The following is a 55,218-nucleotide window of genomic DNA, read 5'->3' as shown; positions in this document are numbered from 1 at the left end:
CTTTTTTAGCGTGGATCCGCACCGCACTGGGCTTTCTGGCCGCAGGTGTCGGCCTTGACCAGCTCGCCCCCGATTTTGCCACGCCGCTGATTCGTGAAGTGCTGGCGCTGCTGCTGTGCCTGTTCGCGGGCGTGCTGGCGATTTACGGCTACCTGCGATGGCTGCGCAATGAGAAGGCGATGCGCCTGAAGCAGGATCTGCCCTATACGCGCGGGTTACTCATCATCAGCGTAATTCTGCTGGCGGTGGCGGGCGTGGTGATGGGGCTGGTGTTCTATGGCGGATAGTCGCAAAGCGCGACGCGAAGCGGACCCTGGCCTGCAGCCGGAGCGGACGTCGTTGGCCTGGCTGCGCACGCTGCTGGGGTATGGCGCGCTGATTGCCCTGGCGATTAAGCACAACTGGCACCGAACCGGGGTGCCATTCTGGATCTCTATTATTGTGCTGGCGCTGGTGGCCATTATTTTATGGCGCTATACCCGCAGCCGTAACCTGATGGACGTGGCGCAGAACGATTTTGTACAGCCGAAAGCGGTGCGGGATAAATTCCTGATTGCGCTGGCTGTTCTCTCGCTATCGCTGCTGTTTGCGGTGACCCATATTCAGCAAATTTTGAGCCTGTAAACCGAGTGGCGGCTTAATTACTTCCCTTTAGCCAGATACTTGGCCATCTCGTCTTCCGGCACCATGCCGCCGCCGGTTGCCCACACCAGGTGGGTAACGCTGGCGTCTGAAGGCACGCGCACCGGCCCGGCCATCCCCGCCAGCGCTGAAGGCTCAAGGCGGATCCCTTCCTCCTGCGCCAGCCAGCTGAGCATGTCGTACATGCTCCGATCGGAAAGCGTATAGAACCCGTCGAGCAGGCGCTCCATCGCGCGGCCCACAAAGCCGGACGCGCGCCCAACCGCCAGACCGTCCGCCGCCGTCACGTTATCAATGCCCAGATCCTGCACTGCAATCGCATCATGCAGGCCGGTGTAAACGCCCAGCAGCATGCACGGCGAGTGCGTTGGCTCCGCGAAGAAGCAGTGCACGTTATCACCAAAGGCCAGCTTCAGGCCAAACGCCACGCCGCCAGGCCCGCCGCCTACGCCGCACGGCAGATAGACGTACAGGGGATGATCCGCATCCACCACGCGGCCCTGAGCGGCAAACTGTGCCTTCAGGCGCTCGCCCGCCACCGCATATCCCAGGAACAGGGTGCGGGAATTCTCATCGTCAATGAAGAAGCAGTTCGGATCGCTTTCCGCCGCTTTGCGTCCCTGCTCCACCGCCACGCCGTAATCCTGCTCATATTCCACGACGATGACGCCGTGGCTGCGCAGTTTGGCTTTCTTCCACTCGCGGGCGTCGGCGGACATATGGACCGTCACCTTAAAGCCGATGCGGGCGCTCATTATGCCAATGGATAACCCCAGGTTGCCGGTGGAGCCCACGGCAATGCTGTACTGGCTGAAGAAGGCCTTAAAGCGCGGCTCCAGCAGAATGCTGTAGTCGTCTTCAACGCTCAGCAACCCGGCGTCCAGCGCCAGTTTTTCCGCGTGGGTCAGCACTTCATAGATGCCGCCGCGCGCTTTAATCGAGCCGGAAATCGGCAGGTGGCTGTCTTTTTTCAGCAGCAGCGTGCCGGGAATGGATTTGCCAGATTCTCTCTCCAGCCGCGCCTGCATTGCCGGAATGGCGACCAGTTCAGATTCAATAATCCCACCCGTTGCCGCCGTCTCCGGGAAGGCTTTCGCCAGATACGGCGCGAAGCGGTTGAGGCGCGCATGGGCATCGTCCACGTCGGCTTTGGTCAGCCCGACATAGGGCAGCCCTTCTTCAAGCGTGGTGGTGTTCGGGTTAAGCCAGGTGGTTTCTTTCAGGGCAATCAGATCCTCAACCAGAGGAAACTGTGCGGTTAAAGTGGTGATAGTTGCGTTTTCCATAATATGTCTCTTCGCGCTCAGATAATGAAAGAAAGCAGGAATGTGCCGCCAAGTGCAAGCACCGAGGCGATAAACGTCGCCGTCGTATAGTATTTGAAGGTCTCATTCAGGGTCGCGCCGCAGTATTGCTTCACCAGCCAGAAGAGAGAATCGGTCACGATCGTGCAGCCAATGGCGCCGGAACCGATGGCAATGGTGATGATCTCCGGGCTGACGTTCGGGTAGAGCGGCAGCATCGGCGCGACGATGGCCGTGGCGCCCATCATCGCGACCGTGGCGGAGCCTACGGCGGCATGCAGCACCAGCGCCACCAGCCAGGCGAGCAGGATAGGGTGCATGTGCAGGTTCGAGAGAATTTGCGCCAGCGAGTCCGCCAGTCCGCTGGTTTTCAGGATGGCGTTGAACGCGCCGCCCGCGCCGATAATCAGCAAAATGTTGGCGATAGAGCCAAAGCCGTGCTCGGTGTGCGTCAGCATCGCGCCCATGCCCATGTGCTGGCGGATGCCCAGCAGGTAGTAGGCGACAAACACGGCGATAAACATGGCGGTGATCGGGTTGCCGATAAACTCCAGCAGCGTATACAGCGTGCCGTCTTTTGCCATATTCAGTTCAGCGATGGTCTTCACCAGCATCAGGGCAATCGGCAGCAGCACCGTAAACAGCGTGGCGCCCAGCGACGGCAGGGTATGCTCCTCCCGCACCTTCAGGTCTGAAAATTCCGCCGGAACCGGTTTAAACGGCAGACGATTGCCGAGCAGCTTCAGGAACAGCGGGCCGCCGACCAGAGAGGCCATCAGGCCGACCATCAAACCGTAGACAATGACCGTTCCAACGTCCGCCCCTAATTTATTGGTCACAAACAGCGCGGCCGGATGCGGCGGCACCACGCAGTGCACCGCTATCAGCGCGGTACAGAGCGGAATGGCCAGCTTGAGCAGCGACGTGTGGGTCTTTTTGGCGATGGAAAACGCCAGCGGTATCAGCAGGACCACGCCCACTTCCACGAACAGCGTAATGCCGCAGATCAGGCCCACCAGCACCATAATCACGTCTGCTGACAGCCAGCGGCAGCGCTGCAACGTAATCCCGATGCGCTCTGCCGCGCCGGAAATCTCCATCATCTTGCCGAGAATGGTCCCAAGACCAATCACGGCCGCCAGGAAGCCCAGCGTGCCGCCAATCCCACTCTCAATGGCGTTTACCATATCCAGCGGGCTCATTCCCATCATTGCGCCGACGAAAAAGCTCGCCAGCAGCAGCGCGAGGAACGGGTGAAACTTTAGCTTAACGATGGTTAAAACAATCAACACAATGCTGACCAGCAGCGTTGCCACAACCCAGACCTGAGATCCCATATCTCACCTCACCCTTATGTCATCTGGGGGTATTGGACGAAAAAGCGGCGTGGGCTGACAAACGATATAAATTGGCGTTCAGGTGAGCCAGATTGAATCAACTGAGTGACTGCGCTCTAAAAAACGCACTTAAACCGCATTAGGTTCACATATATTCACCCTTAAACAGTATGCTGAGCGCAGAAACCACGCGTGAGAATTGTGATGACCGATGCAAATGAAGCCAGAAACCGGCTGCTCAACGGCTGGCAGCTGTCGAAAATGTACACCTTTGAAGTGGCGGCTCGACATGAATCCTTCGCGCTGGCGGCGGAGGAGCTGTCGCTCAGCCCCAGCGCGGTGAGCCACCGCATCAACCTGCTCGAAGAAGAGCTCGGTATTCAGCTGTTTGTCCGTTCGCACCGTAAAGTCGAGCTGACGCAGGAGGGAAAGCGCGTTTACTGGACGCTAAAATCGTCCCTCGACACCCTGAATCAGGAGATCCTGGACATCAAAAACCAGGCGCTGTCCGGCACGCTGACGGTCTACTCCCGGCCGTCGATCGCTCAGTGCTGGCTGGTACCCATGCTGGGCGACTTTACCCGCCGCTATCCGTCGATTTCGCTCACCGTCCTGACCGGCAATGATTACATCAATATGCAGCGAACGGGGGTCGATCTGGCGCTCTATTTCGACGATACGCCGCCAAACCATCTGTCTCATCACTTCCTGATGGACGAAGAGATTTTGCCCGTCTGCTCGCCGCAGTATGCCCGCGAGCATGAGCTGTTGAAAAACCCCGATAACCTTAGCCACTGCACGCTGCTGCACGACCGTCAGGCCTGGAGCAATGATTCCGGTACGGATGAGTGGCTGAGCTGGGCGCAGCACTTTGCGGTGAATATGCCGCCATCGTCGGGTATTGGTTTCGATCGTTCCGACTTAGCGATTATTGCGGCCATCAACCACGTCGGCGTCGCGATGGGGAGAAAGCGGCTGGTGCAAAAACGGCTTGAACGGGGCGAACTGATCGCCCCGTTTGGTGACAAGACCCTGAAATGCCATCAGCACTACTATGTTTCGACGCTTTCGGGCCGACAGTGGCCGAAAATAGACGCCTTTATCGGCTGGCTGAGAGAACTGGCAGGTTGAAGAATTATTACGCTTTCGCGCTACACCAAATGTGAAAAAGCATGCTAAATACAGGTAATGCTTTCGATTTATCCAGGGTAAACCGTGTTAAAGCCTCTTATAGCGACCGCGTTACTGATCTCTTCCGGCTGGGTCATTGCCGCTGAGCCGCCGCTGACGGCTGCCCGTTATGCGCAGCAGCTTGGCGTCGGGATGGATGTGGACTGGGCGCGCACCGAGCGCGGCATACGCGAATTCGACCCGCTGGTGGTCCGCGATTTTCGGGCTAAAGGCATTACTCACGTGCGCATCCGCGTGGCCGACGAGCCGACGGAAGCGCGGCTGATCCACCTGCGCAAGCTGGTGGAAGCCTGCGAGCAGTATGGCGTGATCCCGATTATCGCGTATCAGGCGGATGAATATAAAAACGACCCGAAAGCCGACAACGAGAAAGAGACGGTCAACTGGTGGATTGCCGTGGCGCACTATTTCGGCCAGAGCTATCCGCTGCTGGGTTTTGATCTCATTTATGAGCCAGCCGACAAGCTTAACCACAACCTCGCGTCGTTAAACCGCGTGTATGAAAAAACCATTAAAGCGATCCACGACATCGACCCGCAGCGCATGATCTTCATTGCGCCACGCCTGCGTGCCGCGCCGGAGGAGTTATCCAGCCTGAAGCTGCCCGCGCACAGCCAAACCTATCTGCTGGCGGAGTGGCATATTTTCCCGTGGGGGCCGCTGAAGAATGGTGGCAAATACCCGTGGACGTCCGGCACGGCGGCGGAGAAGGCGGCTATCCGTAACCGCATCAGCACCGCGCTGCGCTGGCAGCAAAAAACCGGGCACGTCAGCTGGGTTGGGGGCTGGGGCGTGGGGGAGTCAAACCACCTCACGCCAACCGCCTCGCAAATGGCCTTTGCCACCTATATGGCCTGCGAGCTGCAAAAGGCGAAAATTCCGTATGCGCTTAACGCGGACTTCCAGTTTTACGACGGGGAAGAGGGGGCCTGGCGGCCAGCGCCAGAGCCGTTACTGCAGGCGATGATTGCGCCCGTCTGTGAAAAGCCCGGCGAGAAGCCGGGCCATCATGCGGTTAAACCGGCTGCTCGTGATGCGGAACGCGCGACGCCAGCGGCAGCCAGCACAGTAAAATCAGCAGCCCCATCAGCGTCATCAGCAGGCCCAGACTAGCCTGCCCGGTCTGCGGCATCATCGCTGAAAGCCAGGCCAGCGCGCCGGAACCGATGTTCTGCAAACCGCCCACCAGCGCGCCCGCCGTACCTGCAAGGAACGGGAACGGCTCCATCGCGCCGCTGGTGGCGAGCGGGAACAGCATTCCCGCGCCGAAGAAGAACAGCGCCGCCGGAATCAGCAGCGTCCAGACGGTCATCACGCCAAACAGCCCCGGGATCCACATCATCAGACCCGCCAGCAGGCAGCTGATCACGGCCTGCCACATCAGGGTTGAAAAGCGCTTGTTCTGACGCCCGGCAAACCAGGCGCCAAAGAACGCCGCCGGGATCGGCAGAATAAACAGAATGCTCACCACCATGCTGCTCAGGCCAAGGCCCGCGCCCAGCAGCACGCCGGAGCAGGCTTCGAACACTGCAATACCCGCCAGGCCGCCGATCAGCATCAGCAGGTAGCAGGTAAACGCGCCGTTGCCGAACAGCGTCTTATAGCTTGTGAGAAGCTTCGTGCGCGGCGCGTCTTTTGGGCGGGTTTCCGGCATCCAGCGCGCCATGCTGAAGGTGACAATGATGCAGAGCACCAGCAGGAAGGCGTAGCAGGCGCGCCAGGACCACATTGTGTCCAGCAGGCCGCCAATCAGCGGAGCGAGAAGCGGGCTGACCAGAATGCCCATATTTAACAGGCTGTTGGCGTGGCGGAGCTGGGTGCCCTGATACATATCGCGCGGTAAAGTTCGCGCCATCACCCCGCCGACACCCGTCCCAACGCCCTGCAGGGCGCTGGCGGCAATCAGTACGGTTAGGCTGTGGGTGGTAATGGCAATCACCGTCGCTACCATGAAAATGCTCATGCCCACCAGGATCACCGGGCGACGCCCGACGCGGTCGGAGAGCGGGCCGTAGAAGAGCTGTGAAACGCCATAGGTCAGCAGGTAGGCTGCCATCACGCTCTGCACCGCGCCTTCGCGGACGTTCAGTTCCTTTGCCATGTCGGCAATCGCCGGAATGTAGATGGTTTGCGCCATCTGACCGACGGCCACCAGTAACACCAGCATCAACAATAAGTTAACGTTCCTTTGCTTTTTCATGTCGCTGAATACTTTTGCCAAAAGAGAGAAATGAAGAATAAGTGACTACGCATTCCCATAAATGCGCGAGGAATCTACCACAGACAGATGACAATTTAAGCATTGTTGCGGTGAATGAAAAAACCGGGAAAGGCAGGATTTGTAAACAAGAACGGCAACTAATGTTGCCAGCGATTTACGCCAGACGCAGCAGAATAGCGCCGACAGCAATACCCAGCGCTGCCGCGATGCGCAGGCCCGCAACCTTCTCTTTTAAAAGGACAAAGGCGATCAGCGCCCCGAAAAGAATCGAGGTTTCACGCAGCGCGGCGACCACCGCCAGCGGCGCCTGCGTCATCGCCCAGAGGGCCAGACCGTAAGAGCCCATGGTTCCCACGCCGCCGAGCAGCCCTTTTTTCCAGTGCAGGCGCAGGTAGCTGGACGCCTCGCGCCGACGCGCCACCATCGCCCAGCCCAGCAGGCAGAAGCCGTTCATAAAGAAGGTCCAGAGCGTGTAGCCCAGCGCGGTGTCCGACAGCCGCACGCCGGTGCCGTCCACCAGCGTATACCCGGCGATAAAACAGGCATTCAGCAGCGCCAGCCAGATCCCCCTGCGTGACTGCATGCGGCCATTCATCGCCATCGCCAGAATCGACAGGCAAATGACTCCGATACCGGACCAGGCGAGCCAGGAGAGATGGTCGCCGAGCGCCAGCACGCTGATCAGCGCCACCAGCAGCGGGGCGGTGCCGCGCATCAGCGGATAGGTCTGGCTCATGTCCGAGACCTGATAGGTTTTCGCCACCAGCACGGTGTAGACCACCTGTAAGGCGCAGGAGACGATCAAAAACGGCCAGCTTGCCGCAGAAGGCTGTGGTGAGAAGGGCAGTAAAATCAGGGCAATAATCGCGGCTGAGCCGCTAACGCCGATCGCAGAGTAGAGTTTATCCGTTCCGGCTTTAACGATAGCGTTCCAGCTGGCATGCAGCAGTGCGGCGAAAAGCAAAATGCAGAAAACGGTGATGGTCATGGCGTATTGGGTGATGAATTGTCACTCAACTGTAACATTCACATCCTGTTGCCGCCAGCCGGTTACACCGCACAAAAAAGGCGGTGCGTCACCCGCGGTTCGTCTGAGACCAGCGTAAAACCGGCTCGATTGTAAAATCCGTACGCGCTGTCTGGCGCGTGAGTATTCAGAAAATCAAACCAGATGCTGGCATCCGCCATCACTACGGTTAAAAGCTGTTTTCCAATGCCCAGCCCGCGGCACTTCTCGCTGACGTAGAGATGGCGAATGCGTCCGGCACGCGGCTGCTGGCTGAACGGATCGCGGTTGAGGCCACACACGCCCACCAGCTTGCCGTTAAGAAACGCACCCAGCAGCTTTTCACCCGGCGCGTTAAAGCGGTTCTCACCCCGCAGCCAGTTCTCTTCCAGCCTGTGCAGCATGTTGAAATTCAGCGCGATACTTTCCGCCTTCAGGGCGATATACCCCGGCTCATCCGGTGTGACAGGCTCAATTAACAGACGCGACATAGCATTCCCTCGTTATTAAAGAGGGGCGGTTGCCCGCCCCTCTCAGGTGCGACTTGAACCTGAATTACCGAACGAATTTCAGGACAGCATCAAGCAGTTGCAGTACTGCAACAATGAGTTTGAGGATAAGTATCACCATATCCACTACGCTCATACGCGTCTCCTTTTGGTTAAAAGGAGCACGATGCTGGCGTACCTTTCCGCCGCCTGTTGCCAGCACCTGGATTGACGTAACACAGTGTGCTCACTTCAGGGGTTAAGGCACTGACGGCACCACCCGTTTCAGCCAGGACTTCGTTGCGCCGGTAGAACTGCGGCCCCCTCGCTCACTGCGAACACCCTCAGTATAGATAAATACTGTATGCATGAACAGTATTTTTTGGACAAAATTTGGATGGTGATCCATACTCAAAAACGTCAAAGTCCGTGCCGGAATTGCGCGTTCGAGTTCGATCGCGTATACTTTTTCCGTTGACGTAACACAGTGTGTTCTGCGGCGACCAACCGCAAAACCCTGATAAAAACCTCGCTCCGGCGGGGTTTTTTGTTTTCTGGTCTGCCCACAAAAAAATACCGGGATAAGCGGTGGCCCGGTCAGGCTTCTTATGAAATCAATTTTATGCAGGGGAACCAGGATAGTTTTACGAGATGCAGCACCAAATAAGTCATTTATTATAAAAAAACAGACTCTCCAGGATATTAAAACCGCATCGTATATAGCCGTAAAAAATAATAGTTAATCAAATTATTTTTCTCGTGAATGTATTTTTGAGGCAATTTCACCGGTTTGAAATACACTGCTTTTCAATGTATATTCTTATAACCATAGGCATGATATGGATATGTTATGCAAGCATCGGATTATTTGAAGATGAAGTTCCAGAGCGACAGGCAGTTGGCTATTTATGGACAGCAAGGCGTTGCCGGGACATGGAAAGCATTAAAGGGAATCGGCTCTGATATCTATTCAGGAATGGAGCGTGTAAGCTGGTACTCATCATGCTTAATCCCCAGCTATCACGATGTATGTGATGAGCTTCTCTCAGAAGAAAAGAGAATGTACCTCTCCGTTGTGTCTCTTTACCGTTATCGCGATGTAATAGCACAGATGCTCTATCTTTATTTTAAAAGTGTTCTAAATGACTCTGAAAATGGAAATGAACAAAATCGCGCCCGCAAGATGGGTTCACAAATAACCGGATTTGTTAAAAATATCCCGACAAGCAAAGCAGCGCGTTTAGCAATAGCATGGGGGTTGGCAATATATCTTTCCAAATCTGGCCTGCTCTCAGAAATCGTCGTCGAACGGCTTGCACGTCGCGTACCAAACGTTGTTATGGCATTTCAATTGATTGGCACGGACCAGAAGTGCGCGCTTGCTGCTCGTCGCCTGAAAACGTTGGACCCAAAGTATTACGCCACCCTCTATGCCGCACAACTGGAGATGCTCTATTACTTTATTGAACCATTCCTGTCTGAATTGATTAAGAAGGTTCAAATGGGATTCTACAGGGATTTTGAAGCGATTTATGACGACTTAAGGGACAAGTAGCGTGTTTAAGAGTCTGTTATCAATTCTCTTTACGGATATTTTATTTCCCGTTTATGTTTTTGTATGCGCCTCTTTTTTTCTATGGTTGGTACCTGACCACTGGGTATTACTCACATTTATTGCTATCGGTGTATTTATCCTTGTTCATCCAATAATTTTTGGTCGTTTTGATAAGTACAATTGATTTTTTAAAAAAAAGTATTCTTTATGTCAAATCCGGCTTATTTATTTCTTTCAGATGAAAATGGTTCCCCCATGGTTGGCCCCTGCCTTGTGACAGGGCGTGAAGGTGCAATTGAACTCAAATCATTCACTCATAATGTCAACATTCCAGTCGACGGGAATACCGGGAAATTGACGGGCACGCGCATACACATGCCCATCATGTTCCAGAAAGAATTTGATCGTGTAACCCCGCTTCTCTTTCGCGCGCTGAGTACGGGAAGAACACTTCAGTCAGCCACCATTAAGATGTATCAGATTAATGAGGCGGGTTTAGAACAGGAATATTTTAATATCCTCCTGGAGAATGTGAAAATAACCTCAATCACACCTGACCTGTATCCCGGCGCAAACACGGGAACACACCTTGAAACGGTTCTCATACGCTATGAGAAAATCACCTGGAAGCATTGCGACGGCAATGTCATCTTTAGTGACTCCTGGAATGAGCGAGCAACGTACTGAAACGTGATCCCTGACGCATTTTTGCGCAGATGAAAATATTTCCATTGTCACGCCCGAAAACCTGTGTTTGTATAAATTCAATCAATGATTCCAAACACAGGTCCCCAATGACTTCATCCATCTTCACTTCGACCCTACTAAAAACTGCGCAACCAGCCGCAGTGGTCGTCGTGCGTGTGGTGGTGGTCGTCGGCAATGCGCCGTAGGGACTGGATCAACACACGAATCCAAAACCCCGCCGGCGCAAACCGGGCGGGGTTTTTCGTTTAGGACCCTCCCCGGAAAGTCGGCCCAGAAGAAAAGGACTGGAGCATGGCAAGTTCGGGCACAACATCCACAAAGACGCGTTTTACAGGCGCGCAGCTGATTGTTCATTTACTGGAACGACAGGGCATCACCACGGTTGCGGGTATCCCGGGTGGAACCGTGCTGCCGCTGTACGATGCGTTGAGCCAAAGCACGCAGATCCGCCACGTGCTGGCGCGTCACGAGCAGGGGGCAGGCTTTATCGCTCAGGGCATGGCGCGTACGCAGGGCAAACCGGCGGTCTGTATGGCCTGCAGCGGCCCCGGCGCAACCAACCTGGTGACCGCCATCGCCGACGCGCGCCTCGACTCCATTCCGCTGATCTGCATTACCGGCCAGGTGCCGTCCTCGATGATCGGCACCGACGCGTTCCAGGAAGTGGACACCTACGGCATCTCTATCCCCATCACCAAACATAACTATTTAGTTCGCGATATCAGCGAGCTGCCTCAGGTTATCAGCGATGCGTTCCGCATTGCGCAGTCTGGCCGCCCGGGCCCGGTGTGGATAGACATTCCTAAGGATGTCCAGACCGCAGAGATCGAGATCGACGTGTTGCCGGAGCCGGGCGAGCGCGCCCCCGCGCCGGAATTCAGCGCTGAAAGCGTGCGCGACGCCGCCGCCATGATTAACGCCGCCAAACGCCCGGTGCTCTATCTGGGCGGCGGGGCGATTAACGCTGCGGATGAAATCCGCCAGTTTGCTGAAATGGCCAACCTGCCGACCACCATGACCCTGATGGCGCTGGGTATGCTGCCTAAAGCGCATCCGTTGTCATTAGGTATGCTGGGCATGCACGGTGCGCGCAGCACCAACTACATCCTGCAAGAGGCGGATTTGCTGATTGTTATGGGGGCGCGTTTTGATGACCGGGCGATTGGCAAAACCGAGGAGTTCTGCCCGAACGCCAAAATCATTCATGTGGATATCGACCGCGCCGAGCTGGGTAAAATCAAACAGCCGCACGTGGCGATTCAGGGCGACGTGGCCGAAGTGCTGGCGCAGCTGATCCCGCAGACAGACGCAACTGACCGGGCCGACTGGCGTCAGCTGGTGGCGGATCTGCAACGCGAGTTCCCGGGCGCCATTCCAGCTGAGGGCGACCCGCTGAGCCACTACGGGCTGATCAACGCCGTGGCCGCCTGCGTGGACGACAGCGCGATTATTACCACCGACGTGGGCCAGCACCAGATGTGGACCGCGCAGGCGTATCCGCTGAACCGTCCGCGCCAGTGGCTGACCTCCGGCGGTCTCGGCACCATGGGCTTTGGCCTGCCCGCAGCTGTGGGCGCGGCGCTGGCGAATCCGGACCGCAAGGTCATCTGCTTCTCCGGCGACGGCAGCCTGATGATGAACATTCAGGAGATGGCCACCGCAGCCGAAAACCAGTTAGACGTGAAAATCATCCTGATGAACAATGAGGCGCTGGGCCTGGTACACCAGCAGCAGAGCCTGTTCTACAAGCAGGGCGTGTTTGCGGCGACCTATCCGGGGATGATTAACTTTATGCAGATTGCCGCCGGCTTTGGCCTGCACACCTGCGATCTGAACGCGGAAGAAGACGCCCACGCGGCGCTGCAGGCGGCGATCTCGCGTCCTGGCCCGGCGCTGATCCACGTGCGTATCGACCCTGAACAAAAAGTGTATCCGATGGTGCCGCCGGGTGCGGCAAATACTGAGATGGTGGGGGAATAAACCATGCAGAAACAACATGATAACGTCATTCTGGAACTCACCGTCCGCAACCACCCTGGCGTTATGACCCACGTCTGCGGGCTGTTTGCCCGCCGGGCGTTTAACGTGGAAGGCATTCTCTGCCTGCCGATTCAGGGCAGCGAGCACAGCCGCATCTGGCTACTGGTCAACGACGATCAGCGTCTGGAGCAGATGATGGCGCAGATCGACAAGCTGGAAGACGTCACCAAAGTGGCGCGCAACCAGTCCGATCCCACCATGTTTAACAAAATTGCGGTGTTTTTCGAGTAAATCGCTTAAGGTAAGCGTCTTTCGCTCTTGTAGGCCGGATAAGCGCAGCGTCATCCGGCTTTTTCAGATCGCAGGAACACACATGACCACCATCGCTCTCATCGACGACCACCTTATCGTCCGCTCCGGCTTTGCCCAGCTTCTTAACCTCGAACCGGATTTCCAGGTCGTGGCCGAGTTTGGCTCCGGTCGCGAGGCGCTGGCGGGCCTTCCGGGGCGCGGGGTGCAGGTCTGCATCTGCGACATCTCGATGCCGGATCTCTCCGGGCTGGAGCTGTTGAGCCAGCTGCCGAAAGGGATGGCGACGATCATGCTCTCGGTTCACGACAGCCCGGCGCTGGTCGAGCAGGCGCTCAACGCGGGCGCACGCGGCTTCCTCTCCAAACGCTGTAGCCCGGACGAGCTGATCGCCGCGGTGCGCACCGTCTCCACCGGCGGCTGCTACCTGACGCCGGATATCGCCATCAAGCTGGCGGCCGGACGTCAGGATCCGCTCACCAGACGCGAGCGCCAGGTGGCGGAGAAGCTTGCCCAAGGCATGTCGGTGAAAGAGATTGCCGCCGAGCTGGATCTGTCGCCGAAAACCGTGCATGTCCACCGCGCCAACCTGATGGAAAAACTCAACGTCAGTAACGACGTTGAGCTGGCGCGTCGCATGTTCGACAGCTGGCAATGAGTTCCGCTTTTTCACGGCTGATCGCCGTCGTCGCCAGTTTTTTTATCTTCTCCGCCGCGTGGTTTTGCCTGTGGAGCATCAGCCTGCACCTGGTGGAGCGCCCGGAGCTGGCCGTGCTGCTGTTTCCCTTCGGCCTGCGTCTGGGGCTAATGCTCCAGTGCCCGCGCGGCTACTGGCCCGTTTTGCTCGGCGCGGAGTGGCTGATGCTGGTCTGGCTGGCGCAGGAGGTGGCCCTCGCGCATCTTCCCTTATTGATGACCGGAAGCCTGCTTACGCTTCTCCCCGTTGCCCTGATTTCCCGCTACCGCTACCAGCGCGACTGGCGCACGCTGCTGCGTCAGGGGGCGGCGCTGATTGCCGCCGCGCTGTTACAATCCCTGCCGTGGATCGGCGAGAAGGAGATGCTTAACGCCCTGCTTCTGACCCTGACCGGTGGTCTGACCCTCGCGCCGACCTGTCTGGTTTTCTGGCACTACCTCACAAGCACCGTCTGGCAGCCGCTCGGCCCCGCGCTGGTCTCCCAACCGGTGAACTGGCGCGCCCGACACCTCATCTGGTATTTGCTGCTGTTTATGGTGAGCCTGTGGCTGCAGCTTGGTCTGCCCGCCGAGCTTTCGCGCTTCACGCCGTTTTGCCTGGCGCTGCCGATCATCGCTCTGGCCTGGCACTACGGCTGGCAGGGGGCGCTGATCGCCACGCTGATGAACGCCATCGCGCTGATCGCCAGCCAGACCTGGCACGATCATCCGGTGGATCTGCTGCTCTCGCTGCTGGCCCAGAGCCTGACCGGGCTGCTGCTCGGGGCGGGCATTCAGCGTCTGCGCGAGCTGAACCAGTCCCTGCAAGCCGAGCTGGCGCGCAACCGTCGTCTGGCGGAGCGTCTGCTGGAGACCGAGGAGAGCGTGCGGCAGGAGGTGGCCCGCGAACTGCACGATGATATCGGCCAGACCATAACCGCCATCCGCACGCAGGCGGGCATCGTCCAGCGTCTGGCGGCGGATAACGCGGGCGTGAAGCAGGGCGGGGCGCATATCGAACAGCTTTCGCTGGGTGTCTATGACGCCGTTCGCCGCTTGCTGGGACGGCTGCGTCCGCGCCAGCTTGATGATCTGTCGCTGGAGCAGGCGATACGCTCCCTGATGCGCGAGATGGAGCTGGAAAGCCGCGGCATTGTCAGCCATCTCGACTGGCGCATTGATGAATCATTGCTCAGCGAAGGCCAGCGCGTGACGCTGTTCCGCGTCTGTCAGGAGGGGCTGAACAATATCGTTAAACATGCCAATGCAAGCGCGGTGACGATCCAGGGCTGGCAGCAGGACGAGCGCCTGATGCTGGTGATTGAAGACGACGGCTGCGGCCTGCCGCCGGGCTCCGGCCAGCAGGGCTTTGGCCTGGCGGGCATGCGCGAGCGCGTCAAGGCGCTGGGCGGCACGCTGACCCTCTCCTGCACCCACGGGACGCGCGTCAGCGTCAGTTTGCCGTTAAGGACGTACCATGTTTAAAACCCCAACCAGCGCGGCTCCGTTGCGCGACAAGGCGGAAATCGACGCCCGCTACCGCTACTGGCGTCGCCATATCCTGATCACCATCTGGCTCGGCTACGCGCTGTTCTACTTCACCCGTAAAAGCTTCAACGCCGCCGCGCCGGAAATCCTCGCCAGCGGCGTGATGACGCGCACCGATATCGGCCTGCTGGCGACGCTGTTTTACATCACCTACGGGCTGTCGAAGTTCTTCTCCGGCATCGTCAGCGACCGCTCCAACGCCCGCTATTTCATGGGCGTTGGGCTGATCGCCACCGGCGTGGTGAACATCCTGTTTGGCTTTTCCACTTCGCTGTGGGCCTTCGCCCTGCTGTGGGCGCTGAACGCCTTTTTCCAGGGCTGGGGCGCGCCGGTCTGCGCCCGCCTGCTCACCGCCTGGTACTCGCGCAACGAGCGCGGCGGCTGGTGGGCAATCTGGAACACCGCGCATAACGTTGGCGGGGCGCTGATCCCGATGGTCGTGGGGGCTGCCGCGCTGCACTACGGCTGGCGCACGGGGATGATGATTGCCGGTGCCCTCGCGATTGTCGCCGGGCTGTTCCTCTGCTGGCGCCTGCGGGACAGGCCGCAAACCGTCGGCCTGCCTGCGGTGGGCGACTGGCGGCACGACGAGATGGAGATCGCTCAGCAGCAGGAGGGCGCCGGGCTGTCCCGCCAGGAAATCCTCACCAAGTACGTGCTGAAAAATCCGTACATCTGGCTGCTGTCCCTCTGCTACGTGCTGGTCTATGTGGTGCGCGCGGCGATCAACGACTGGGGCAACCTGTACATGTCCGAGACGCTCGGCGTGGACCTGGTGACCGCCAACTCTGCGGTGACGATGTTCGAGCTGGGCGGGTTTATCGGCGCGCTGGTGGCGGGCTGGGGCTCGGACAAGCTGTTCAACGGCAACCGCGGCCCGATGAACCTGATTTTTGCCGCCGGGATTTTACTCTCCGTCGGCTCGCTGTGGCTGATGCCGTTCGCCAGCTACGTGATGCAGGCGGCGTGCTTCTTCACCATCGGCTTTTTCGTGTTTGGTCCGCAGATGCTGATCGGCATGGCGGCGGCGGAGTGCTCGCACAAGGAGGCGGCAGGCGCGGCAACGGGCTTTGTCGGGCTGTTTGCCTACCTCGGCGCATCGCTCTCCGGCTGGCCGCTGGCACGGGTCATCGACGTCTGGCACTGGAGCGGGTTCTTCGCGGCGATCGCCATCGCGGCGGGCATTTCCGCCCTGCTGCTGCTGCCGTTTTTGCACGCCCAGGCGCCGCGCGAAGCGTGACGTGCCTCACCTTTTGTTGCCGAGTGCCGCAAAACTAGGAAATTTTCCCGGTTTCACCTGGACGCTGTCTCAGGCATCTCTCCCGGCTGATTTTTACAATGCTGCAAAAATCAGCTCAGGAGTAAACCAACCATGCTGGCCTTCTTAAACCAGGTGCGCAAGCCGACCCTGGATCTGCCGCTCGACGTGCGGCGCAAGATGTGGTTCAAACCGTTCATGCAGTCTTATCTGGTGGTCTTCATCGGCTACCTGACCATGTACCTGATCCGCAAAAACTTTAACATCGCGCAGAACGACATGATCTCCACCTACGGGCTGAGCATGACGCAGCTGGGGATGATTGGCCTGGGCTTCTCCATCACCTACGGGGTGGGGAAAACGGTTGTGTCCTACTACGCGGACGGCAAAAACACCAAGCAGTTCCTGCCGTTTATGCTGATCCTCTCCGCCATCTGTATGCTCGGCTTCAGCGCCAGCATGGGCGCGGGCTCCGTCAGCCTGTTCCTGATGATTGCCTTCTACGCCCTGAGCGGTTTCTTCCAGAGCACCGGCGGGTCGTGCAGCTACTCCACCATTACCAAATGGACGCCGCGCCGCAAGCGGGGTTCGTACCTCGGCATGTGGAACATCTCCCACAACCTCGGCGGGGCGGGTGCGGCAGGCGTGGCGCTGTTTGGCGCGAACTATCTGTTCGACGGCCACGTGATCGGCATGTTTATCTTCCCGTCGATTATCGCCCTGATCGTCGGCTTTATCGGCCTGCGCTTCGGCAGCGACTCCCCGGAATCCTACGGCCTCGGCAAAGCGGAAGAGCTGTTCGGGGAGGAGATCAGCGAAGAGGACAAAGAGACCGAAGAGAACGAGATGTCCAAATGGCAGATCTTTGTTGAGTACGTGCTGAAAAACAAAGTGATCTGGCTGCTGTGCTTCTCAAACATTTTCCTGTACGTGGTGCGCATCGGCATCGACCAGTGGTCAACGGTGTACGCCTTCCAGGAGTTGAAGCTCTCGAAAGAGGTGGCGATTCAGGGCTTCACCCTGTTCGAAGTGGGCGCGCTGGTCGGCACGCTGCTGTGGGGCTGGCTCTCCGACCTCGCCAACGGCCGTCGTGCGCTGGTGGCCTGCGTCGCGCTGGCGCTGATTATCGCCACGCTCGGCATCTACCAGCACGCCAGTAACCAGTACGTTTACCTGGCGTCCCTGTTCGCGCTCGGCTTCCTGGTGTTTGGCCCGCAGCTGCTGATTGGCGTGGCGGCCGTAGGGTTCGTGCCGAAAAAAGCGATCGGCGCCGCCGATGGTATTAAAGGCACCTTCGCCTACCTGATCGGCGACAGCTTCGCCAAGCTTGGCCTGGGGATGATCGCCGACGGCACGCCGATTTTCGGCCTTACCGGCTGGGCGGGCACCTTCGCGGCGCTGGATGCGGCAGCGATTGGCTGTATCGTCCTGATGGCGATGGTCGCGGTGCTGGAAGAACGTAAAATTCGCCGCGAGAACCGCGCGCAGAAATTAAAAGCGGCCTGAGTGTGCAGGTAACTTCTTTGCCCGGCTGACCGCCGGGCTTTTTTATTTGCTCGTCCTACCTTTACCCCGCTTTACACACCCACTCCTCTCCATGCTCTACAGTGTTTTTTGCTGCCGCCTTTCGTGCAGCCTTAGCCCCTTTTGCTAACGGAGAGCTTGCATGTTAACCCGACAATTTTCCTGCCTGGCGCTGCTGATGGCGCTGGCGTCCCCCGCAATGGCCGCGAATGCCCCCACCTACGGCGAGAAGCTGGAAGGTTTCGACTACGGCTGGCCGGTAAAACACTTTACCTTTACCTCGCAAAACCAGTCTCTGGATATGGCTTACCTTGACGTGAAGCCGGAAAAACCCAACGGACGTACCGTAGTGCTGATGCACGGCAAAAACTTTTGCGCCGGCACCTGGTACGGCACGATCCGTGCGCTGTCGGCCAGCGGGTATCGCGTGATCGCACCTGACCAGATTGGTTTCTGTAAATCCACCAAGCCGGCGCATTATCAGTACACCTTCCAGCAGCTGGCGGACAATACCCACGCGCTGCTCACATCGCTTGGCGTCGATCGCGCGACGGTTATCGGCCACTCGACCGGCGGCATGCTGGCGACCCGCTACGCGCTAATGTGGCCGCAGCAGGTAGAGCAGCTGGTGATGGTCAACCCGATAGGGCTTGAAGACTGGAAAGCGCGCGGCGTGCCGCATATCACGGTTGACCAGTGGTACCAGCGCGAGCTGAAGGTCAGCGCCGACGGCATTCGCCAGTACGAGAAAAACACCTACTACGCCGGGGAGTGGAAGCCGGAATACGAACGCTGGGTTACGATGCTTGCCGGGCTGAACAACGGGCCGGGCAAAGCGCGCGTGGCGTGGAACTCGGCGCTGCTCTACGACATGATCTACACCCAGCCGGTTATCTATGAGTTTAGCGACCTGAAGATGCCGGTATTATTGATGATCGGCACAAAGGACAACACCGCCATCGGGAAAGATCTCGCCCCGCCGGAGATCCGCAAGACGCTCGGCAATTATGCGGTGCTGGGCAAAGAGACGGCGAAGCGCATCCCGCACGCGACGCTGGTGGAGTTTAACGACATGGGCCACGCGCCGCAGATGCAGGATCCCGCACGCTTTCACGAGGCGCTGTTGAAGGGGCTTCAGGCGCGCTGACGGGTCTCCAGCAACAGCCCGCGCAGCCACGCCTGCGCGGGATTGCTTTCATCGCATTTATCCAGCTTTTTTCGGTTCACTATTCTGGTCGTACCCGCTGTCGACACGCTGCGTTTCCCGCTATGATGAGCGGCTAGTCTAAGGAGAACGCATGGTCTGGATAATGCTGGCAACGCTTGCCGTGGTGTTTGTGGTGGGATTTCGCGTCCTGACCTCAGATTCCCGCCGCGCCATCAAACGTTTAAGCGAACGGCTGGGGATTACCCCGATGCCAATCGAGTCGATGATTGACCAGTTCGGTAAAACGCCGGGCAATGAATTTATCCGCTACCTTGAGCGGCCTGACGAGGCGCATCTGCAAAACGCCGCGCAGGTGCTGCTCATCTGGCAGGTCTGTATTGTCGACGGTAGCGAAGAGAATCTGCATACCTGGCACCGTATGCTGCGTAAAGCCCGCCTTGCCGCACCCATTACCGATGCGCAAATTCGTCTGACACTTGGCTTTATGCGTGAAATGGAGCCCGATCCGCAGGAGCTGAACGCCTTCCAGCTGCGCTATAACCAGCTATTTCTGCCGGAAGAAGGTGTGTTTTATCTGCATTAAGCCTTTTTGCCGCACAAGATATTCTGAGCGTTCAGGATCTCCTCTCTGTTTTCATTGAGGCGAGTTGCGGCATAGATATCAATATTTAATCTCTTTGCCTCATCGTCCGTTAGTTCGCGATAGCATAGCCCCTCCTGATTGAAGGTGCATTTTGACTGAGGCAGCAGCGCAAACCCTTTCCCTCTTGCGATACGGCTTAGCATCACGAGGGAATCATCCGGCTCTTTAATACGCTTCAGCGGCGTTTTCAGCGTGTCAAAGTAGCTTTCGCATTTATCATAGAATGACGGATTAGCGCTTCTCGAAAACCAAAAAAGTGGAAGATCGCTAATGTCTTCCAGCGAGACTTTCTCTTTCAGACTGGCAGGATGTAAAGAAGGCATTGCGATGAGCAACGGTTCCTGGCAGACCCAGCGGTATTGAACAATGTCTTCATGACCCGTTCCTTTTTCCCCGGTCAGCACCAGATCCAGCATATTTTTAGACAAGCTTTGCAGCAGCTGTGCTGACGTCAGGTCGGGCGTTTCAACGTCATCTCCGGCGTTCATTTTTTGAAGCTGGGTATTTACAGGTTCAATATATTCAAAATTAAGCGTGCGCGTGAGACCGATGCGCAGACTCGTTTCTGAAGAGTGAGGATCTTCTTTTAAGCTGCTGATGTCTTTGAGTATTTTTTCTGCCTGAACGACCAGCGCTCGGCCTGCTTCAGTGAGGCTAACGTCATGCGTACTGCGACTGAACAACTGACGTTTCAACACCGCTTCAAGGCATTTTATCTGACGCGTCAGAGGCGGTTGAGTCATGCGCAGACGTTCGGCAGCCTTACGAAAGTTCAGTTCATGTGCAACAGCGAGAAAGCATTGTAATTGTTTGATACTGGGCAGGTTATTGCTGATTAAATGTTCTGCTGTAGCCATACGTGGGTCCTAAATGCGAAAAGGTATTTCGTCTTTTTTCCATTTCGATATTACACGCTAAATGCTGGCAGCAAAACCCGTTTTAACAGTAATACAAAAAATATATTACAAATTTAACAATTCCAATAGTTTCCTGTATTGATAAATTTCTATCCGAATCCTCACTTAATCAATACTCGGAGTAATTATGTCGTCTAAATATGTACTGGTATCACGCTTCCCATTAAAAAACACTTTTTCTGAAAAAGAATTTACTTCCTTAAAAAGCAATGAAAACGTTCGCTACTTTACTTGTGAAGAAAACGGCGTTAATGAATTGCTGGAATTACGCGCATTCAACGATATTAAAGAAATTGCATGGGTTGAAAGTGAAATGGAATCCATGTTCCATCGTTTCTCTGAGGTTCTTTCTGCCGATATCCGTCGCGAACTGCTTAAGTTTGTTGAATCCCCAATTGATAATAAAAATAGCTTGCCACAATCAAATTATATTCAACTCCGACACGTCGAAGTGCCTGCGCATAACTATCAGCAGTACCGTCAGTGGCGCGATGAAACCATTTTTAATGTTGTAAGAGATAACAAAGATAAGATTGAAAGTTTCGAAGCATTTCATTCACTGATCAGCGGCGTTCCGGGTGTAATGTTTATCTCCTCATTCAACGGCGATAAAGCAGCATATAAAGAAGCATTTACCAATGCGCGTTATCAGGAAATCATTCAACAGGCCGGCGATAACTTTATTACTGGCGGTAATGACGGCCTTTATACACGTATCTATCGTGCTTGCTGTTGTTGAGGGACAATGAATGAACTGTAAAAAGTTGGTAGTTGTTGGCGATAAATTTAATGAATTTGCCAATGGTAAAGATGTACTGACTATATCTCAGCTAGAATTATTGACTCAAATCCCTGCGAATATCATTGATAAAGAACATGAAATTATTGTTGGGCAGGGCGTGCGCAAGGATTTTGCCGGAAAGGTAATTTCAAACCAGGCAAGAAATGCGATTCATGGTAATAAGTTAAAAATGTGCTCTCTGGAAAAACTGGTTAGCGACAAAAAAAATGCTTATTGCCATAAAAGACTGGAACAGAATGTACTTATAGGACCTGCGGAACAAGCTGAGCATAACCACGATCTTTATGCGATGCCGCTGTTAATCGATGAGCGTTGCGAATTGATGGCGGATCATCAGACGGGGCAGCATATTCAGGGAATGCTCCTGGTTGAAGCCAGCCGACAGGCCTTTATCGGCGTCACCGAAGAATTTATTTACCAGCAGGAAAGTGGACGCTATTACGTCATTAATAGCATGGCAATCAATTTCGCCAGTTTCCTGTTCCCTTTACCGGCGCTGGTCCACTTTGAATTTCTTGAAAAAGATATTAACGACCGCCGGGGGCGTTTCAAGGCTCAGGTTCGCGTCACTCAGCACCAAACGCTTTGCGCGACAATGGATGTCTCGTTCACCGTCTATCCTTCCGCCCTGATTACAGAGAAAGAGAAATCTCTGGCTGAGGTTGCCATGCAGGCGACCATTGTTGAGCAGCAAGGGGTGACTCAGGGGGTAACGCATGCCTGAATTACGTAGCCAGAAATACCGTCTGGCTGCGACCACGCAGGGGCCGCTTTACCCCCCTGCGGAGGTCATGGACGGGAAGGGTAATTTTGTCGTGGTTGGCATGGTGCCAGGGGATAACGGACTGCAGTGGCGAAGCGTCATTGTCTCTCCGGACAGCCCGCTTCCGGCATTTGGGGAAGTCGCACCCTATAACATTCTGTGCGATCTGGAAAAGATGCCTCAGGACGCGTTGAAGGACATCATTCTTCATACTCTTCCTTTACCCATTCCGATGAACAACTATCGGATGATTTTCGCACCAGAACAGCGGCCACAGGCCAATAATGAAATAAGGCCTGGCCTGCCACTTCATGAAGGCTATATCGCGGATTATCGCAGCAGCGATGGAAAGCGAGAGATCGAGCCAGTGACCCTCGCTGCCTGGCTCGAGGCAGAGGGCTCCTTTGAGGTCACATTGTCCGAAGATAAGAAACGAGCCCGGTTCACGTTTTCGTTCCGGAGCCTTGTTCCGGATAGCGTTTACACCGTGATGAGTCTCAGGGAAAACGATCTAGCCTCGGAGGATCCGAGCAGGCCAGGTCCGCTGGGAATACCCAACGTATTTATAACCGATAGCGAAGGTAATGCCGAATATTGGGCAGAGTTAACCGATCCTTTCCCGGCTCCGGCGAGGAAAGGAAACAGAATTATTAACGTAGTCGTACTTTATATGAGCTCGCGTCAGAGCTACGGCGGGGCAATTGGCTTTTATGGTCTTGGAGGCGATATCCATGCCCATTTAAAACTCAAAGGCCGTTCCTTCGATGAATTTACAACTATAGAGTGAGAAAAATATGCCATTTGTTCATGTTATGACCTGGCCTGCGAAAGATGAAAATCAAATCATCAGACTCCAGGAAGATATTACATTTGCCGTTCACACAAACACGGGTGCGCCGCTGGATAAAATTTCCGTAGTGGTTTCTGAAATTGCGCCTTCCCGCTGGGCGGATGCAGGCGTGTCTGGTACGGATAGAGATTTTCCGGTTAAGAGTCGAAGAAAAAACTACGAGGAATAAAGTTTGCGTAAACATGCCGCTTTTTTTGATGTTGATGAAACGCTTATAAATATTAAAAGCATGTTTGATTTCTATGATTTCTGGTGCAGGGAAAATAATCAAAACGATCGTCTTCAACGCTATATGTCTCGTTTTCGCACCGACGTGAAAAACGGTGTGCCAAGGGAAACCCTGAACAGAGATTATTATCGTCAGTTTAAAGGCGTGGCTTGTCGTTATCTGGAAGAAATGGGTGAGAAGTGGTTCAGGCGTAAGCTGGAAAGCGATTTTTTTATTGAGAGTGCTGTTTCAGCTCTTAAAAAACATCAGAACCAGAACATGTATACCGTATTTATATCGGGCTCTATGCTTCCGATTCTTTCACCCATTGCAAACTATCTTGGAGTAACGGAAGTACTCTGTGCGCCGGTGATAATAAATGACGAAGGTGAGTTGACGGGTGAAATCGGCCTGCCTCAAACAATTGGAACAGGTAAAAAAGACGCGCTTATAGCCTTTTGCGATGATAAAGAGATTAACCCCGTGGATTGTTATGCCTACGGCGACGATCTTTCGGATATTCCAATGCTGGAAGCCACTGGCCATCCCGTCTGTGTGGGAGAGCATTCCGCGCTTACCAGATATGCAACTGAAAAAAATTGGCACATTATTTAAATCCTTATTGAGGTAAGTAGTATGACTTCAGAACTCACTCCGCAGAATATGACGTTAAGGTCATGGCTTGCTTTATTCATTCTGGCTATTTCAACCTTTACTATTGTCACCACCGAACTGGCGCCAGTCGGATTATTAACGCCAATCGCAGAGGGGCTACAGTCTTCGGAATCTGCGGTGGGCATGACCGTGTCGCTTTATGCCTGGGTGGGGGCGTTGAGTGCGCTGTTTGCCTCCGTCTTTTTAGGGAATGTGTCCAGGAAGCGGCTTTTACTTGTGCTTACCGTGGTTCTTCTGGTCTCTAACGTTATGGCTGCGACGGTAAACGTCTATAGCATGCTGCTTAGCGCCCGCGTACTGGGAGCGCTCGCTCACGGCGCATTCTGGGCGATGATCGGCGCAACGGCGGTGGCTATGGTCCCTGCCAGATATATAGGGGCGGCGACATCAATCGTATTTGGTGGTGTTTCCGCAGCAAGCGTTTTTGGCGTACCGGTATCCAACTATATTGGTATTCACTTCGGCTGGCGGCAGGCATTTTGGCTGATGGCCGCGCTGAGCGTAATTGCCTTTGTGGGTATTAGCGTTCTTGTTCCCAGGATTACCAGCAAAAGCGCGCTCGGGCTGGATGCGCTTAAAGGCGTGCTGAAATCGTCAACATTATGGAAAATTTACTCAGCAACCTTGCTGGCTGTGACGGCTCACTTTGCTGCCTTTACGTACATTGAGCCCTGGCTACACACGCAGAGTTTACTGTCCACCACCATTATTCCTGCTGTGCTTTTTGTTTATGGCATCGCGGGTCTGGCAGGCAATTTCCTGACCGGCGTGTTGATTGATAAGTATCTCAAGCTGACGGTCTCTTTGTCTGTACTGCTGATCTGTGCAGTGCTGCTGTTCCTGGGCCTGTCTGGTTCCTCGCTCTCTGCTGCGTTGATATTTACCAGTATGGTTGTCTGGGGTGTCGCCGTATCAGGAATATTTGTCGGTTTCCAGACGTGGGTTTTACGTATGGCAGAGGATAAAGCCTTCCCGGCCTCCGCAATCTACGTTTCATTTTTCAATACCGCCATTGGTATCGGTGCGTCAGTCGGTGCCTGGATGGTTTCATCATTTTCAATGCCGCTCCTGTATATCGTCGCCGGTACGGCCATCGGTCTGTCCGTTCTGCTTGTCGCGGTTATTCCGGCAACGTTGACCGCAAAACAATCCCGTATGGAGAAATCTTATGAGTCAAATTAATGACCGCACGCGCTATGGCAGAGAGATTATGGACCGTCTTGAAGCGGGGCTTGCGGATAAAGTCACCCGCCGCCTGAGCGAGCTGGACCCGGGGCTGCCCGCCCTGATTACCGACTATGCGTTCGGGGATGTGGTGGGTCGTCCGGGACTGGATCTCAAAACGCGCGAAATGTTGACCGTCGCCTCGCTTGTGACGCTGGGTAATGCCATGCCGCAGCTAGAACTGCATATGCGAGGCGCGCTCAATACCGGCGTGACGCCGGAAGAGCTGCTTGAAATTGTGATACAGATGGCGGTGTATGCTGGCGTTCCCGCCTGCATGAATGGTCTTACTGCATACCGCGCGGCAATGGCCGCGACGGGCCATACTTTGCCAGGACTGAAGGGAAGTGACGCATGAGCGAGATTGTTATTATTGCAGCCCGCCGCACGGCGACGGGCGCATTTCAGGGCGCGCTTGCGGAGCATTCAGCCTCTGACCTGGGAAGCCGCGTCATTCAGGCGCTTTTGAAAGAATCTGGCGTAGAAGCCAGTGATATCTCTCAGGTCATTATGGGACAGGTTCTTACTGCGGGGTGCGGCCAGAACCCGGCCCGACAGTCGGCACTGAATGCTGGGTTGCCCGTAGATACGCAATGTCTGACGGTAAACAAAGTGTGCGGGTCCGGGCTTAAGGCGGTCCATCTTGGCATGCAGGCGCTGCAGACGGGGGAGGCTGAGTTTGTTATCGCCGGTGGTCAGGAGAGTATGTCCAACGCGCCGCATATCGCCACGACGTCGCGTAGCGGAACGCGGCTGGGTGATATTACTCTCAAAGATAGCCTGGTTTCTGACGGGCTCTGGGATGCCTTCAACGATTATCACATGGGTATCACTGCAGAGAATGTTGCGACGGAGTTTGGTATCAGCCGCGAAATGCAGGATGAATATGCCCTTGTCTCTCACCACAATGCGCTTGAAGCGCAGGCGCGTGGCATTTTTGAGCGTGAAATTGTCCCGGTTGAGTGGCAGACGCGAAAAGGTGAAACGATCAGCGTGGAGAGGGATGAAGGACCCCGTGCAACCAGTATCGAAAAATTGACGAAACTGAAGCCTGTCTTCCGAAAAGAGGGTACGGTGACGGCGGGAAATGCTTCATCGTTGAATGACGGTGCCGCGGCGGTCCTGCTTTGTACGCGTGAGACTGCCGAAGCACGTGGTTTGCCGGTTCTGGCATCGCTGGGCGTATTTTCCAATTCCGGTATCCAGCCTGCATTAATGGGTGCAGCCCCGATTCAGGCCATTGCCGACTGTCTTTCCCGCTCGGGATGGAAGCCTGAGGATGTGGATCATCTCGAATCCAACGAAGCGTTTGCCGCCCAGGCGCTGGCCGTGATTCAGCAGGCCGGGATTTCCCCGGATCGTATCAATCCATACGGCGGAGCAATCGCGCTTGGGCATGCGATAGGTGCATCCGGCTGCCGAATTTTGGTGACGCTGGTTCATTCCCTGATCCGTAATGATGCCAGGCGTGGCGTTGCCGCACTGTGCGTTGGCGGCGGGGAAGGCGTCGCGTTGAGCGTTTATCGCTAACGGCGTATCCGTAGATATAAAAAAACCGGGGAAACCCGGTTTTTTATTTTCAAGATGCTGTATCAGGCATTCACGCCCTTCATACCCTCGGCAGAATAACGATCGCCTTTAATCGCTACCCGGCGATGAAGGTTGTTCAACGATTCGATATCGCTCTTCTCAAGCACAATATCGGCAGCGCGCGCGTTCTCGGCCAGATAGCTGACGTGCTTAGTACCCGGAATGGGAACCAGCCGATCGTATTGTGCTAACAGCCAGGCAAGCGCAATCTGACCTGCGGTACAACCGTATTTTGTCGCCAGCGGGGTAATGATATCGAGCAACTGGCGATTATGATCGAGGCTGGACTGAACAAATCGTTCGTTATTCTTGCGGAAATCACCTTCTGCAAAATCGTTGTTGTTCAGGTATTTTCCCGTCAGGAAGCCCCTGCCAAGAGGTGAGTAGGGCACCAGGCCGATACCTAGTGCTTTCACGACCGGCAAAATGTTTTCCTCGATGTCTCGTGTCCACAGAGAATATTCTGTTTGCAATGCGGTGACCGGATGCACCGCATGCGCCCGTTGCAGCGTTGAAGCCGACACTTCGCAAAGGCCGATGTGGTTGATCTTGCCCTCTTTAACAAGGGTGCGCAGACAATCCATACTCTCTTCGATCGGGGTTGCGTTACTCACTCTGTGAAGATAAAAGAGGTCGATTCGCTCCACGCCAAGCCGCTTAAGGGATTCGTTACAGCAGCGGATGATATAGTCCGGCGTATTGTTGATGGTGCGGGCGTAGGACTCGTCAGGAGAGCGATCGATGCCGCACTTCGTGGCGATTTTGAACTGGTCGCGAGTGTTTTTATCCAGCCCGGCAAGAAAGTGACCGATTAGCCTTTCATTATGGCCACGGCCATATAAATTTGCGGTATCAATAAACGTCACGTTCAGATCGATGAGGTTATGCAATACCTGCAGTGAGCCTTTGTCATCAGTCTGGCCATAAAATTCACTCAGACCCATGGCACCGTAGCCGACGGCACTGACGGTAAGATTTTGAGATAAAGTACGTGTTTTCATAGTTTCTCCTTTTCAGACGCTATGATTGTTTCACCTCAATTGTGGTTACTGAATTTTCATTTTCGTTATGCTGAAAAGGTATCAGTCACCGCCGATCTGCCTTCCGAATCATTAAAAACGACAAAAGTTGTCTAAACGTTAAATTCGTCACACTTTTGATGATAAACTGCGCGACTTTTCCGCACGTTTTTATCTTCAGGTGATGCCATGACAGAACATATCCAGCCCACAACCAGACCGCAGACCAAAGAGGTGTCGCGCCCCAACTGGTCGGCGGTTTTCTCCGTGGCGTTCTGCGTCGCCTGTCTGATTACCGTTGAGTTTCTGCCGGTGAGCCTGCTGACGCCGATGGCGCAGGATCTGGGCATTTCCGAAGGCGTGGCGGGGCAGTCCGTTACCGTCACCGCCTTTGTGGCGATGTTCGCCAGCCTGTTTATCACTCAGGTGATTGGCGCGATTGATCGCCGCAAAGTGGTCATTCTGTTCAGCGTGCTGCTGACGCTCTCCTGCCTGCTGGTCTCTTTCGCGGAAAGCTTCACCCTGCTGCTGCTCGGTCGCGCCTGTTTGGGGCTGGGATTAGGCGGCTTCTGGGCGATGTCGGCCTCGCTGACCATGCGCCTTGTGCCCGCGCGCACCGTGCCAAAAGCGCTGTCCGTTATCTTCGGCGCGGTCTCTATTGCGCTGGTGATTGCCGCGCCGCTGGGCAGCTTCCTTGGTGGGATTATCGGCTGGCGTAACGTCTTTAACGCGGCGGCAGTGATGGGTGTGCTCTGCATTATCTGGGTGTGGAAGGCGCTGCCGTCCCTGCCGGGCGAAGCGGCGCACCACAAACAGAACATGTTCGCGCTGCTCAAGCGTCCGGGCGTGCTGGCGGGGATGACCGCCATCTTTATGGCCTTTGCCGGGCAGTTTGCCTTTTTCACCTACATCCGCCCGGTGTTTATGACCATGGCGGGCTTTGACGTGGACGGCCTGACGCTGGTGCTGCTGAGCTTCGGTATCGCCAGCTTTATCGGCACGTCGCTGTCGTCCCAGTTCCTGAAGCGCTCCCTGAAGGTGGCGCTGGCGGGTGCGCCGTTGCTGCTGGCGGTGAGTGCCACGGTGCTGATTCTGTGGGGTAGCGACAAATGGGTTGCCTCGGCGATTGCGATTATCTGGGGCTTTGCCTTTGCGCTGGTACCGGTGGGCTGGTCGACGTGGATCACCCGAACGCTTGCCGATCAGGCGGAAAAAGCCGGGTCGATTCAGGTGGCGGTGATCCAGCTGGCGAACACCTGCGGTGCGGCCATTGGCGGCGTGGCGCTCGACCATCTGGGGCTGACGTCACCGCTGGTGATTTCCGGCACGCTGATGCTGCTGACCGCGCTGCTGGTGGCGGGAAAGGTTAAGGCGAAGTAGTGTTTTTCTCCCTCTCCCGTGGGAGAGGGTTGGGGTGAGGGCATCAGGCTACGCCGATGCCTTAACCCTTCTACGCGAATCCATCGAAATCAGCACCACCGACGACACAATCAGCAGCGTCCCCAGCCAGTCCGGCAGCGTAAACGCCACGCCAAGCAACACCACCGACAGCAGCGCGCTGCTCAGCGGCTCGGCGCAGCTCAGAATGCTCGCCTTCGGCCCGCCGATCATCTGCGCGCCTTTCAGATACAGGCTGAACGTCAGCGCCGTACCGATCACCACCAGGTAGAAAAACGCCAGCAGCAGGCCGCCGTCAATCACGAAAGTGGTGCCGCGCCCGGCGTAGAACGGCGTCAGCATTAATCCGGCAATCAACATGCTCCAGCCGACAATCGGCAGCGTGCCGTAGCGGGCAATCAGCGCTGACGGATAGGTGGTATAAAACGCGGCGGCAAACGCCGAGGCGATGCCGAAGAACAGCGCGGCAGGGGAGATGGAGAGCGAGGTTGGGTCGCCGTGGGTCACCAGCAGGAAGGTGCCGATCAACGACGTAAAAATCGCTGACAGGACAAACACGCCGGGACGCGTTTTCCGCGCCAGGGCGAACCACGCCACAATGATGGTCGGCGACAGGAACTGGAGCACGGTCGCCGTAGCGGCGTTGGATTTTTCAATCGTCAGCAGGAAGGTGAGCTGCACGGTGAGCGCGCCAACCAGCGAGAAAAACAGCAGACTGAAGGCGTCTTTACGATGCTTGATGATCGAGAAAATCTTGTCGCCGTGAACGAAGGAGAGCGTCAGCAGGATCACGCCGGTAAACAGCAGGCGAACCATGGTCAGGTAAGGCGAAGAAATGTGGCTTTTCTCCATGATGTACTGCGCGCAAACTCCGGAACTGCCCCATAAAACGGCGGCGATCAGGACGTTCAGCATCCCTTTGCGTGTGGAACCCATTTTCTCCCCTGCTATGTTGTCGTTAATTGGCCAACAGCATAGCATGGTTGTGTGCGGCCTGATGCCCTCACCCCGGCCCTCTCCCACGGGGAGAGGGGGAAAACCGTAGGCCGGGTAAGCGTAGCGCCACCCGGCATGTTGTTGACCTTAGAACCACGCCTCCCACATCGCGCCGACGTTGAAGTCGTCGAGCGTCTCGTCTTTGGTATTGTTCACGCGCGCGGTGCGTTCATTATCCACCTTGCCGCCGGTGACGTAGAAGCGCAGCATCGGACGGAACTCAGGCCCCATGGCGATAGACATGTTCTGCGACAGGGTCAGCTTCCAGCCCTTGTTGTCGCCGCCGTTATCGTAGTCAACGTGCTGCCAGCCTGCTTCCAGCCAGGTGGAGTGAACGTCGTTCCACCAGTGCATCGGGCGCACGATGGCGTTGTAGTTCTTACGGTTGTCGGTCTTATCGCGGCTATTGTCGTAGTCGTGGAAGGCGAGGATGTACTCCACCTGCGTGGCCTGGGTGAATTTATACAGCCCTTCGAAGCTGGCGTAGACCGTGGTCAGATCTTCGGTTTTGTTGAACACGCTGTTATCCGAATTATCGGAGTAGCGGGCGATCACCTTGTACACGCCGCTGTCGTTGGTGTGGCTCAGCACCACGCCGCCCTGCCAGGCGTTCAGGCGTTCGTCGCTTTCAACCGCTTTCGAATCAAAGCCGTAGTTGGCGTACAGCTCCATGTCGATGGGGCCGAGCTTCATGCCGTGGATTTTGGAGGTCGCGGCGTAGTTGCCCTTGTCGCCCGTGCCGGAGCCGCCGGTACAGGTGATGCGCGACGGGTTCGCTTCATCTTCCATCACTTCCGGACTGCAGGATTCGACTGCCGCCACGGCAGCCACGTCAAACTGCACGCCGCCGATGTCAAAGTTCTTCACCCCGGCGCCCTGGCCGTCGTGGTTCATCCAGAAGTAATCGTTGATGCCCTGTTGCGGACGCTGGTGGAAGTCACGACCAGCCCAGAAGTAGGCATTTGGGTTGGAGGCCATAATGTTGGTCACCCCCGCGTAGGCTTTTTTCAGGTTAACCTCGTCGCCCCAGTGGTCGATCATCACGTTGATGTCCCAGATGGCGCCGTTGTCCCCTTTGAAGGCCTTGGAGAGCTGGAATTCCCCGCCGTTACCTTCGTTACCCAGACGACCAATCGCGGACGCGCCGTTGTAGGAGCCGTCCACCGCCACGTATTTCTGATCGGCGGCCTGGAAGTGCGCGCCGTAGCGGGCGTAGCCGGTAAATTTAATGCCGAACGGGATCGCCATATCCGGGGATTGCGCCGCGCTTTGCGGCTCGGTTACCACGTCCGCTTTTTTCGCAACCGCCGCATCCATTTTGGCCTGACGCTCGGCCAGAGCTTTATCTACCGCTTTCGCCACAATGGCGTCGATTTGCTCCTGGGTAAATTCTTGTGCGAGTACGGAAATTGGGCAAAGCGCGGCGATAACCGCCATGGTTAATGGAAGTTTTTTAATCGTATTCATGGTTATCTCAATATAGTTTAATTTTATTCAGACAATAACCATCCCGCTCCGATCTGACAGAGTATGTCGCTATCATCAGAACAAGTGGATCTCTATTTAGGGTACAGAGGTATTACATTAATTTTATTTCGCCATAGACTATCTCTGATATAAATGAATAATTTCTTCAGACAATTCACGCGCTAATAAGGAATTCATTAAATGATCCTGCGCGTGCACCATGATTAACGTCATCGGCTGGCGGCCTTCGCCCGCATCCTGCTCGATCAGTTTGGTCTGCATCTTGTGCGCCTGGCGCGCGTAGCCGTCGGCTTCGCGCAGCAGGCTTTTGGCTTCGTCGATGTTGCCCTGACGCGCCGCGTGCAGCGCTTCAAAGCACAGGCTGCGGGACTGTCCGGCGTTGACGATAATTTCCATTACGGCTTCTTCTAGTGCGATCATCATTATTACTCTTTTTCAAAACTATTATTTAAGGCGGTGGCGGCAAACCACTCTCCGCTTTTCTTAATGGTGCGCTGCTGCGTCTCTAAATCAAGCTGGATAAATCCGTAGCGATTTTTATAGGCATTACACCACGACCAGTTATCGATAAACGTCCACATATGATAGCCAAGACAATTGCACCCTTCGCTAATACCTTTGTGCAGCCACGTTAAATGCTCAGAAATAAACTCGATGCGGTATTGATCGTTAATCTGGCCATTTTCAATAAAGCGCTGTTCATTTTCGACGCCCATGCCGTTTTCAGAAATAAAGCAGCGAGGGTTGCCGTAATTGTCGCGCAGGTTAACCAGAATATCGTAAATACCCGGCGCGTAGATTTCCCAGCCGCGGTAGGGATTCATCTTGCGGCCCGGCATCTCGTAGTTATCAAAGAACCACTCCGGCATAAACGGCGCCTGCGGGTTCACCGCGCTGTCGCGACACTTCACGCGACGCGGCTGATAGTAGTTCACGCCGAGCAGGTCGATTTTCCCTTCCGCAATCAGGAAGCCGTCTTCCGGCTTGCAGGCGGGCAACTGATCGTAGGATTTCAGCAACGCCACCAGGTCCGCCGGATACTCCCCGCGCAGTACCGGGTCAAGGAAGCTGCGGTTAAACATCAGGTCCGCGATGTGCGCCGCCTTCACGTCCGCCGGGTTCTGCGAGCGCGGGTAGGACGGCGTCAGGTTCAGCACGATGCCGATCTCACCCGCGTAATGTCCGGCGCGGTAAGCCTGAACGGCCTTCGCGTGGGCCAATACGGTGTGATACGCCACGGTGGCGGCCCGGCGGAAATCCACCACGTTGGGATAGTGGAAGTCGTACAGATAACCGCCCTCCACCGGGACGATGGGCTCGTTGAAGGTAAACCAGTGCAGCACGCGGTCGCCAAACAGCTCGAAGCAGATCTGCGCATAGCGGGCGTAAGCGTCCACCACGTCACGGTTTTCCCAGCCGCCGATCTCTTGCATCGCCATCGGCATGTCGAAATGGAACAGGGTGATAAACGGCGTGATGCCCTGTTCATTCAGCTCATCAATGACCTGATTGTAAAAATCGACCGCTTCCGGGTTCACTTCACCGATACCGTCGGGGATCAGGCGCGCCCAGCTAATTGAGGTACGAAAGCTGTTGTGGTTCAGCTGCTTTAACAGCTGAATGTCCGTTTTCCAGTTTTGATAAAACGTGGAGGTCTGCTGCGGCCCCACGCCGTTGTGAAAACGGTTCGGCTCGCGGGCAAACCAGTAATCCCATGTGGTTTCGCCCTCTCTTGCCCCTTCGGTCTGGAGAGCGGAGCTTGCGCTGCCCCACCAGAAGTTATCGGGAAATGCGTATTTCATGTCCTTTCCTCTTTGACTTAATTGCTTGCGGCTTCAGCGGTACCGACGGTTGCCTGGGCCTTCTGCTCTTCGTTTTTCATCAGCGTACGCTCATAGGCGCGCAGGAACGGCAGGTACATCAGCGCGGACATCACCATACAGACCAGGCACATTATCACCGGACTGAGCGCCCAGTTTGCCGCCCATGAGGCACCAATCGGGGCGGGGGTGGTCCACGGGGTTAATGACACCACCTGAGCCAGCCAGCCGAGCTTCGTTGCGCCGTACGCCAGGCAGGCATTGACCAGCGGAACAAACACGAACGGGATAAACAGCATCGGATTCATGATGATCGGCGCGCCGAACAGAATCGGCTCATTGATGTTAAAGAAGCTCGGCACAATGCCCATTTTACCGATGGTGCGCAGGTGCGTGGCGCGGCTGCGCAGCAGCAGGAACGCCAGCGGCAGCGTGGAGCCTACGCCGCCAATCAGCAGGTAGTGATCCCAGAAGCCCTGCAGGTAAACGTGCGGCAGCGCCGCGCCTGCGGCGAGCGCCGCCTGGTTTGCGGAGAGGTTCGCCATCCAGAATGGGTTCATGATGCCGGTGACAATCAGCGAGCCGTGAATACCGGCAAACCAGAAGATCTGGCACAGCAGCACGGAGAGCAGTATCGCGGGCAGGGAGTCGGATGCGGATACCAGCGGCTCCAGCAGGTGCATGATCGCCTGCGGGATGATCATTCCGGTCTGCGCTTCAATGAACAGATTCAGCGGGTGCAGCGTACCGATCACCACCATCACCGGGATCAGGATCTCAAACGAACGCGCCACGCCGGTGGGCACTTCCTTCGGCAGGCGGATGGTCACGTTGTTCTGCTTCAGCCACGCATAGACGCGGGTGGCGTAAATCGCGGTGATAAGCGCGGTAAAGATGCCCTGACCGGAGAGATACTGGGTCGAGATTTTACCGTCGGCATACGGCGCGGCGACCAGCAGGAAGGCCATAAAGGCCAGCAGGCCGGACATCACCGGGTCGAGGTTAAACTGACGTCCCAGGCTCGCCCCGATCCCCACCGAAATGAAGAAGGTCATCACGCCCATGCTGAGGTTAAACGGCAGCATCAGCTGTTCGCGGTAGGTCTGGGAGAAATCCAGCCAGCCGCGGGCGAAACTGTTGGTGGTATCCGCCGAGAACGGCGGGAAGATGAACACCAGCATAAACGAGCCGATGATCATAAACGGTAGCGCGGCGGTAAAGCCGTCGCGGATGGCAATCACATACTTTTGCTGACCCAGCTTTGCGGCCAGCGGGGTAATTGACTGCTCAATCACCGCGACCATGGATTGATATAACGAACTCATGTGAACACCTTTTAGTGTGCCGCTTCGATGAGCGACAGAGCGTAGTCCAGTACCTTATCGCCACGCTGCATGCCGTAGTCCATCATGTCGATGGGCTGCACCGGAATGCCTTTCGTAGCCGCCTTGTCTGAGAGTGTCTGTAACATGTATTTCACTTGCGGTCCGAGAAGTACCACCTGGTATTGCGGAAACTGCGTATCAAATTCGGAAACACCGTACGCATCAATCTTCACCGGCAAACCACGTTCTTTCGCGACATCGACCATTTTGCTAACCAGCAGGCTGGTGGACATCCCGGCAGAACAACACAGCATAATCTTGAACATCGACAACCATCCTCTAAATGTAAATAGTTATTGCGAGAATGATTGGACATGATACGGAAACCGGTTTCCATTTATAAAAAGCAGAACTGTGATAACCATCAAGATCCAATGCTTATGAGGCTAATTAACCGGATGTGGGTCACATAATTTGGCTGTTTTGACATCATTTTGAGTGGAAACGGAAAATCGGTTTCCATGAAAAACGGAAACGGATATACTCCGTTCTGGCTATAATGTGAGCCGTAGCGGTTATGGAATTTGCAGGCGCGAGGTTAGCCTGCCAGGGGAAAGAGATGTCGACAATCAATGATGTATCACGTCTGGCCGGGGTGTCTAAAGCCACGGTATCGCGAGTGTTGAGTGGGTCACGTGGTGTTAAGGAAGCCAGCCGTCAGGCCGTGCTGAAGGCGGTGGATGAGCTGAACTACCGGCCTAACGTGATTGCCCAGTCGCTGCTGAGCCAGTCGACGGGCTGCATTGGGGTGATTTGCGCGCAGGAAAACATTAACCAGACCACCGGGTATCTTTACGCGCTGGAAAAACAGCTCAGCCAGCATCAAAAACACCTGCTGCTGCGCTTCGCCCATAGCAAAGCGGAAGTGATGAATGCTCTTGAAGAACTCTCCTGCGGCCTGTGTGACGACATTCTGGTGATTGGCGCCCGTTTCCCGCTGGACGTGGATATGGAAAACGTCATTCTGGTGGACTGCATGGAGGCTGATAACTCCAACAGCATTCAGTTCGATCACGCCTTTGCCGCCGAAACCGCCTGTAACTATCTGACCAGCCAGGGGCGTCGCCAGATTGCGCTGATCCACCCGCACGGCAGCGGGTTTGCCGACCAGGTGCTGCTTGGCTATAAGCACGCGCTGGAGAAAAATTTCCTGCCCTTTAATCGCAACCTCGTCTTTATGGACGCGACCTCCTCGTCCGTTGCGCTTCAGGAATTACTCAACAACGCGTCCACGCTGAACTTCAACGCGCTGCTGGTGGCGGACGAGCAGGAAGCCCAGCGGGTGATCCCGCAGCTGCAGGCGTTTAATAAATCCGTACCGGACGACATTATGGTCTTTAGCCTGGCCGGATCGCTGCACCTGCCGGGTATTCCGGTGATCCCGGCGATTGAATATTCAATGGATGCCATGGCGGCGCGTATCGTAAGCTGGCTGACGGAGAAAACGCAGATGCTCGGGTCCTATGTTCTGCGCGGGGATCTCATCATTCCGGACGTGCGGAAGCGTTAAAACATTTTCCAGGCCGGGTAAGCGCAGCGCCACCCGGCGAGAACTCAATAATCTTCCAGACAATCCACCTGACCAACCGCAGCCCAGTAGGCGTCCAGGTTGTCGCGCTTCACGGCGGTGATGGCGTTTTTGATCAGCAGCTGATTGGCCTCGGACGACAAAATCATCTCCTGCCAGGCCTTATCGCTCTGCTTTTTCTGTGGCGTACAGGTTTTCTTAATATCTTTCAGGACCTGTTGCTTAATCTGCGCCTCTTTCGCCGGATCGTCCTTTTCCTGAGCATGGACAAACGCGGCGAAGAGCAGACAAACCAGCAGGCAGACCAGGTGCGCAGCTTTCATCAACAACCCCCTTTAGACGTCACAGGCTTCCCATGAAATATATCGTTACATTCAGTGTAGCGATTCCAGTCGAAAGTATGATTTTCTCTTTTCTGCGCATGAGAATCGCCCACCGATAAGGTTACTGGATCCCCCCGCCCAGCGACTGCCACAGCGTGATGCGGTTCTCCAGGTCGGTTTGCTGCAGCGCAATCAGCGATTCCTGCGCCGACCACAGCGACCGCTGCGCAGTCAGTACCGTCAGATAATCCCCCGCGCCCGCCTTATAGATGCGCGTTGCCACATCCAGCGTTTTTTGCTCGGCCGCCACGTATTCTCGCTGGGCATCAAGCTGCTCGCTGAGCGTTTCACGGCGCGCCAGCGCGTCGGCCACGTCTTTAAACGCGCTCTGGATGGCTTTTTCATAGGTCGCAATTAACCCTTTTTTCTCGGCTTCTGCATAACGCAGCTGCGCCAGATTGTTGCCACCGCTGAACAGCGGCAGGGTGATGGACGGCGCGAATGACCAGACCTTCATCCCGTGGCTGAACAGGGAGGAGAGCGAGTCGCTGCCGACGCCCGCGCTGGCGGTCAGTGAAATGGTCGGGAAGAAGTTGGCGCGCGCCGCGCCGATATTGGCGTTGGCGCTCAGCAGGTTATGCTCGGCTTCCTGTATGTCCGGGCGACGCAGCAGCGCGCTGGAGCTGACGCCCGCCGGGATCAGCGTGATGGCGTTATCGCTCAGGCTCTCCAGCGTACCCGGCAGCAGGTTCTCCGGCACCGTATCGCCCGCCAGCAGATTGAGGGCGTTTTTGTCCTGCATCACCAGCGTCCGGTAGCTTGCTACGCTGGCGCGCGCCTGCTGGTAAACCGCCATCGCTTCACTGACGTCCGTAGCCGCCGCGACGCCCACTTCCTGCTGGCGCTTCACAATCTTTAGCGAGTTTGCCGCGCTCTCCATTGTGGATTTCGCCAGCGCCAGGTTGCTGTTATCCGCCGCCAGCGTCACCCAGGCCGTGGTCAGCTCGCTAACCATCGTCAGGCGCGTGTTCTGCGCGGTGAACTCGCTGGCAAGCCAGGTTTCACGCGCGGCGCGGGAGAGGCTCTGGTTGCGACCAAACAGATCCAGCTCGAAGCTGGAGACCGCGCCGTTGGCTTCGTCGCTTGTCGCAACACCGCTTGCCAGCGTGCGGCTGCGGGTGTGGCTCAGCTCGGCGTCCACCGTCGGAAACAGGGACGAGCGCGTTTCACCGTACTGTGCGCGGGCGGCGTCGATATCCGCGATCGCTTTTTGCACGTCGCGGTTGCTGTTCAGCGCCATCGTCACCACGTTTTTCAGCCTCGCGTCGTTCATCACCTGCTGCCACTGGCTCACCACGGCGGTGGCTTCGCCGTGCGCGCCGGGCAAGGTCGCCGGGACGGGAGCGTCCGGGCGTTGATAGGTAGGGTCTAACGACACACACCCTGCGCTTAGCAGGGCTAACGCTAAAACAGTGACACGAAACATTATGACCTCCGGTTCGCGTGTTTACCGGAGAACAGACGTTTCACCAGTACAAAGAATAAAGGGACGAAGAAGATCGCCAGCAGCGTCGCGGCCAGCGTTCCGCCGATAATGCCGGTACCAATTGCCACGCGGCTGTTGGCACCGGCACCGGTTGCAACGGCCAGCGGCGTCACCCCTGCGATAAACGCCAGCGACGTCATGATGATGGGACGCAGACGCGTCTGGGCGGCACGCAGGGCGGCGCGCGTCAGGGAGTAACCTTCTGCGACTTTGGCTTCGGCAAACTCGACAATCAGGATGGCGTTCTTCGACGACAGGCCGATGGTGGTGAGTAGCGCCACCTGGAAGTAGACGTCATTACTCAAGCCGCGCAGGGAGGCCGCAAGCGCCGCACCCAGCACCCCAAGCGGGATCACCAGGATGACCGAAATCGGCACCGACCAGCTCTCATACAGCGCCGCCAGGCACAGGAACACCACGAGAATGGAAAGGGCATAGAGGCTCATCGCCTGACCGCTTGCCAATTTTTCCTGCAAAGACAAACCGCTCCACGCCCAGGTGCTGCCGGACGGCAGGCTGTTTGCCAGCTGCTCCATTTTGCTCATCGCCGTGCCGGAGCTCGCGCCGCTGGCGTTTTCGCCCTGTATCTCATACGCCGCCGAGCCGTTGTAGCGCACCAGGCTTTCCGGGCCATACTCCCAGCGGGTGGTGGCGAAGGCGGAGAACGGGGTCATGGTGCTGTCGCTGCCGCGCACATACCATTTGTTGAGATCGGACGGCACGGCGCGATAGTCGCTGTCGCCCTGGATGTAGACCTTTTTCACGCGGCCGCGATCGATAAAGTCGTTCACGTAGGTCCCGCCCCAGGCGCTGGAGAGGGTGTTGGTGACGTCGCTCAGGGACAGCCCCAGCGACACGGCCTTGTTGTTGTCGATATCCACCTGAAGCTGCGGCATCTGCGGCAGATCGTTGGCGCGCACGGCGTGCAGCGAGCTGTCCTGGTTGGCTTCGCCAATCAGCTGGTTACGCAGTTTCAGCAGCGCATCGCGGTCGGTGCCGCCGCTGGCCATCAGTTCAAAGGTAAAACCGTTGCTCTGGCCCAGGCCGTCCACCGCAGGCGGCGTCATCGCAAAGATGGTCGCATCGCGGATGGTGCTCAGTTCCTGCGTGGCACGCAGGGCGATGGCCTGAGCCGTGTTTGCATCGCCTTTACGCTCTGACCAGTTCTTCAGGGAGACAAACGCCATCCCGGCGTTCTGGCCGCTGCCGCTGAAGCTGAAGCCTTCAATGGTGAAGATCACGTTGGTGTTGGCTTTCTCTTTGGTGAGGAACCACTCGCGCACCTGGCGGCTGACTTCGGCGGTACGTACCGTCGTCGCGCCGGCTGGCAGGGTGTACTGCACCATGATTTCGCCCTGGTCTTCCGTCGGCAGGAAGCTGCCCGGCAGCTTAAGCATGGCGAAGCCCATCGCGCCGCAGAGCAGGGCGTAGATGACCAGCATGCCGCCGGAACGGCGCAGAGCGCGCAGCACCTTGTTCTGATAACCGCGCTCGGTCCTGCTATAGAAGCGGTTAAACGCGCCGAAGAAGCCCTTTTTGTGCGGCGTCGTGTGGCTCAGAATCGAGCCGCAGAGCGCGGGCGTCAGGGTCAGCGCCACCACCACGGAGAGGAACATCGCCGAAATAATGGTGACCGAGAACTGACGGTAAATCACCCCGGTGGAGCCGCCGAAGAAGGCCATCGGCAGGAATACCGCAGAGAGCACCAGCGCAATGGCGACCAGCGCGCCGGAGATTTCGCCCATCGATTTCTCGGTGGCTTCCCGGGCGGGCAGCCCCTCGTCGCGCATAATACGCTCGACGTTTTCCACCACCACGATGGCGTCATCCACCAAAAGCCCAATCGCCAGCACCATCGCAAACAGCGTCAGGGTATTGATGGAGTAGCCGAACAGCGCCAGCACGCCGAAGGTACCCAGCAGAACGACAGGTACCGCCAACGCGGGGATCAGCGTCGCGCGGATGTTTTGCAGGAACAGGTACATCACCACCACCACGAGGACAATGGCTTCGAACAGGGTCTGAATCACGTCCTCAACGGAGATCTTGATGAACTCGGTGCTGTCCTTCGGGTAGGCCACGTCGTAGCCTTCCGGCATCGACTTTTTGAACTCGGCAATCTTGTCTTTCACCGCCGTCGCAGTGTTGAGCGCGTTCGCACCCGGTGAGAGCATGACTGCCATACCCGCCGCCGGGTGGCCGTTGAGCTTCGCGGTGGCGGTATAATCTTCGCTGCCCATCTCCACGCGGGCGACATCGCTGATGCGCACCACCGCGCCGTTGGATTGGCTCTTCACAATGATGTTTTTAAACTGATCCACCGTCTGCAGGCGTGACTGGGCGCGGACGGTGGCGGTCAGCTGCTGGGCGTTCGACGAGGGTAGCGCGCCGATTTTACCGGCGGAGACCTGCACGTTCTGCGCTTCAATCGCGCTCTGCACGTCGGACGGCATCAGCGAGTAGGACGCCAGCTTCGCCGGATCGAGCCAGATGCGCATCGCGTATTCCGCCCCGAACACCTGCAGGCTCCCGACGCCTTCCACGCGCGCCAGCGGATCCTGCATATTACTGACCAGCCAGTCGGCAATATCCGAGCTGCTGGCGGTGTCGGTTTTATCGTACACGCCCATGATCAGCAGGAAGTTGCTCTGGGATTTTTCGACGGTGATCCCGGACTGCTGCACCTCGGTGGGCAGGCGCGATTCCGCCTGCTGGACTTTGTTCTGCACCTGCACCTGAGCGGTGTCCGGGTCAGTGCCCTGCTCGAAGGTGACGGTAATGCTCACCGATCCGTCCGAGCTGCTGGTGGAGGTGAAGTAGAGCAGGTTATCCAGCCCGGTCAGCTGCTGCTCAATCACCTGCGTCACGCTGTTTTCCAGCGTCTGCGCGGAGGCACCGGTATAGGTGGCGGAGATTTTGATCGACGGCGGCGCAACGTCCGGGTACTGCGCGACCGGCAGCGTGCGGATGGCCAGCATCCCGGCGAGCATGATAAGAATAGCGATAACCCAGGCAAAGACCGGGCGACGCACGAAGAAACGGGAAAACATCAGGCGTTTCCTCCGTTGGCTTTTATCTCTTCGGCCTTCACTTCCTGCCCGGCGGTGACTTTGTCAGTACCTTCCACAATCAGCCTGTCGCCTGCCTTCAGCCCGCTCAGCACCAGCCATTTGTCGCCGTAGGTGTCACCCGTTTCCAGCTGACGCTGCTCGACCTTATTGCTGGCATTGACCACCAGAGCGGTGGCGGTGCCTTTGGCGTCACGGGTGATGCCCTGCTGCGGCGCGAGGATCGCGTCGCTCATGACGCCTTCATCCACCCTGGCGCGGACAAACATGCCCGGCAGGAGCTGATGCTGCGGGTTCGGGAAGACGGCGCGCAGCGTGACCGAGCCGGTTGATTCATCCACCGCCACTTCGGTTAACGCCAGGCGGCCTTTCTCGCTGTAGGTGCTGCCGTCTTCGAGGATTAACGACACGCTTAGCGTATCGCTATTGGTGGCAAGGGTTTGCTTGCGTAAACGCAGCAGATCGGCGCTGGAACGGGTTAAGTCGACGTACATGCTGTCCAGCCCGCGAATGGTGGCGAGCGCGGTATCCTGCTGGGCGGTGACCAGCGCGCCGGGGGTGACGGAGGAGATGCCGATGCGTCCGGCAATCGGCGCGGTGACGGTGGTCCAGTTGAGGTTAATGCGCGCGCTCTCCTGCGCGGCCTTCTTTGATTCAACGCTGGCCTTGTCCTGCGCGCAGGTGGACTTCGCGTCTTCTGCGTCCTGACGCGACACGCCGTCGTCTTTCACCAGCTGCGCATAGCGCTGGGCTTTCTGGCAGTCGGCCTGCACCAGCGCCTGGGCCTGTTTCAGCGCCGCGGCGGCTTCATCAAACGCCGCGCGGTAGCTGGAAGGGTCAATTTGATACAGCGCCTGTCCGGCCTTCACGGTATCGCCTTCGGTGAACAACCTCTTCTGAATAATGCCGCCCACCTGCGGGCGCACTTCGGCGCTCATGGCGGCGGTGGTGCGGCCCGTGAGTTCGCTGACGACGGAGACCGGCTGGCTCATGAGGGTAACAATCCCCACATCCGGAAGAGGATGCTGGGGAGCAGATGTTTGCGCATTATCGCACCCGGTCAGGAGGAGTAATGCCGCGATGGAGGTTGTTATGGTTTTCATAATCTTTTTCCAGGGTGAACGATGCCTGCCCTGTTAAAGGCTCAACAGGGAGGAAGGCTATTTAAAGGCACAGCGATACCGCATCTCCGGCATGGCCGGAAATGTTAAGTTGGGAAATTACTTATTCCCGCTAATTATTCACATGCGATTACTTCGCAGAGAAAAGCATATTTAAAATATTCTGATAGATAGGCTCTAATTGTTTCGACGGTACTTTTAAAGGCGCGAGTCGACGGTAAATCGTGCCTTCGATCATCACCGCGGTAATTTCCACGCAGCAGCGAATATGTTCATCGCTCAGATGGGGGAATTGTTTTTTCAGGTGCGCACAGGCGTTGGTAAACATCCGGGCATCGGCTGCGATCAGCATGGCCGCCACCTGCGGGTTACGGGTCGCCTCGGCAGACATTTCGAGCATCAACGCATCGTCGTCTTCGTTGAGCGTCTGACGCCAGGCGAGCGCCTGCGGCATCCCTTCCACCACCGTTTTATCCTGCATCCCTTCGATGCGTGAGTCGATAATGCGGCGGATCATCTCTTCAATAATCGCGTCTTTGTTACTGAAATAACGGTAAATTTGCCCGACGCTAAGCTTCGCCTCACTGGCAATTTGCGACATGCTGGCGGCGTGAAATCCGCTGGCGCGAAAGCAGCGACGCGCGGCGGTGATGATTTCGTCCTGACGTTGTTTTTGTCGTTCTTCCAGCTTTGTGCTCATCGTCGTATACCGTGCAAAAGTGAGAATGATCGTTCTCAGGCAAAAGTGAGAATGATCGTTCTCAGTATACGTTTTGGATGCGTATTGGAAAGGCTTTTTTTATTTAGTTATTGAGTGAATGTTTCTGTATTAAAAAAAAGGAGGAAATTAGGAGTTTTTATGAAGGTTAAGCTGTGAGATATTCAAATTGCGCGGAAAATAAGGAGAGGAATATGCACCTGAGCATAACAGATAATGTAACACCCGCAGAAAAAGAAGAGCTATTTGTGGGGTTAAGAGCCTATAACGGACAGTTTATCGATCTGACAAACTTTAGCGGCGACATTGGCGTTTATGTACGAGACGATAAAGGCGTCATGCTCGGCGGGCTCATTGGGGTGCGTAAAGGCGACTGGCTGAATATCGACTTTCTCTGGGTCAGCGACACCGTGCGGGGTACCGGCGTGGGCAGCCAGCTTATCAAAACGGCGGAAGATGAAGCCAGACGCAAAGGCTGCAAGCATGCGCTGGTGGATACCGTCAGCTTCCAGGCGCGTCCGTTCTATGAAAAACAGGGGTACCAGTTGCAGATGTCTTTGCAGGATTATCCGTACCCGGGCATGCAGCGACATTACCTGGCGAAAGTCCTTTAAGCTCTGAATCCGTAGGCCGGGTAAGCGCAGCATCACCCGGCCATACCCGCATATAACTTATCCTTCTTATTGATTCTTTTTCGTTTTTTATTTCACCGCCTCGTTGTCGATATCGTCACTACAACATTCAGCAAAAGGAACTTTCTCGTGAAACGTCGATTGGGTGCTCTGGTTCTCGCTGGCCTGCTGCTGGCAGGGTGCGATCAAAGTGGCAGCGATGCCAAACACATAAAAGTGGGCGTCATCAACGGCGCTGAACAGGACGTGGCGGAAGTCGCCAAAAAGGTGGCAAAAGAAAAATATGGCCTGGACGTGGAGCTGGTCGGATTCAGCGGCTCGCTATTGCCCAACGATGCCACAAATCAGGGAGAGCTGGATGCCAACGTCTTCCAGCATCGCCCGTTCCTTGCAGAAGATAACAAAGCGCATGGCTACAAGCTGGTGGCCGTGGCGAATACCTTTGTTTTTCCGATGGCCGGCTATTCCCGCAAAATCAAATCCGTCTCTGACCTGAAGGACGGGGCGACTATCGCCATACCAAACGATCCGACCAACCTTGGCCGCGCGCTGCTGCTGCTGCAAAAAGAGAAGCTCATCACCCTGAAGCCGGACACCGGGCTGCTGCCGACGGCGCTGGATATTACCGCCAACCCTAAGCAGCTGAAAATCATGGAACTGGAAGGGGCACAGCTGCCGCGCGTGCTGGATGACCCGAAAGTGGATGTCGCCATCATCAGCACTACCTATATTCAGCAAACAGGGCTATCGCCGGTGCATGACAGCGTCTTTATTGAAGATAAAAACTCGCCGTACGTGAACATCGTGGTGACGCGCGAAGACAACAAAGACGCGGAGAACGTGAAGGCGTTTATCCAGTCGTATCAGTCACCGGAAGTGGCGAAAGCGGCAGAGACGATCTTCAACGGCGGGGCGGTGCCGGGCTGGTAAAGGTGCCGGCAGTAAACGCGGTGATGAAAATGGCCCGATTCCATCGGTAATCGCCCTTTAACCCACAGCGCCAATTGTGACGGCTGGCTATCCTCCTTATCACACCAACCGGAGGATAGCCCATGAACATTACCCAAATTCGCAATGCCACCCTGCTGATTACCTACGCCGGAAAACGCCTTTTAATCGACCCGATGCTGGCCCCGAAAGGTGCTTATCCGGGCTTTCCCGGCACGGCGCATGCCGAACGCCGTAACCCGACGGTCGAACTTCCCGTCGACGTCAATACGCTGCTGAACGCCGACGCGGTGATCGTCACCCATACCCATGACGATCACTGGGATCGCACCGCGGCAGAGCTGATCGCCAAAGACAAACCTATCTACGTGCAAAACGATCGTGACGCCGCGCTGCTGCGCAGCCAGGGATTTACCAACCTGACGATCATGACCGACGAGACCACCTTCGGGGAGGTTCGGATTGCGAAAACGTACGGCGGCCAGCACGGGACCGACCGCGCTTACGCCGTGCCAGAACTGGCGGAGCGGCTGGGCGAGGCCTGTGGCGTGGTGCTGCGTCATCCTGATGAGAAGACGCTCTATCTTGCCGGGGATACCATCTGGCGCGAAGAGGTGGCAGCCGATCTGCAAAAACACCAGCCGGATGTGGTGGTACTGAACGCCGGTTATGCCCACGTCATCGGCTTTGGGCCCATTATTATGGGGCAGGAGGACGTGCTCAACGTTCATTTCCTGCTGCCGCAGGCTAAAATCGTCGCGAGCCACATGGAGGCGATTAACCACTGCCTGTTGACCCGCAGCGCGCTGCGTGAGTACGTTGAAGCCAACCAGGTGAGCGATGCGGTGAGCATTCCCCAGGATGGCGAAACCGTTATATTCTGAGTGCGTTAACGGGAAAGGAGAGACAGATGTCGCTAATCAACGTCGCGATTGTCGCGGTAGACGGGTTCAGCCCGTTCCACTACTCCGTTCCCTGCATTCTGTTTGGTGATTCGGTCTCCGGCGAAAAGCGCTTTAACGTGACGATCTGCGCCGAAACGCCGGGGTTTCTTACCTCAAAAGACGGGTTTGCCCTCAACGCCACGCAGGATTACACCGCCATCGGGCAGGCCGACATTGTTGTCGTTCCCTACTGGCAGCACGTCCTTGAACGGCCGCCTCAGGCGCTGCTTGACAGCCTGGTGTTGGCGAGAGACAACGGCGCGGAAATTGTCGGCCTGTGTCTGGGGTCGTTTGTGCTGGCCTGGGCGGGGATCCTCGACGATAAACGGGCCGCCACCCACTGGGAGTTTGAACATCATTTCCAGTCGCTCTTTCCGAACGTTCAGCTGGATATCAATGCCCTCTACGTGGATGACGGCAATATCATCACCTCTGCCGGTACCGCGGCTGCGCTGGACTGCTGCCTGTACATCATTCGCCAGCGTTTTGGCAGCGTCGTCGCCAACCAGATTGCCCGTCGGATGATTGTACCGCCCCATCGCGAGGGCGGGCAGGCGCAGTTCATCGCCCAGCCGGTTCCGAAAGATACCCGTGACGCACGTATTAACTGCCTGATCGACTACCTGCAGCAGCACATCACCGAACCGCATAGTCTGGACTCGCTGGCGGAGGTGGTTTCGATGAGCCGCCGCACGCTGACTCGTCATTTTATTAAAGCCACGGGGATGAGCGTCGCCGACTGGCTTACCGCCGAACGCCTGCGGCGCAGCCAGATTTTGCTTGAAGCCAGAAATATGCCCGTTGAGAGCGTGGCGGAGCTGGTGGGATTTAATTCCGCCATCACCTGGCGACAGCAGTTTAAGGCGCGCTTTGGGGTGAGCCCAGCGGAGTGGCGAAAGACGTTCCGTGTTCATCCGTCTTTATAATTCTGTCGCGATGGAATAAAAAGGCGTGGGGGACATTTTCGGGGTGACGGCTACGAACGCCCCTAACGAGCGCGCTTTAAACACCGTAATCTATTATTTTCTACTTTAGCGCCAGTGTCTTTTTAGCGTGGTCCTGTTTTTTTTGCTGAAAATGCTGATGTATCAGACGGGTTACAAGACGCATCTCTTCCGGTTAAGATATTGCACGTTACTTTCCAGAAGAAAAGGTAGTGGCATGAACAATATTGAAACGCAGTTACTTGAATCAGGTTTCACCGTAAAAGAGTTAGCGTATCTGAACCGAAACATCAGTCGTTATGGTTCATCCTTGCTCGAGGTCGTGCTTGAGTTAGGTAAGCGATTTATCATGGTTCTGTGTATTACTGCGGCTGTGGCTCTGATTTTCCTGGCGCTTATTTTTTTCGCTGAACATTACAATCTTGTTTCCGGGGGCATCTCTCTTTTCATCGTGTTAGCGATTGTCTGGTTTTTTCAACCCCCGGTCATTACCTACAAAGCCTGGCGCTACAGAAAGAAATACATTAGTTCTGGCCAGACGCATTAGAAATTAAATCAAACGAGACTTTTGCAGAGACACCCCAGCCGACAATTTTCATAGTGAGCGCTGCGCGATTCATACCGTCTACCTTGCGGTAGAAATCCAGCGGGAGATAGCGAAACAGACGCCATGATTCGGGTTTTCGGATGGCGCCAAATACCGTATAGACGCTTGCTGCCAGGCTTACGCTATTGAAGACTCCCAGTGCTGATTCACGTTTAAATCCCATAAACTGAGCGATATCCATGACGCCATCTGCCAGCATACCTTCAGATTTTGGTTGATGTTGAAGCGTTCTGTTAATTTCTTTTGAAATAGCATTTGCACCATCCATAACCAGAATCGCTCCTGCAAGCGCACCCACTGGATTCATTGTCATCATTGCACCAACGCCTGCAACAATCTGTAACCCGGAAAGTACAACCTTTATCGACGAGATAAAGTAACCGATGACTTTGTTATTTTCTTTAACCAGCTCAATCTGAGCAAAAAGCTGAGCTGTACGTGAGCGAAGCATTCTGCTTTGATCAAGAAGACTTTCGTTCTCAGCCCGGATGTTTTTCAGGCATTCCATGCACTCATCATGACTTCTGGCCGCCCGGGTAGCGCTAAACTGTTGCATTACAAATTGCCGAATATCATCCATAAATTTAATTCGTGCGAGTCCGTCGCTGAGATGTTGCCCTCCGACAATATTCGCAGTATTGATAAGCTTTCGGGCTTCAAGGTTAATCATTGTTTCAGCCCATGCACGGGTGTTCTGACCAGGGAAAAGTGCAATATCCATTTTAATTTTCTCATCTGATAACCAATGTTTACAGATTATCCAGCCAGCAGAAACTGACAACAATAAATTGGATAATTTATCGCGAGCTCAGAATTCGCTGAAGCATATACCTGCGGAAATCATCATCGTCGTTGATGGCGACCATGAGAGGGATGACTGGAGAAAAGTAATTAAGGAAACAAACACTTACCCCAGCCTCTCCACCCTCGTCTCCCCCTCCTCCATCGACAGCTGATACAGCGAAAACGATCTGTGCTTCTCAATCAACGTCGCCAGCTCCGGCGAGTGGCTGGTGAGCCAGATCTGCGAGTAGCGGCTGGCCTCGGCGATTAAGCTCGCCAGGGCGGGCAGCATCTGTGGGTGCAGGCTGTTTTCCGGTTCGTTTAACGCGATAAACGCCGGCGGGCGCGGGCTTAACAGCGCCACCGCCAGGCACAGAAAGCGCAGGGTGCCGTCGGAGAACTCCGCCGGTTCCAGCGGCCTGCTCAGCCCCTCGCGCTGCATCATCATGCGAAAATGTCCGCCGCTGTTGTCGCTGTAAAACACGCAGCCGGGGAAGGCCTGGTCAAGGATGCGCATCAGCAGCAGCTCGTCGCCAATCTCCACGATAGTCTGAAACGCCGCCGCCAGGTTGGCGCCGTCGCTGGCCAGCACCGGGGAGCGGAAACCGACCTGCGGGGCGCGCATCGCCGAGCCGATTGATACAGAAAACTCATGATAAAAGCGCCAGTTACGCAGGGACTCGCGCATCTGCGACACTTCCGGGTAAAGGTGCGGTTCGCCAAGCTGCCCGAATACCGATTCGTTCTCGTACAGCGTGCCGCTGTGGGTCACTTTTTCATGATGCACGTTGTTCAGAAACACGGCCTGATTCCTGCGCTTCATCAGCTGTGACGACGGTCGACGGTGCTGGCCGCTCAGCCAGATGGACTCCTCTTTGATCACCGGGTCGAGTTGAAACTGTGAGGGATACGGCAGCTTCTCCACAAAACCGACCTGCAGCTCGTATTCGTAGGTCTCAGTTTCTACCGCCAGATTCATCCGCCGCAGCTGGTCGCTGCGGGTTTTGCCTGCCCAGAACACCTTCAGAATGCCGCCCTCGTTCGCCAGCGCCTGGGAAAACTGCCCTTGCGCGGCGCTGTGCATCAGGTGTATCGCCTTGTAAATATTGGATTTTCCTGTACCGTTCGGCCCGAAGACGATATTGAGCTGCTCCAGCTCCAGCGACATCTCGCGGATGGAGCGGTAGTTTTGAATGTGCAGGGTGTTGATCACAGGCAGGCCCCTTTTGCAGAATAAGCCTGTATATAATCACAGTCTTTAGATGAAATGCAAAAAAGAGACGACAGTGAGGATGTCGTCTAAACGGGGTACTGCTTTGGGCCTCTATGGGTCAATGGGGCCTTCGCATTTTTTTCATCACTTGACTGCCAGACGCAGACCCAAATCATCAGGATAGGGATCAAAGTAGTTTTGCGTCATCAGATACCGGTCGGGGTATTCGGCCAGGTAGTGCTTCAGCAGCGTGATCGGCGCGAGGATAGGCAACTGTCCGTTGCGATAATGCAGGATCACATCGCGCAGCTCGCCGCGCTGGCGGGTGTTGAGCTGGTTACGAAAATAACCCTGAATATGCATCAGCACGTTGGTGTGATTCTTCCGTGAAGCAGGTTTTTTCAGGATGGTCATCAGCTTTTCCCGGTACGCCACGAAGAAGGCGTCCAGGTCTTCCCACTCGTGCAGCGAGGCAACGAACGGGCCAATCTCACGGTAGCCCGCCTGATGGTGCGCCAGCAGCTGAAGCTTGTAGCGGCTGTGGAAGTCCAGCAGCGCGCGGCGCGTCAGGCCATTTTTACGTATCGTGTTGAGTTCGTGCAGCGCAAAAACGCGCTCGACGAAGTTTTCCCGCAGCACCGGGTCGTGCAGGCGTCCGTCCTCTTCAACGGGCAGCCACGGCAAGGTTTCAAGGAGGGCGGCGGTGAACAGCCCGACCCCCTCCTTGCGGCCCCGGTTGCCGTTTTCATCGTACAGCCGCACGCGTTCCATGCCGCAGCTTGGGGATTTTGCACAGACAACAAAGCCTGCGAGGTCGCCGATTTTCGGCAAATAATCTGCCGCAAAGTCAGCCATTTTCTGCGTAACGTCTTCGTGAGGCGCGTGGCTGAAGCGCATCTGCGTTTCTCCGTCTGTCGTGACGATCAGACGCAGCGCCGGGCGAGGCGTCGGCAGGCCGATGGCCATCTCCGGGCAGACGGGCCTGAAATTCACCCACTGGGCCAGCTCATCCATGATGAAGCCCATGCGCTTATGTCCGCCGTCAAAGCGAACGGCGGATCCGGTCAAACATCCGCTAATACCGAGCACAGGTTTCGTTGTCATGGTGTAGTCCTCCCGTTCATATAACTAAAACTTACACAACATGACTAATTTGTCCAAGTATTCGCGGAACTATTTTTTATAATCCTTTAAAATCAACGCCTCTTAACTTCCCTTGTAGGTCGAGTAGCCGTACTGGCTAAGCAGAAGTGGGATGTGCAGCTTCTCGTTGGTGCGGGTCACGGTAAACAGCACCGGGATCTCCGGGAAGAAGGTATCCAGCTTTTTGCCGTGGAAATACTCTGCGGTTTTAAAGGTTACTTTGTACACGCCAGGCTGCATATCCTGATCCTGCGGATAGAGCGATTTGATACGGCCATCGTGGTCGGTTTTGCCGCTGGCAATCGGGGTCCATTTGTCCTGCTGCTGCTTCTCCAGCGTAACGGTAACGTCTGATGGCGGCATTCCGGTTTGCTGGTCAAGAATGTGGACGCTTAGCGTGCCGGCAGGGGCGCTAAAGGCGGCAGGGGCGAAGGCCATCGAGGCCAGGATCAGCAGAGGGGCAGTTTTTTTCATAGTGTTTTCCTGTTGAGTTATTCGTCACAGGAAAACGTTAGCATCTGCGGCGCGGGAAAATATTCAACTTTTCGTGAAGATTCCCGCAGGAGAAAATTATCAGAGGATAATCACTTCAAGCGATACCTGCTGCTGCCACTGCTCCACCTGCTTTTTCCGCCCGGCGGTGAGCTTGCCGCTGGTGACCAGCAGCCATTTCCGCTCCGGGAAAATCTCCGGTGCCAGCGCGTCTGGTGGAACTGGCAGAATGTCGATGCGGTGGCCCTGCCCGGTGCGCGTTAGGGCTTCGAGCCAGATCTCGCATGGGTCGTTCAGGTGCCAGCCGCTGAGCAGAATATTGTCGCCCGGCGCTTTTTTATCGCCTTCTAGGCAAAACGAGGTGTAGGCGATGATGATGCCGTCGAGGATCGCGCGCAGGGTCATGGCGGCGGCGACGTTAGCCGAGACCTGGCTGCGCAGCGGACGCAGTACGTTCGCGACCAGTTCCGGCCTTGGGTACTCGCGCCCGGCATCGTAAATCATCTGGCGCAGGGACTCGACTTTGCCGTCCTGCAGGCGTTGCAGCATGCTCTGCTGCAGCGTTTGCCAGTTGTTGGTCCGCCCCGGCGTCGGGCGCTCCAGCAGCGGTTTGACCTGGCCAATCGGGACGCCTTTTTTTACCCAGTCGAGGATTTTGAGCGCCTGCTGGACGTCCTCATCACTGTACTGGCGGTGGCCGCCTTCCGTGCGCTGTGGCTTGAGTAAACCGTAGCGACGCTGCCACGCCCGCAGGGTGGTGGCGGTGATGCCGCTGAGTCTGGCGAATTCGCCGATGGAGTAAGCCATGTCCGTGTCCAGGGTGGAGGAATACTCTCAATATACTACGAATTTTCCCGAACGGGATGAAGCGCCAAAACGGTGCACTACACTTAACATCCAACCGTGCAAATGAAAGGAATTCTCATGAAGCTATGGCCTGTTGTGACCGGTGTTGCGATTGCCCTGACGCTGGTCGCCTGTAAATCCCCCACGCCGCCGAAAGGCGTGCAGCCTATTACCAACTTTGAAGCCAGCCGCTATCTCGGCAAATGGTACGAAGTTGCCCGTCTGGAAAACCGCTTTGAACGCGGTCTGGAACAGGTGACGGCGACCTACGGCGAGCGCAGCGACGGCGGCATAAGCGTGCTTAACCGGGGTTTTGATCCGGTTAAGAACAAGTGGAACGAGAGCGAGGGCAAAGCCTACTTTACCGGCGAGCCGACCACCGCCGCGCTGAAGGTATCGTTCTTCGGCCCGTTCTACGGCGGGTATAACGTGATCAGGCTGGACGATAAGTACCAGTACGCGCTGGTGAGCGGCCCGAACCGCGACTATCTGTGGATCCTGTCACGCACGCCGACCATCCCGGATGCGGTGAAGCAGGATTACCTGAACACCGCGCGCAGTCTGGGCTTCCGGGTTGATCAGCTGGTATGGGTGAAGCAGTAAAAATCGTGCTTTCTTCCAGGGGCATTACTGGCTCGCCTGGATAGACTTCCTTTAAAAGCCCAACGGAGAAAGACGACATGAACGGGCGAGCGGAGCTGCCATCCCGGTGGGGAGCGTTACAGCAGCTACAGGATATTCTCCTTGCGGCAGGCGTGCCGATGGAAAACGTCACCGTGGTGGTACCGAGGAATGGGGTGATGAGGAACAGATCTCAAAGAGTGGGTTGAAATAGTTCGGTTTTCTAATCATGATCCCCCCATGAAAATAGAAACCGCACTCCCCAAACACTTTGAACGTCTGGTCGCGATCTGGGAATCTTCCGTTCGCGCCACCCATCACTTTTTACAAGAAAGCGATATTGCGGCGCTGCGCCCGTTATTGCTCAACGCCTATCTACCTAACCTCAAGGTCGTGATTGCTCGCGATGACGCAGGCGTTATTCACGGCTTTTTGGGCGTGGATGAAAACCGCATTGAAATGCTTTTTGTGGATGACGCGAGCCGAGGGAAGGGCGTCGGGAAATTGCTGCTAAAACACGCCATCGCCGAGTTTGGCGTAAACGAAGTGGACGTGAATGAGCAGAACCCGCAGGGCGTCGCATTTTATCGCCATATGGGGTTTGAGCAGGTCGGACGCTCGGAACTGGACGGGCAGGGGAATCCGTTTCCGTTGTTGCATATGCGGTTGAGTGGACAGGCTTAACTCCCCGTTCCTGTGGAAGAGAGAGTCTGCGAACTAGTTGCTGGTAATTTGCCCGATGATTACACCACGCACTTTTTCGTCATCGAAGGAATAAGAGACGGTATTACTCTGGATGAATCCATCATGCACTGGCGTCTCATGATAAAAAAGCATCGCTTTCTTTGTGGCGATCTCCTTATTACCGAACAGTTTAACTAAATTCCCGTGAGTAGCATTCAACAACGGAACATTAGCGACTGAGACTCTGACTGGTTCCGTTGTTTTTGCACACTTTTTATGAATCCCATCCCTGGCTATGGCTAGTGCCGTTAACAATCCTGCACCCATTTCGTTATCAGAAATGAACCAGTAATTCGTGCCATCGTCGTCATGAAGGCAGACCCAACGAGTGGAACTGTCTTTGTTGACTGGTGTGCTGGAGATGTCTGCCAGATGAGTAACCTCCATTTGCACGGTTTTCTTACCGATGGTGATGATTGGGGTAAGGGGCATTGTTGTTGAAATTTCCGTCAGCGAGCCGTCTTCATCGTAATACCGGGTCGCGAAGCCGGTCATTTCCGTTGCTGAGACGTGCGAACTGACTGCAACGAGTAATGGCAATAAACAAAATAAACGCTTCATTTGACAATCAATACCGTATCGTTGCTTTTCCAGATACTCCTTCTGGCACTCAGAGGAGCAATGATGCAGCCCTCAGAAGAGTCGTCGGGGTGCAAACTGCTTTTACCATGTATTTTAAATGAGTCCCTACCACACATATCATTTGTCGAGTAGGGCGTGAGACTGAGAGTATATTTCCCAGTGTGGGCTGAATTATAAGGGGACCCAATAGTGTAGGTACCTCGTGGCAGCGGTCCGCTGTTTTTTACACATTCTTGTGACGGATCGTTTTTGTAACCACTTGCACCTGCGTAATCTGCATCAAATTGGTAGACACCATCCAGATAAAATTTATGCTCTTTTACATCATATTCCCAGGACATACTTTCTCCTCAAGCGCGTTCGTTCCATGTATCAGAGTGAGTGATGTTTCCATCAATGTAGTGCCATGTGATTTTTTCATATGTCAGATCTACATATTCATGGTGTGTATAGTGTTCGTTATGCGGATGTTTAATATCAAACATGACAGGTTCAATTTGAACAACTCTTGCATTTTCTAACGTTGTCTTAAAGTAAGCCTCTTCGAGTCCGTTATAGTTGATTTTGTAAAATATGAATTCAGCTTTTTTTAGTGTTTGTCCAGTGCACAAGGCTTTGTATAGATATGAGGATGATGAATCAATCTCTTTCATGAATGCATAGGTACTACAAATGCGTTTTGCTGTGATTTTACCGGAGAGTTTATCTATAGGCTGTTCTATAGAATGCATAAATTCAATCACTTCTATTGAACCTTCGCGACCCATTATATCGACAGATCCATTAATCCTCCGGCCTGAATCATCCTCGAGCCATAAGTAAACAGGTATAGCCATCTCAATCTCCTTTTATAGACTGAGGGAAACTACTCTTCATTAATATTTTGAATTGTGACTTACATTTCAAAACAGGAATACTAAAGAATTTTGGTTGGTTTAATAGAAAGTTGCTGTTGCGAGATATGGATGGGGTCAATTAATGTTATAAAATTTATAAGCTTGATTTATGATTATTCGTCCATCGCAAGAATAGTGGTCACTAAAAAAGCATCAAATATTGAAATGAAGAATATCATTAAATAATGAATCTATACCGGGATTATCGCTTAGCCTACTTATCCCATTTTAATAAGTCGACGATATCTTTCTCACCTTCGGCTTTTTTCAGCAGGCGCTGCTTTTTTTCAAACTCAATGTATTCTGAGCACGCCTTCTCATCAGCTGCTTTCTTACTGATTTAGCCTGCTCCTTCTAAAACGTCCCGGTCGTTAAATTGCAGGAACTGATCGAGTTTGGTTTGCCAGTAGCTAAACGCGACCCTAACAAATCTAAATCCGGAAAAGCACCGACATTTCAGATTCGTATTACGCCAGAGTTGAAAGCACAGTTTGAAGAGGCGGCGAAAGAAGAGGGGATGAGTGTGGGGAATTGGCTTAAATCATTAGGACGAAAAGAGCTAGAAAAAGAGAACAACAAGGCAATAGATTTATTTTATTGCCTTGTTGGTATATTAATTAATTTCATGCAAAATATAAACAGATGTAGCTTCTATAAAATCATCTTGCTCAATAGTATGTATATGTAATCTACCAGCATATTTTGACATGAATTTCCCATCAACATATTGTGTAATTTCATTATCGATATAATCACAAATATTATCATATTTTTCGCATGAGGTATGTATTTTTTTATTAAGTATGTTTGTTAACCTTTCATCATAA

The 55,218-nt window shown here is 55.4% G+C and carries 59 protein-coding genes and 3 pseudogenes (1 of these 62 only partly in view); 34 read left to right on the top strand and 28 right to left on the bottom strand.

Features of this window, described 5'->3' with window-relative positions; translation table 11 throughout:
* A protein-coding gene (locus INF73_RS19895) for a YidH family protein (protein WP_028014948.1) crosses the window boundary here: on the top strand, window positions 1-287 show its 3' portion. It extends 61 nt beyond the left edge of the window; 287 of the gene's 348 nt are visible here — the last part of the coding sequence; its start codon lies off the left edge, out of view; the stop codon is at window positions 285-287.
* Entirely contained in the window at window positions 277-624 is a 348-nt protein-coding gene (locus INF73_RS19890; RefSeq protein WP_023309822.1) for a DUF202 domain-containing protein, read from the top strand. The genes INF73_RS19895 and INF73_RS19890 overlap by 11 nt, the downstream gene beginning before the upstream one ends.
* Window positions 625-641: 17 nt before the next feature.
* On the opposite strand, the gene dsdA is transcribed toward INF73_RS19890, so the two are convergent.
* Entirely contained in the window at window positions 642-1,928 is a 1,287-nt protein-coding gene (gene dsdA, locus INF73_RS19885) for a D-serine ammonia-lyase (RefSeq protein ID WP_193541058.1), read from the bottom strand.
* Window positions 1,929-1,945: 17 nt separating this feature from the next.
* A complete protein-coding gene (dsdX, locus tag INF73_RS19880) occupies window positions 1,946-3,283 on the bottom strand; it encodes a D-serine transporter DsdX (RefSeq protein WP_193541060.1) in 1,338 nt (445 codons plus the stop codon).
* Window positions 3,284-3,487: 204 nt separating this feature from the next.
* On the opposite strand from dsdX, the gene dsdC reads away from it, so the two are divergent.
* Window positions 3,488-4,414 carry a DNA-binding transcriptional regulator DsdC gene (gene dsdC, locus INF73_RS19875; RefSeq protein ID WP_039024536.1) on the top strand — a complete coding sequence of 309 codons (927 nt, stop codon included), beginning with the start codon at window positions 3,488-3,490 and terminating at the stop codon, window positions 4,412-4,414.
* Window positions 4,415-4,498: 84 nt separating this feature from the next.
* Window positions 4,499-5,587 (top strand): cellulase family glycosylhydrolase, encoded by a 1,089-nt coding sequence (locus INF73_RS19870; protein ID WP_193541062.1) that lies wholly within the window; start codon window positions 4,499-4,501, stop codon window positions 5,585-5,587.
* On the opposite strand, the gene emrD is transcribed toward INF73_RS19870, so the two are convergent.
* The 4 genes from emrD to tisB all read right to left on the bottom strand — a co-directional run bounded on the left by emrD (window position 5,490) and on the right by tisB (window position 8,346).
* Window positions 5,490-6,674, bottom strand: a complete 1,185-nt coding sequence (gene emrD / locus INF73_RS19865; RefSeq protein WP_193541064.1) for a multidrug efflux MFS transporter EmrD — start codon at window positions 6,672-6,674, stop codon at window positions 5,490-5,492. The two genes, INF73_RS19870 and emrD, sit on opposite strands and share 98 nt — an antisense overlap.
* 175 nt (window positions 6,675-6,849) lie before the next feature.
* On the bottom strand, window positions 6,850-7,683 hold the full coding sequence (locus INF73_RS19860) for an EamA family transporter (protein WP_028014955.1): 834 nt from the start codon (window positions 7,681-7,683) through the stop codon (window positions 6,850-6,852).
* A 62-nt stretch (window positions 7,684-7,745) separates the two neighbouring features.
* Window positions 7,746-8,192 (bottom strand): GNAT family N-acetyltransferase, encoded by a 447-nt coding sequence (locus INF73_RS19855; RefSeq protein ID WP_193541066.1) that lies wholly within the window; start codon window positions 8,190-8,192, stop codon window positions 7,746-7,748.
* Window positions 8,193-8,256: 64 nt separating this feature from the next.
* Window positions 8,257-8,346, bottom strand: coding sequence for a type I toxin-antitoxin system toxin TisB (tisB, locus tag INF73_RS19850; protein ID WP_008500146.1), 90 nt, complete (start codon window positions 8,344-8,346; stop codon window positions 8,257-8,259).
* Between the two features lie 693 nt (window positions 8,347-9,039).
* Between tisB and INF73_RS19845 the strand changes: the two genes are divergently transcribed.
* The 11 genes from INF73_RS19845 to INF73_RS19795 all read left to right on the top strand — a co-directional run bounded on the left by INF73_RS19845 (window position 9,040) and on the right by INF73_RS19795 (window position 19,497).
* On the top strand, window positions 9,040-9,744 hold the full coding sequence (locus INF73_RS19845) for a hypothetical protein (protein ID WP_193541644.1): 705 nt from the start codon (window positions 9,040-9,042) through the stop codon (window positions 9,742-9,744).
* Window positions 9,745-9,951: 207 nt separating this feature from the next.
* On the top strand, window positions 9,952-10,431 hold the full coding sequence (locus INF73_RS19840; RefSeq protein WP_193541646.1) for a type VI secretion system tube protein TssD: 480 nt from the start codon (window positions 9,952-9,954) through the stop codon (window positions 10,429-10,431).
* 107 nt (window positions 10,432-10,538) lie between these two features.
* On the top strand, window positions 10,539-10,637 hold the full coding sequence (gene ivbL, locus INF73_RS19835) for an ilvB operon leader peptide IvbL (protein ID WP_057979964.1): 99 nt from the start codon (window positions 10,539-10,541) through the stop codon (window positions 10,635-10,637).
* Window positions 10,638-10,743: 106 nt separating this feature from the next.
* On the top strand, window positions 10,744-12,432 hold the full coding sequence (gene ilvB / locus INF73_RS19830) for an acetolactate synthase large subunit (protein ID WP_126300680.1): 1,689 nt from the start codon (window positions 10,744-10,746) through the stop codon (window positions 12,430-12,432).
* Between the two features lie 3 nt (window positions 12,433-12,435).
* Window positions 12,436-12,723, top strand: a complete 288-nt coding sequence (ilvN, locus tag INF73_RS19825) for an acetolactate synthase small subunit (protein ID WP_010426528.1) — start codon at window positions 12,436-12,438, stop codon at window positions 12,721-12,723.
* An 82-nt stretch (window positions 12,724-12,805) separates the two neighbouring features.
* Window positions 12,806-13,399, top strand: a complete 594-nt coding sequence (gene uhpA, locus INF73_RS19820) for a transcriptional regulator UhpA (RefSeq protein WP_022646555.1) — start codon at window positions 12,806-12,808, stop codon at window positions 13,397-13,399.
* Window positions 13,396-14,901, top strand: coding sequence for a signal transduction histidine-protein kinase/phosphatase UhpB (gene uhpB / locus INF73_RS19815; protein ID WP_048999162.1), 1,506 nt, complete (start codon window positions 13,396-13,398; stop codon window positions 14,899-14,901). The genes uhpA and uhpB overlap by 4 nt, the downstream gene beginning before the upstream one ends.
* Complete coding sequence (locus INF73_RS19810; RefSeq protein WP_028014962.1) at window positions 14,894-16,204, top strand: MFS transporter; 1,311 nt, start codon at window positions 14,894-14,896, stop codon at window positions 16,202-16,204. The genes uhpB and INF73_RS19810 overlap by 8 nt, the downstream gene beginning before the upstream one ends.
* Before the next feature lie 132 nt (window positions 16,205-16,336).
* Complete coding sequence (gene uhpT / locus INF73_RS19805) at window positions 16,337-17,728, top strand: hexose-6-phosphate:phosphate antiporter (protein ID WP_028014963.1); 1,392 nt, start codon at window positions 16,337-16,339, stop codon at window positions 17,726-17,728.
* A 160-nt stretch (window positions 17,729-17,888) separates the two neighbouring features.
* Entirely contained in the window at window positions 17,889-18,893 is a 1,005-nt protein-coding gene (locus INF73_RS19800) for an alpha/beta fold hydrolase (protein ID WP_193547309.1), read from the top strand.
* 151 nt (window positions 18,894-19,044) lie between these two features.
* Window positions 19,045-19,497, top strand: a complete 453-nt coding sequence (locus INF73_RS19795) for a DUF1198 domain-containing protein (RefSeq protein WP_193541648.1) — start codon at window positions 19,045-19,047, stop codon at window positions 19,495-19,497.
* Here the strand turns inward: INF73_RS19795 and INF73_RS19790 are convergent.
* A complete protein-coding gene (locus tag INF73_RS19790; protein WP_059357169.1) occupies window positions 19,494-20,414 on the bottom strand; it encodes a LysR family transcriptional regulator in 921 nt (306 codons plus the stop codon). The two genes, INF73_RS19795 and INF73_RS19790, sit on opposite strands and share 4 nt — an antisense overlap.
* A 187-nt stretch (window positions 20,415-20,601) precedes the next feature.
* On the opposite strand from INF73_RS19790, the gene INF73_RS19785 reads away from it, so the two are divergent.
* Genes INF73_RS19785 through INF73_RS19750 form a run of 8 tightly spaced genes read left to right on the top strand, consistent with a single transcriptional unit; the run spans window position 20,602 to window position 26,526 of the window.
* The gene (locus INF73_RS19785) at window positions 20,602-21,213 is read left to right on the top strand and encodes a hypothetical protein (protein ID WP_193541650.1); all 612 of its coding nucleotides are present in this window, start codon (window positions 20,602-20,604) and stop codon (window positions 21,211-21,213) included.
* 10 nt (window positions 21,214-21,223) lie between these two features.
* Window positions 21,224-22,000: an AfsA-related hotdog domain-containing protein gene (locus INF73_RS19780; RefSeq protein WP_028014968.1), complete on the top strand. Its 777-nt coding sequence runs from the start codon at window positions 21,224-21,226 to the stop codon at window positions 21,998-22,000.
* Window positions 21,993-22,826, top strand: a complete 834-nt coding sequence (locus INF73_RS19775) for a hypothetical protein (RefSeq protein ID WP_049000252.1) — start codon at window positions 21,993-21,995, stop codon at window positions 22,824-22,826. Before INF73_RS19780 ends, INF73_RS19775 begins: the two co-directional genes overlap by 8 nt.
* Window positions 22,827-22,833: 7 nt before the next feature.
* Window positions 22,834-23,058 carry a tautomerase family protein gene (locus tag INF73_RS19770; RefSeq protein WP_193541652.1) on the top strand — a complete coding sequence of 75 codons (225 nt, stop codon included), beginning with the start codon at window positions 22,834-22,836 and terminating at the stop codon, window positions 23,056-23,058.
* A gap of 3 nt (window positions 23,059-23,061) precedes the next feature.
* Window positions 23,062-23,712, top strand: coding sequence for an HAD family phosphatase (locus tag INF73_RS19765; RefSeq protein WP_193541654.1), 651 nt, complete (start codon window positions 23,062-23,064; stop codon window positions 23,710-23,712).
* A 21-nt stretch (window positions 23,713-23,733) separates the two neighbouring features.
* Window positions 23,734-24,954, top strand: a complete 1,221-nt coding sequence (locus tag INF73_RS19760; RefSeq protein WP_049137111.1) for an MFS transporter — start codon at window positions 23,734-23,736, stop codon at window positions 24,952-24,954.
* On the top strand, window positions 24,941-25,354 hold the full coding sequence (locus INF73_RS19755; RefSeq protein ID WP_028014973.1) for a carboxymuconolactone decarboxylase family protein: 414 nt from the start codon (window positions 24,941-24,943) through the stop codon (window positions 25,352-25,354). Before INF73_RS19760 ends, INF73_RS19755 begins: the two co-directional genes overlap by 14 nt.
* A complete protein-coding gene (locus INF73_RS19750) occupies window positions 25,351-26,526 on the top strand; it encodes an acetyl-CoA C-acetyltransferase (RefSeq protein WP_045260824.1) in 1,176 nt (391 codons plus the stop codon). Before INF73_RS19755 ends, INF73_RS19750 begins: the two co-directional genes overlap by 4 nt.
* Window positions 26,527-26,588: 62 nt before the next feature.
* Here INF73_RS19750 and INF73_RS19745 read toward each other — a convergent pair whose 3' ends face one another.
* The gene (locus INF73_RS19745; RefSeq protein WP_047366712.1) at window positions 26,589-27,587 is read right to left on the bottom strand and encodes an aldo/keto reductase; all 999 of its coding nucleotides are present in this window, start codon (window positions 27,585-27,587) and stop codon (window positions 26,589-26,591) included.
* A gap of 207 nt (window positions 27,588-27,794) precedes the next feature.
* On the opposite strand from INF73_RS19745, the gene nepI reads away from it, so the two are divergent.
* Window positions 27,795-28,985, top strand: coding sequence for a purine ribonucleoside efflux pump NepI (gene nepI / locus INF73_RS19740; RefSeq protein ID WP_049000261.1), 1,191 nt, complete (start codon window positions 27,795-27,797; stop codon window positions 28,983-28,985).
* Window positions 28,986-29,033: 48 nt separating this feature from the next.
* Here nepI and INF73_RS19735 read toward each other — a convergent pair whose 3' ends face one another.
* From INF73_RS19735 to INF73_RS19710, 6 genes are all read right to left on the bottom strand, one after another.
* Complete coding sequence (locus tag INF73_RS19735) at window positions 29,034-29,939, bottom strand: EamA family transporter (protein ID WP_193541657.1); 906 nt, start codon at window positions 29,937-29,939, stop codon at window positions 29,034-29,036.
* A gap of 147 nt (window positions 29,940-30,086) precedes the next feature.
* Window positions 30,087-31,466, bottom strand: a complete 1,380-nt coding sequence (locus INF73_RS19730; protein ID WP_193541659.1) for a carbohydrate porin — start codon at window positions 31,464-31,466, stop codon at window positions 30,087-30,089.
* A gap of 138 nt (window positions 31,467-31,604) precedes the next feature.
* Complete coding sequence (locus INF73_RS19725; RefSeq protein ID WP_029741865.1) at window positions 31,605-31,907, bottom strand: PTS lactose/cellobiose transporter subunit IIA; 303 nt, start codon at window positions 31,905-31,907, stop codon at window positions 31,605-31,607.
* A 5-nt stretch (window positions 31,908-31,912) separates the two neighbouring features.
* The gene (locus INF73_RS19720) at window positions 31,913-33,289 is read right to left on the bottom strand and encodes a glycoside hydrolase family 1 protein (RefSeq protein ID WP_041911698.1); all 1,377 of its coding nucleotides are present in this window, start codon (window positions 33,287-33,289) and stop codon (window positions 31,913-31,915) included.
* A gap of 17 nt (window positions 33,290-33,306) precedes the next feature.
* Window positions 33,307-34,632, bottom strand: coding sequence for a PTS sugar transporter subunit IIC (locus tag INF73_RS19715; protein WP_028014981.1), 1,326 nt, complete (start codon window positions 34,630-34,632; stop codon window positions 33,307-33,309).
* Between the two features lie 11 nt (window positions 34,633-34,643).
* Window positions 34,644-34,958 (bottom strand): PTS sugar transporter subunit IIB, encoded by a 315-nt coding sequence (locus INF73_RS19710; protein ID WP_014830072.1) that lies wholly within the window; start codon window positions 34,956-34,958, stop codon window positions 34,644-34,646.
* 293 nt (window positions 34,959-35,251) lie between these two features.
* On the opposite strand from INF73_RS19710, the gene INF73_RS19705 reads away from it, so the two are divergent.
* Window positions 35,252-36,202: a LacI family DNA-binding transcriptional regulator gene (locus INF73_RS19705; RefSeq protein WP_028014982.1), complete on the top strand. Its 951-nt coding sequence runs from the start codon at window positions 35,252-35,254 to the stop codon at window positions 36,200-36,202.
* A gap of 44 nt (window positions 36,203-36,246) precedes the next feature.
* On the opposite strand, the gene INF73_RS19700 is transcribed toward INF73_RS19705, so the two are convergent.
* The 5 genes from INF73_RS19700 to INF73_RS19680 form a co-directional block, all read right to left on the bottom strand.
* On the bottom strand, window positions 36,247-36,543 hold the full coding sequence (locus INF73_RS19700) for a YicS family protein (RefSeq protein ID WP_028014983.1): 297 nt from the start codon (window positions 36,541-36,543) through the stop codon (window positions 36,247-36,249).
* A gap of 121 nt (window positions 36,544-36,664) precedes the next feature.
* The gene (locus INF73_RS19695) at window positions 36,665-38,029 is read right to left on the bottom strand and encodes an efflux transporter outer membrane subunit (protein WP_193541661.1); all 1,365 of its coding nucleotides are present in this window, start codon (window positions 38,027-38,029) and stop codon (window positions 36,665-36,667) included.
* Window positions 38,029-41,139 carry an efflux RND transporter permease subunit gene (locus tag INF73_RS19690; protein ID WP_063155224.1) on the bottom strand — a complete coding sequence of 1,037 codons (3,111 nt, stop codon included), beginning with the start codon at window positions 41,137-41,139 and terminating at the stop codon, window positions 38,029-38,031. Before INF73_RS19690 ends, INF73_RS19695 begins: the two co-directional genes overlap by 1 nt.
* Window positions 41,139-42,260, bottom strand: coding sequence for an efflux RND transporter periplasmic adaptor subunit (locus INF73_RS19685; RefSeq protein WP_193541663.1), 1,122 nt, complete (start codon window positions 42,258-42,260; stop codon window positions 41,139-41,141). The genes INF73_RS19690 and INF73_RS19685 overlap by 1 nt, the downstream gene beginning before the upstream one ends.
* Before the next feature lie 148 nt (window positions 42,261-42,408).
* On the bottom strand, window positions 42,409-42,978 hold the full coding sequence (locus INF73_RS19680) for a TetR/AcrR family transcriptional regulator (protein ID WP_193541665.1): 570 nt from the start codon (window positions 42,976-42,978) through the stop codon (window positions 42,409-42,411).
* Between the two features lie 212 nt (window positions 42,979-43,190).
* Here INF73_RS19680 and INF73_RS19675 point away from each other — a divergent pair, with 212 nt between their 5' ends.
* The 5 genes from INF73_RS19675 to INF73_RS19655 all read left to right on the top strand — a co-directional run bounded on the left by INF73_RS19675 (window position 43,191) and on the right by INF73_RS19655 (window position 47,011).
* Window positions 43,191-43,610: a GNAT family N-acetyltransferase gene (locus tag INF73_RS19675; RefSeq protein ID WP_028014988.1), complete on the top strand. Its 420-nt coding sequence runs from the start codon at window positions 43,191-43,193 to the stop codon at window positions 43,608-43,610.
* A 147-nt stretch (window positions 43,611-43,757) separates the two neighbouring features.
* On the top strand, window positions 43,758-44,558 hold the full coding sequence (gene nlpA, locus INF73_RS19670) for a lipoprotein NlpA (protein ID WP_028014989.1): 801 nt from the start codon (window positions 43,758-43,760) through the stop codon (window positions 44,556-44,558).
* Between the two features lie 122 nt (window positions 44,559-44,680).
* Window positions 44,681-45,460: an MBL fold metallo-hydrolase gene (locus INF73_RS19665; RefSeq protein WP_193541667.1), complete on the top strand. Its 780-nt coding sequence runs from the start codon at window positions 44,681-44,683 to the stop codon at window positions 45,458-45,460.
* Window positions 45,461-45,486: 26 nt separating this feature from the next.
* On the top strand, window positions 45,487-46,446 hold the full coding sequence (locus INF73_RS19660) for a GlxA family transcriptional regulator (RefSeq protein WP_193541669.1): 960 nt from the start codon (window positions 45,487-45,489) through the stop codon (window positions 46,444-46,446).
* A 235-nt stretch (window positions 46,447-46,681) separates the two neighbouring features.
* Complete coding sequence (locus INF73_RS19655; protein ID WP_041911688.1) at window positions 46,682-47,011, top strand: hypothetical protein; 330 nt, start codon at window positions 46,682-46,684, stop codon at window positions 47,009-47,011.
* Here INF73_RS19655 and INF73_RS19650 read toward each other — a convergent pair.
* From INF73_RS19650 to INF73_RS19630, 5 genes are all read right to left on the bottom strand, one after another.
* Window positions 46,989-47,792, bottom strand: a complete 804-nt coding sequence (locus tag INF73_RS19650; RefSeq protein ID WP_045260812.1) for a DUF4225 domain-containing protein — start codon at window positions 47,790-47,792, stop codon at window positions 46,989-46,991. The genes INF73_RS19655 and INF73_RS19650 overlap by 23 nt on opposite strands.
* A 186-nt stretch (window positions 47,793-47,978) precedes the next feature.
* A complete protein-coding gene (locus INF73_RS19645; RefSeq protein ID WP_045260811.1) occupies window positions 47,979-49,067 on the bottom strand; it encodes an AAA family ATPase in 1,089 nt (362 codons plus the stop codon).
* Window positions 49,068-49,211: 144 nt separating this feature from the next.
* On the bottom strand, window positions 49,212-50,171 hold the full coding sequence (locus tag INF73_RS19640; protein WP_193541671.1) for a DUF523 and DUF1722 domain-containing protein: 960 nt from the start codon (window positions 50,169-50,171) through the stop codon (window positions 49,212-49,214).
* A 102-nt stretch (window positions 50,172-50,273) separates the two neighbouring features.
* Window positions 50,274-50,684, bottom strand: coding sequence for a hydroxyisourate hydrolase (gene uraH / locus INF73_RS19635; protein ID WP_069733374.1), 411 nt, complete (start codon window positions 50,682-50,684; stop codon window positions 50,274-50,276).
* 99 nt (window positions 50,685-50,783) lie between these two features.
* Complete coding sequence (locus INF73_RS19630; protein WP_028014996.1) at window positions 50,784-51,509, bottom strand: MerR family transcriptional regulator; 726 nt, start codon at window positions 51,507-51,509, stop codon at window positions 50,784-50,786.
* Between the two features lie 117 nt (window positions 51,510-51,626).
* Between INF73_RS19630 and INF73_RS19625 the strand changes: the two genes are divergently transcribed.
* From INF73_RS19625 to INF73_RS19620, 3 genes and pseudogenes are all read left to right on the top strand, one after another.
* The gene (locus tag INF73_RS19625; RefSeq protein WP_047366898.1) at window positions 51,627-52,151 is read left to right on the top strand and encodes a lipocalin family protein; all 525 of its coding nucleotides are present in this window, start codon (window positions 51,627-51,629) and stop codon (window positions 52,149-52,151) included.
* 113 nt (window positions 52,152-52,264) lie between these two features.
* Window positions 52,265-52,378: pseudogene (locus INF73_RS22150) on the top strand (class I SAM-dependent methyltransferase); the annotation flags it as partial.
* Between the two features lie 31 nt (window positions 52,379-52,409).
* Complete coding sequence (locus INF73_RS19620) at window positions 52,410-52,853, top strand: acetyltransferase (RefSeq protein WP_048960256.1); 444 nt, start codon at window positions 52,410-52,412, stop codon at window positions 52,851-52,853.
* Window positions 52,854-52,886: 33 nt separating this feature from the next.
* Here INF73_RS19620 and INF73_RS19615 read toward each other — a convergent pair whose 3' ends face one another.
* The 4 genes and pseudogenes from INF73_RS19615 to rhuM all read right to left on the bottom strand — a co-directional run.
* Complete coding sequence (locus INF73_RS19615) at window positions 52,887-53,474, bottom strand: hypothetical protein (RefSeq protein ID WP_227413034.1); 588 nt, start codon at window positions 53,472-53,474, stop codon at window positions 52,887-52,889.
* On the bottom strand, window positions 53,471-53,836 hold the full coding sequence (locus tag INF73_RS19610) for a tlde1 domain-containing protein (protein WP_193541673.1): 366 nt from the start codon (window positions 53,834-53,836) through the stop codon (window positions 53,471-53,473). Before INF73_RS19610 ends, INF73_RS19615 begins: the two co-directional genes overlap by 4 nt.
* 9 nt (window positions 53,837-53,845) lie before the next feature.
* Complete coding sequence (locus INF73_RS19605) at window positions 53,846-54,331, bottom strand: type VI secretion system tube protein TssD (protein ID WP_193541675.1); 486 nt, start codon at window positions 54,329-54,331, stop codon at window positions 53,846-53,848.
* A 274-nt stretch (window positions 54,332-54,605) separates the two neighbouring features.
* Window positions 54,606-54,797, bottom strand: a pseudogene (gene rhuM / locus INF73_RS22145) (RhuM family protein); the annotation flags it as partial.
* Here rhuM and INF73_RS22140 point away from each other — a divergent pair.
* A pseudogene (locus INF73_RS22140) lies at window positions 54,792-54,959 on the top strand (toxin-antitoxin system HicB family antitoxin); the annotation flags it as partial. The pseudogenes rhuM and INF73_RS22140 overlap by 6 nt on opposite strands.
* Window positions 54,960-55,218: the final 259 nt, after the last annotated feature.

Origin of the sequence: Enterobacter cloacae complex sp. P6RS, assembly GCF_014982245.1 — a bacterium.
Lineage (GTDB): Bacteria > Pseudomonadota > Gammaproteobacteria > Enterobacterales > Enterobacteriaceae > Enterobacter > Enterobacter bugandensis.
The sequence above is the reverse complement of the archived record's forward strand: the minus strand, read 5'-3'. Positions and strand labels throughout refer to the sequence as shown.

What these genes read in the sequence shown, in the direction of transcription:
- dsdC (WP_039024536.1), top strand. Translation starts at nt 3,488, where the DNA reads ATGACCGATGCAAATGAAGCCAGAAACCGGCTGCTCAACGGCTGGCAG.
- INF73_RS19650 (WP_045260812.1), bottom strand. Translation starts at nt 47,792, where the DNA reads ATGGATATTGCACTTTTCCCTGGTCAGAACACCCGTGCATGGGCTGAA.
- INF73_RS19655 (WP_041911688.1), top strand. Translation starts at nt 46,682, where the DNA reads ATGAACAATATTGAAACGCAGTTACTTGAATCAGGTTTCACCGTAAAA.
- INF73_RS19710 (WP_014830072.1), bottom strand. Translation starts at nt 34,958, where the DNA reads ATGTTCAAGATTATGCTGTGTTGTTCTGCCGGGATGTCCACCAGCCTG.
- tisB (WP_008500146.1), bottom strand. Translation starts at nt 8,346, where the DNA reads ATGAGCGTAGTGGATATGGTGATACTTATCCTCAAACTCATTGTTGCA.
- INF73_RS19775 (WP_049000252.1), top strand. Translation starts at nt 21,993, where the DNA reads ATGCCTGAATTACGTAGCCAGAAATACCGTCTGGCTGCGACCACGCAG.
- INF73_RS19735 (WP_193541657.1), bottom strand. Translation starts at nt 29,939, where the DNA reads ATGGGTTCCACACGCAAAGGGATGCTGAACGTCCTGATCGCCGCCGTT.
- INF73_RS19840 (WP_193541646.1), top strand. Translation starts at nt 9,952, where the DNA reads ATGTCAAATCCGGCTTATTTATTTCTTTCAGATGAAAATGGTTCCCCC.
- uraH (WP_069733374.1), bottom strand. Translation starts at nt 50,684, where the DNA reads ATGAAAAAAACTGCCCCTCTGCTGATCCTGGCCTCGATGGCCTTCGCC.
- INF73_RS19770 (WP_193541652.1), top strand. Translation starts at nt 22,834, where the DNA reads ATGCCATTTGTTCATGTTATGACCTGGCCTGCGAAAGATGAAAATCAA.
- INF73_RS19755 (WP_028014973.1), top strand. Translation starts at nt 24,941, where the DNA reads ATGAGTCAAATTAATGACCGCACGCGCTATGGCAGAGAGATTATGGAC.
- dsdA (WP_193541058.1), bottom strand. Translation starts at nt 1,928, where the DNA reads ATGGAAAACGCAACTATCACCACTTTAACCGCACAGTTTCCTCTGGTT.
- emrD (WP_193541064.1), bottom strand. Translation starts at nt 6,674, where the DNA reads ATGAAAAAGCAAAGGAACGTTAACTTATTGTTGATGCTGGTGTTACTG.
- INF73_RS19745 (WP_047366712.1), bottom strand. Translation starts at nt 27,587, where the DNA reads ATGAAAACACGTACTTTATCTCAAAATCTTACCGTCAGTGCCGTCGGC.
- INF73_RS19715 (WP_028014981.1), bottom strand. Translation starts at nt 34,632, where the DNA reads ATGAGTTCGTTATATCAATCCATGGTCGCGGTGATTGAGCAGTCAATT.
- INF73_RS19720 (WP_041911698.1), bottom strand. Translation starts at nt 33,289, where the DNA reads ATGAAATACGCATTTCCCGATAACTTCTGGTGGGGCAGCGCAAGCTCC.
- dsdX (WP_193541060.1), bottom strand. Translation starts at nt 3,283, where the DNA reads ATGGGATCTCAGGTCTGGGTTGTGGCAACGCTGCTGGTCAGCATTGTG.
- INF73_RS19665 (WP_193541667.1), top strand. Translation starts at nt 44,681, where the DNA reads ATGAACATTACCCAAATTCGCAATGCCACCCTGCTGATTACCTACGCC.
- INF73_RS19705 (WP_028014982.1), top strand. Translation starts at nt 35,252, where the DNA reads ATGTCGACAATCAATGATGTATCACGTCTGGCCGGGGTGTCTAAAGCC.
- INF73_RS19800 (WP_193547309.1), top strand. Translation starts at nt 17,889, where the DNA reads ATGTTAACCCGACAATTTTCCTGCCTGGCGCTGCTGATGGCGCTGGCG.
- INF73_RS19780 (WP_028014968.1), top strand. Translation starts at nt 21,224, where the DNA reads ATGAACTGTAAAAAGTTGGTAGTTGTTGGCGATAAATTTAATGAATTT.
- uhpT (WP_028014963.1), top strand. Translation starts at nt 16,337, where the DNA reads ATGCTGGCCTTCTTAAACCAGGTGCGCAAGCCGACCCTGGATCTGCCG.
- INF73_RS19730 (WP_193541659.1), bottom strand. Translation starts at nt 31,466, where the DNA reads ATGAATACGATTAAAAAACTTCCATTAACCATGGCGGTTATCGCCGCG.
- INF73_RS19845 (WP_193541644.1), top strand. Translation starts at nt 9,040, where the DNA reads ATGCAAGCATCGGATTATTTGAAGATGAAGTTCCAGAGCGACAGGCAG.
- INF73_RS19790 (WP_059357169.1), bottom strand. Translation starts at nt 20,414, where the DNA reads ATGGCTACAGCAGAACATTTAATCAGCAATAACCTGCCCAGTATCAAA.
- INF73_RS19640 (WP_193541671.1), bottom strand. Translation starts at nt 50,171, where the DNA reads ATGACAACGAAACCTGTGCTCGGTATTAGCGGATGTTTGACCGGATCC.
- INF73_RS19615 (WP_227413034.1), bottom strand. Translation starts at nt 53,474, where the DNA reads ATGAAGCGTTTATTTTGTTTATTGCCATTACTCGTTGCAGTCAGTTCG.
- INF73_RS19890 (WP_023309822.1), top strand. Translation starts at nt 277, where the DNA reads ATGGCGGATAGTCGCAAAGCGCGACGCGAAGCGGACCCTGGCCTGCAG.
- INF73_RS19785 (WP_193541650.1), top strand. Translation starts at nt 20,602, where the DNA reads ATGTCGTCTAAATATGTACTGGTATCACGCTTCCCATTAAAAAACACT.
- INF73_RS19750 (WP_045260824.1), top strand. Translation starts at nt 25,351, where the DNA reads ATGAGCGAGATTGTTATTATTGCAGCCCGCCGCACGGCGACGGGCGCA.
- ilvN (WP_010426528.1), top strand. Translation starts at nt 12,436, where the DNA reads ATGCAGAAACAACATGATAACGTCATTCTGGAACTCACCGTCCGCAAC.
- ilvB (WP_126300680.1), top strand. Translation starts at nt 10,744, where the DNA reads ATGGCAAGTTCGGGCACAACATCCACAAAGACGCGTTTTACAGGCGCG.
- INF73_RS19810 (WP_028014962.1), top strand. Translation starts at nt 14,894, where the DNA reads ATGTTTAAAACCCCAACCAGCGCGGCTCCGTTGCGCGACAAGGCGGAA.
- INF73_RS19695 (WP_193541661.1), bottom strand. Translation starts at nt 38,029, where the DNA reads ATGTTTCGTGTCACTGTTTTAGCGTTAGCCCTGCTAAGCGCAGGGTGT.
- INF73_RS19675 (WP_028014988.1), top strand. Translation starts at nt 43,191, where the DNA reads ATGCACCTGAGCATAACAGATAATGTAACACCCGCAGAAAAAGAAGAG.
- INF73_RS19690 (WP_063155224.1), bottom strand. Translation starts at nt 41,139, where the DNA reads ATGTTTTCCCGTTTCTTCGTGCGTCGCCCGGTCTTTGCCTGGGTTATC.
- INF73_RS19700 (WP_028014983.1), bottom strand. Translation starts at nt 36,543, where the DNA reads ATGAAAGCTGCGCACCTGGTCTGCCTGCTGGTTTGTCTGCTCTTCGCC.
- INF73_RS19660 (WP_193541669.1), top strand. Translation starts at nt 45,487, where the DNA reads ATGTCGCTAATCAACGTCGCGATTGTCGCGGTAGACGGGTTCAGCCCG.
- INF73_RS19625 (WP_047366898.1), top strand. Translation starts at nt 51,627, where the DNA reads ATGAAGCTATGGCCTGTTGTGACCGGTGTTGCGATTGCCCTGACGCTG.
- INF73_RS19680 (WP_193541665.1), bottom strand. Translation starts at nt 42,978, where the DNA reads ATGAGCACAAAGCTGGAAGAACGACAAAAACAACGTCAGGACGAAATC.
- INF73_RS19725 (WP_029741865.1), bottom strand. Translation starts at nt 31,907, where the DNA reads ATGATCGCACTAGAAGAAGCCGTAATGGAAATTATCGTCAACGCCGGA.
- INF73_RS19610 (WP_193541673.1), bottom strand. Translation starts at nt 53,836, where the DNA reads ATGTCCTGGGAATATGATGTAAAAGAGCATAAATTTTATCTGGATGGT.
- INF73_RS19605 (WP_193541675.1), bottom strand. Translation starts at nt 54,331, where the DNA reads ATGGCTATACCTGTTTACTTATGGCTCGAGGATGATTCAGGCCGGAGG.
- INF73_RS19860 (WP_028014955.1), bottom strand. Translation starts at nt 7,683, where the DNA reads ATGACCATCACCGTTTTCTGCATTTTGCTTTTCGCCGCACTGCTGCAT.
- INF73_RS19685 (WP_193541663.1), bottom strand. Translation starts at nt 42,260, where the DNA reads ATGAAAACCATAACAACCTCCATCGCGGCATTACTCCTCCTGACCGGG.
- INF73_RS19620 (WP_048960256.1), top strand. Translation starts at nt 52,410, where the DNA reads ATGAAAATAGAAACCGCACTCCCCAAACACTTTGAACGTCTGGTCGCG.
- nepI (WP_049000261.1), top strand. Translation starts at nt 27,795, where the DNA reads ATGACAGAACATATCCAGCCCACAACCAGACCGCAGACCAAAGAGGTG.
- INF73_RS19855 (WP_193541066.1), bottom strand. Translation starts at nt 8,192, where the DNA reads ATGTCGCGTCTGTTAATTGAGCCTGTCACACCGGATGAGCCGGGGTAT.
- uhpB (WP_048999162.1), top strand. Translation starts at nt 13,396, where the DNA reads ATGAGTTCCGCTTTTTCACGGCTGATCGCCGTCGTCGCCAGTTTTTTT.
- INF73_RS19760 (WP_049137111.1), top strand. Translation starts at nt 23,734, where the DNA reads ATGACTTCAGAACTCACTCCGCAGAATATGACGTTAAGGTCATGGCTT.
- ivbL (WP_057979964.1), top strand. Translation starts at nt 10,539, where the DNA reads ATGACTTCATCCATCTTCACTTCGACCCTACTAAAAACTGCGCAACCA.
- INF73_RS19630 (WP_028014996.1), bottom strand. Translation starts at nt 51,509, where the DNA reads ATGGCTTACTCCATCGGCGAATTCGCCAGACTCAGCGGCATCACCGCC.
- uhpA (WP_022646555.1), top strand. Translation starts at nt 12,806, where the DNA reads ATGACCACCATCGCTCTCATCGACGACCACCTTATCGTCCGCTCCGGC.
- INF73_RS19795 (WP_193541648.1), top strand. Translation starts at nt 19,045, where the DNA reads ATGGTCTGGATAATGCTGGCAACGCTTGCCGTGGTGTTTGTGGTGGGA.